General features: G+C 62.6%; 45 protein-coding genes and 2 pseudogenes (1 of these 47 running past the window's edge). 33 read left to right on the top strand and 14 right to left on the bottom strand.

Annotated features, from left to right (window positions below; all coding sequences use genetic code 11):
• The 16 genes and pseudogenes from mraY to nrdR form a co-directional block, all read left to right on the top strand.
• Positions 1-1,015: pseudogene (gene mraY, locus HX613_RS06970) on the top strand (phospho-N-acetylmuramoyl-pentapeptide-transferase); the annotation flags it as partial.
• A pseudogene (gene murD / locus HX613_RS06975) lies at positions 1,008-2,545 on the top strand (UDP-N-acetylmuramoyl-L-alanine--D-glutamate ligase). The pseudogenes mraY and murD, both read left to right, overlap by 8 nt.
• A 1-nt stretch (position 2,546) precedes the next feature.
• Complete coding sequence (ftsW, locus tag HX613_RS06980) at positions 2,547-4,145, top strand: putative lipid II flippase FtsW (protein WP_235344676.1); 1,599 nt, start codon at positions 2,547-2,549, stop codon at positions 4,143-4,145.
• Position 4,146: 1 nt separating this feature from the next.
• A complete protein-coding gene (locus HX613_RS06985) occupies positions 4,147-5,247 on the top strand; it encodes a UDP-N-acetylglucosamine--N-acetylmuramyl-(pentapeptide) pyrophosphoryl-undecaprenol N-acetylglucosamine transferase (protein WP_235344677.1) in 1,101 nt (366 codons plus the stop codon).
• A gap of 2 nt (positions 5,248-5,249) precedes the next feature.
• Positions 5,250-6,650 (top strand): UDP-N-acetylmuramate--L-alanine ligase, encoded by a 1,401-nt coding sequence (gene murC, locus HX613_RS06990; protein WP_235344678.1) that lies wholly within the window; start codon positions 5,250-5,252, stop codon positions 6,648-6,650.
• Positions 6,651-6,655: 5 nt separating this feature from the next.
• The gene (locus tag HX613_RS06995) at positions 6,656-7,411 is read left to right on the top strand and encodes a cell division protein FtsQ/DivIB (protein WP_235344679.1); all 756 of its coding nucleotides are present in this window, start codon (positions 6,656-6,658) and stop codon (positions 7,409-7,411) included.
• A 189-nt stretch (positions 7,412-7,600) separates the two neighbouring features.
• Positions 7,601-8,773 carry a cell division protein FtsZ gene (gene ftsZ / locus HX613_RS07000; RefSeq protein ID WP_235344680.1) on the top strand — a complete coding sequence of 391 codons (1,173 nt, stop codon included), beginning with the start codon at positions 7,601-7,603 and terminating at the stop codon, positions 8,771-8,773.
• A 1-nt stretch (position 8,774) separates the two neighbouring features.
• Entirely contained in the window at positions 8,775-9,533 is a 759-nt protein-coding gene (gene pgeF, locus HX613_RS07005) for a peptidoglycan editing factor PgeF (protein ID WP_235344681.1), read from the top strand.
• A 76-nt stretch (positions 9,534-9,609) separates the two neighbouring features.
• Complete coding sequence (locus tag HX613_RS07010; RefSeq protein ID WP_143923776.1) at positions 9,610-10,098, top strand: cell division protein SepF; 489 nt, start codon at positions 9,610-9,612, stop codon at positions 10,096-10,098.
• 102 nt (positions 10,099-10,200) lie between these two features.
• A complete protein-coding gene (locus tag HX613_RS07015; protein ID WP_235344682.1) occupies positions 10,201-10,500 on the top strand; it encodes a YggT family protein in 300 nt (99 codons plus the stop codon).
• 263 nt (positions 10,501-10,763) lie between these two features.
• Complete coding sequence (locus HX613_RS07020) at positions 10,764-11,600, top strand: DivIVA domain-containing protein (RefSeq protein ID WP_235344683.1); 837 nt, start codon at positions 10,764-10,766, stop codon at positions 11,598-11,600.
• Between the two features lie 132 nt (positions 11,601-11,732).
• Positions 11,733-12,278, top strand: coding sequence for a signal peptidase II (locus HX613_RS07025; protein WP_235344684.1), 546 nt, complete (start codon positions 11,733-11,735; stop codon positions 12,276-12,278).
• Positions 12,271-13,194, top strand: coding sequence for an RluA family pseudouridine synthase (locus HX613_RS07030; RefSeq protein ID WP_235344685.1), 924 nt, complete (start codon positions 12,271-12,273; stop codon positions 13,192-13,194). Before HX613_RS07025 ends, HX613_RS07030 begins: the two co-directional genes overlap by 8 nt.
• Before the next feature lie 248 nt (positions 13,195-13,442).
• On the top strand, positions 13,443-16,952 hold the full coding sequence (dnaE, locus tag HX613_RS07035) for a DNA polymerase III subunit alpha (RefSeq protein ID WP_235344761.1): 3,510 nt from the start codon (positions 13,443-13,445) through the stop codon (positions 16,950-16,952).
• Between the two features lie 60 nt (positions 16,953-17,012).
• Positions 17,013-18,323, top strand: coding sequence for a histidinol dehydrogenase (gene hisD, locus HX613_RS07040; RefSeq protein WP_235344686.1), 1,311 nt, complete (start codon positions 17,013-17,015; stop codon positions 18,321-18,323).
• Between the two features lie 2 nt (positions 18,324-18,325).
• Positions 18,326-18,823: a transcriptional regulator NrdR gene (gene nrdR / locus HX613_RS07045; RefSeq protein ID WP_235344687.1), complete on the top strand. Its 498-nt coding sequence runs from the start codon at positions 18,326-18,328 to the stop codon at positions 18,821-18,823.
• A 277-nt stretch (positions 18,824-19,100) separates the two neighbouring features.
• On the opposite strand, the gene HX613_RS07050 is transcribed toward nrdR, so the two are convergent.
• Positions 19,101-21,311: a HelD family protein gene (locus HX613_RS07050; RefSeq protein WP_235344688.1), complete on the bottom strand. Its 2,211-nt coding sequence runs from the start codon at positions 21,309-21,311 to the stop codon at positions 19,101-19,103.
• Positions 21,312-21,397: 86 nt separating this feature from the next.
• Positions 21,398-22,189 (bottom strand): spermidine synthase, encoded by a 792-nt coding sequence (locus HX613_RS07055; protein ID WP_235344689.1) that lies wholly within the window; start codon positions 22,187-22,189, stop codon positions 21,398-21,400.
• Positions 22,190-22,353: 164 nt separating this feature from the next.
• Between HX613_RS07055 and HX613_RS07060 the strand changes: the two genes are divergently transcribed.
• Both HX613_RS07060 and HX613_RS07065 read left to right on the top strand, forming a co-directional pair.
• A complete protein-coding gene (locus tag HX613_RS07060) occupies positions 22,354-23,541 on the top strand; it encodes a DUF4192 family protein (protein ID WP_235344690.1) in 1,188 nt (395 codons plus the stop codon).
• Between the two features lie 236 nt (positions 23,542-23,777).
• The gene (locus HX613_RS07065; protein ID WP_235344691.1) at positions 23,778-25,184 is read left to right on the top strand and encodes an RNA polymerase sigma factor; all 1,407 of its coding nucleotides are present in this window, start codon (positions 23,778-23,780) and stop codon (positions 25,182-25,184) included.
• Positions 25,185-25,331: 147 nt separating this feature from the next.
• On the opposite strand, the gene HX613_RS07070 is transcribed toward HX613_RS07065, so the two are convergent.
• Positions 25,332-26,030: an N-acetylmuramoyl-L-alanine amidase gene (locus tag HX613_RS07070; RefSeq protein WP_235344692.1), complete on the bottom strand. Its 699-nt coding sequence runs from the start codon at positions 26,028-26,030 to the stop codon at positions 25,332-25,334.
• Positions 26,031-26,283: 253 nt separating this feature from the next.
• Between HX613_RS07070 and HX613_RS07075 the strand changes: the two genes are divergently transcribed.
• The gene (locus HX613_RS07075) at positions 26,284-28,395 is read left to right on the top strand and encodes a DNA gyrase/topoisomerase IV subunit B (RefSeq protein WP_235344693.1); all 2,112 of its coding nucleotides are present in this window, start codon (positions 26,284-26,286) and stop codon (positions 28,393-28,395) included.
• A 19-nt stretch (positions 28,396-28,414) separates the two neighbouring features.
• On the opposite strand, the gene HX613_RS07080 is transcribed toward HX613_RS07075, so the two are convergent.
• The gene (locus HX613_RS07080) at positions 28,415-29,308 is read right to left on the bottom strand and encodes a M56 family metallopeptidase (protein WP_235344694.1); all 894 of its coding nucleotides are present in this window, start codon (positions 29,306-29,308) and stop codon (positions 28,415-28,417) included.
• An 18-nt stretch (positions 29,309-29,326) separates the two neighbouring features.
• Positions 29,327-29,689, bottom strand: a complete 363-nt coding sequence (locus HX613_RS07085; protein ID WP_198396384.1) for a BlaI/MecI/CopY family transcriptional regulator — start codon at positions 29,687-29,689, stop codon at positions 29,327-29,329.
• A 296-nt stretch (positions 29,690-29,985) separates the two neighbouring features.
• Here HX613_RS07085 and HX613_RS07090 point away from each other — a divergent pair, with 296 nt between their 5' ends.
• From HX613_RS07090 to cydC, 3 genes are read left to right on the top strand one after another with little or no spacing between them, the layout of a single operon-like run.
• Positions 29,986-31,551 carry a cytochrome ubiquinol oxidase subunit I gene (locus HX613_RS07090; protein ID WP_442862592.1) on the top strand — a complete coding sequence of 522 codons (1,566 nt, stop codon included), beginning with the start codon at positions 29,986-29,988 and terminating at the stop codon, positions 31,549-31,551.
• Positions 31,552-31,563: 12 nt separating this feature from the next.
• Complete coding sequence (cydB, locus tag HX613_RS07095) at positions 31,564-32,586, top strand: cytochrome d ubiquinol oxidase subunit II (protein WP_235344696.1); 1,023 nt, start codon at positions 31,564-31,566, stop codon at positions 32,584-32,586.
• The gene (gene cydC, locus HX613_RS07100) at positions 32,583-36,113 is read left to right on the top strand and encodes a thiol reductant ABC exporter subunit CydC (RefSeq protein WP_235344697.1); all 3,531 of its coding nucleotides are present in this window, start codon (positions 32,583-32,585) and stop codon (positions 36,111-36,113) included. Before cydB ends, cydC begins: the two co-directional genes overlap by 4 nt.
• Here the strand turns inward: cydC and sepH are convergent.
• Positions 36,088-37,176: a septation protein SepH gene (sepH, locus tag HX613_RS07105; protein ID WP_235344698.1), complete on the bottom strand. Its 1,089-nt coding sequence runs from the start codon at positions 37,174-37,176 to the stop codon at positions 36,088-36,090. The genes cydC and sepH overlap by 26 nt on opposite strands.
• Positions 37,177-37,472: 296 nt before the next feature.
• Here sepH and HX613_RS07110 point away from each other — a divergent pair, with 296 nt between their 5' ends.
• Positions 37,473-38,585 (top strand): ferrochelatase, encoded by a 1,113-nt coding sequence (locus HX613_RS07110; RefSeq protein WP_235344699.1) that lies wholly within the window; start codon positions 37,473-37,475, stop codon positions 38,583-38,585.
• 112 nt (positions 38,586-38,697) lie between these two features.
• On the opposite strand, the gene HX613_RS07115 is transcribed toward HX613_RS07110, so the two are convergent.
• Positions 38,698-38,925 carry a hypothetical protein gene (locus tag HX613_RS07115; RefSeq protein WP_143923755.1) on the bottom strand — a complete coding sequence of 76 codons (228 nt, stop codon included), beginning with the start codon at positions 38,923-38,925 and terminating at the stop codon, positions 38,698-38,700.
• 287 nt (positions 38,926-39,212) lie between these two features.
• Between HX613_RS07115 and HX613_RS07120 the strand changes: the two genes are divergently transcribed.
• On the top strand, positions 39,213-39,512 hold the full coding sequence (locus HX613_RS07120; protein WP_235344700.1) for a DUF4193 domain-containing protein: 300 nt from the start codon (positions 39,213-39,215) through the stop codon (positions 39,510-39,512).
• Between the two features lie 135 nt (positions 39,513-39,647).
• Here HX613_RS07120 and HX613_RS07125 read toward each other — a convergent pair whose 3' ends face one another.
• Positions 39,648-40,103, bottom strand: a complete 456-nt coding sequence (locus HX613_RS07125) for a DUF3093 domain-containing protein (RefSeq protein WP_235344701.1) — start codon at positions 40,101-40,103, stop codon at positions 39,648-39,650.
• A gap of 63 nt (positions 40,104-40,166) precedes the next feature.
• Here HX613_RS07125 and dut point away from each other — a divergent pair, with 63 nt between their 5' ends.
• The 3 genes from dut to HX613_RS07140 are packed head-to-tail and all read left to right on the top strand — an operon-like array spanning position 40,167 to position 41,899.
• The gene (gene dut / locus HX613_RS07130; RefSeq protein ID WP_235344702.1) at positions 40,167-40,640 is read left to right on the top strand and encodes a dUTP diphosphatase; all 474 of its coding nucleotides are present in this window, start codon (positions 40,167-40,169) and stop codon (positions 40,638-40,640) included.
• Positions 40,641-40,646: 6 nt separating this feature from the next.
• Positions 40,647-41,519, top strand: a complete 873-nt coding sequence (locus HX613_RS07135) for a DUF3710 domain-containing protein (RefSeq protein WP_235344703.1) — start codon at positions 40,647-40,649, stop codon at positions 41,517-41,519.
• A gap of 5 nt (positions 41,520-41,524) precedes the next feature.
• Positions 41,525-41,899, top strand: coding sequence for an OB-fold nucleic acid binding domain-containing protein (locus HX613_RS07140; RefSeq protein WP_204235860.1), 375 nt, complete (start codon positions 41,525-41,527; stop codon positions 41,897-41,899).
• Between the two features lie 2 nt (positions 41,900-41,901).
• Here the strand turns inward: HX613_RS07140 and HX613_RS07145 are convergent, their stop codons facing one another.
• Both HX613_RS07145 and HX613_RS07150 read right to left on the bottom strand, forming a co-directional pair.
• On the bottom strand, positions 41,902-42,567 hold the full coding sequence (locus tag HX613_RS07145; RefSeq protein ID WP_143923751.1) for a potassium channel family protein: 666 nt from the start codon (positions 42,565-42,567) through the stop codon (positions 41,902-41,904).
• The gene (locus HX613_RS07150) at positions 42,564-43,235 is read right to left on the bottom strand and encodes a potassium channel family protein (RefSeq protein WP_235344704.1); all 672 of its coding nucleotides are present in this window, start codon (positions 43,233-43,235) and stop codon (positions 42,564-42,566) included. The genes HX613_RS07145 and HX613_RS07150 overlap by 4 nt, the downstream gene beginning before the upstream one ends.
• A 136-nt stretch (positions 43,236-43,371) precedes the next feature.
• Here HX613_RS07150 and HX613_RS07155 point away from each other — a divergent pair, with 136 nt between their 5' ends.
• Together HX613_RS07155 and HX613_RS07160 are read left to right on the top strand one after the other, a co-directional pair.
• Entirely contained in the window at positions 43,372-45,282 is a 1,911-nt protein-coding gene (locus tag HX613_RS07155) for an APC family permease (protein WP_235344705.1), read from the top strand.
• A 6-nt stretch (positions 45,283-45,288) separates the two neighbouring features.
• A complete protein-coding gene (locus HX613_RS07160; protein ID WP_235344706.1) occupies positions 45,289-46,602 on the top strand; it encodes a class I SAM-dependent RNA methyltransferase in 1,314 nt (437 codons plus the stop codon).
• Between the two features lie 72 nt (positions 46,603-46,674).
• Here HX613_RS07160 and HX613_RS07165 read toward each other — a convergent pair whose 3' ends face one another.
• Positions 46,675-46,866 (bottom strand): hypothetical protein, encoded by a 192-nt coding sequence (locus tag HX613_RS07165; protein ID WP_143923748.1) that lies wholly within the window; start codon positions 46,864-46,866, stop codon positions 46,675-46,677.
• Positions 46,867-47,141: 275 nt separating this feature from the next.
• Between HX613_RS07165 and acnA the strand changes: the two genes are divergently transcribed.
• Both acnA and HX613_RS07175 read left to right on the top strand, forming a co-directional pair.
• Positions 47,142-49,829 (top strand): aconitate hydratase AcnA, encoded by a 2,688-nt coding sequence (gene acnA / locus HX613_RS07170; protein WP_235344707.1) that lies wholly within the window; start codon positions 47,142-47,144, stop codon positions 49,827-49,829.
• A gap of 393 nt (positions 49,830-50,222) precedes the next feature.
• A complete protein-coding gene (locus HX613_RS07175) occupies positions 50,223-51,749 on the top strand; it encodes an Abi family protein (protein WP_235344708.1) in 1,527 nt (508 codons plus the stop codon).
• A gap of 448 nt (positions 51,750-52,197) precedes the next feature.
• On the opposite strand, the gene HX613_RS07180 is transcribed toward HX613_RS07175, so the two are convergent.
• The 3 genes from HX613_RS07180 to HX613_RS07190 form a co-directional block, all read right to left on the bottom strand.
• Entirely contained in the window at positions 52,198-53,373 is a 1,176-nt protein-coding gene (locus HX613_RS07180) for a low temperature requirement protein A (RefSeq protein WP_235344709.1), read from the bottom strand.
• 194 nt (positions 53,374-53,567) lie between these two features.
• Positions 53,568-53,969 (bottom strand): GlcG/HbpS family heme-binding protein, encoded by a 402-nt coding sequence (locus HX613_RS07185; RefSeq protein WP_235344710.1) that lies wholly within the window; start codon positions 53,967-53,969, stop codon positions 53,568-53,570.
• A 28-nt stretch (positions 53,970-53,997) separates the two neighbouring features.
• A complete protein-coding gene (locus tag HX613_RS07190) occupies positions 53,998-54,774 on the bottom strand; it encodes an SDR family oxidoreductase (protein ID WP_235344711.1) in 777 nt (258 codons plus the stop codon).
• A 101-nt stretch (positions 54,775-54,875) separates the two neighbouring features.
• Here HX613_RS07190 and HX613_RS07195 point away from each other — a divergent pair, with 101 nt between their 5' ends.
• Positions 54,876-55,463: a TetR family transcriptional regulator gene (locus HX613_RS07195; RefSeq protein ID WP_105552377.1), complete on the top strand. Its 588-nt coding sequence runs from the start codon at positions 54,876-54,878 to the stop codon at positions 55,461-55,463.
• A gap of 728 nt (positions 55,464-56,191) precedes the next feature.
• Positions 56,192-57,671 carry the 5' portion of a 1-deoxy-D-xylulose-5-phosphate synthase gene (dxs, locus tag HX613_RS07200; protein ID WP_235344712.1) on the top strand. The gene runs 461 nt beyond the window's last position, so the window shows 1,480 of its 1,941 coding nt (coding positions 1-1,480); the start codon lies at positions 56,192-56,194; the stop codon falls past the right edge of the window.

Here is a 57,671-nt window from a genome sequence, read left to right on the forward strand (position 1 = left end):
GGCTACGGCCAGTTCGTCCGTGATGACGGTCCGACCTCACATGCCACCGAAACGCGGCACACCGACCATGGGTCGGCGTCCGTCATCATCGTGCTCGGGGGCCGTCCTGGCCTACCTGCTCGGACACCTGTTCACAGGATCCGTGCCCACTGCTTCCGGACTCCTCGTCCTCTGGTTGGCCGCAGGACTCGGCGTGGTCGGCTTCCTCGACGACTTCATCAAGATCAAGAAGCAGCGCTCCCTGGGCCTGCGACCGTGCCCAAGCTCATCGCCAGGCCTTCGTCGGAATCTCCTTCGCGGTGCTGGCACTGAAGTGTCCCGTCCCGAACTCCTTCGGTGAAACCCCGGCGTCGACGAAGGTGTCGTTCATCCGCGACACCAACCTCGACTTGGCATTCGGATCCGCAGTGTGCTCGGACTCATCCTGTTCGTCATCTGGGCCAACCTCATCGTCACCGCGGTATCGAATGCGGTGAACCTGACTGACGGCCTCGACGGACTGGCCGCCGGCGCTTCGGTTGTCGTCTTCGCCGCTTATGTCGTCATCGGCACATGGCAGTCGACGCAGAACTGCAATCTGATGACGGACGCCACCAGCGCCTGCTACTACATGCGCGATCCGCGTGACCTCGCAATGGTCGCTGGCGCCATGGCAGCGGCGTGTTTCGGCTTCCTGTGGTTCAACACCTCACCCGCGAAGATCTTCATGGGCGACACCGGCTCCCTGGCCATCGGCGGCGCAATCGCCGGTCTCGCGATCATGTCGCGGACCGAGCTACTGCTCGTCGTCCTCGGCGGACTCTTCGTCATCATCACACTCTCCGTGATCATCCAGGTCGTGTCATTCAAGACCACCGGAAAACGCGTCTTCCGAATGGCTCCGCTCCAACATCACTTCGAACTCAAGGGATGGGCAGAGGTCACCATCGTGGTCCGGTTCTGGATCATCGCCGCACTCTTCGTTATCGCCGGAATCTGTCTCTTCTACGCCGAATGGGTGTCTCGCATTGGCTGAGAATCCCCTGACCGATTATCCGAACGCCGAGGCGATCCCGGCCGCACTCGTGGGGCCGAGCTCGTCCCTGGACGGGTTGCGGATCCTCGTCACCGGTCTCGGTGTGACAGGGTTTCCTGCAGCTGTCCATCTCGGCGAACGCGGTGCCGATGTGATCGTCGTCGACGGCGATGATCAGGCAGACGTCAGCGAGAAGGCTCAGATCCTCGAGGTCTTCGACGTCGATATCCGGCGCGGAGAAGAGCACGTCTCGAGCCTGCCCGCGGAACCGCTCGATCTGGTCGTGACTTCGCCTGGGTGGCGTCCCGACCACCCCTTGCTCCTGTCCGCCGCCGAGGCGGGTGTGCCCGTGATCGGCGAAGTCGAGTTGGCATGGCGGATCCGTGGCACCAACGACGCCAAATGGCTGGCGATCACCGGCACCAACGGCAAAACGACGACCACGACCATGCTCGAATCAATGCTCCTGGCCGATGGTCGCAAGGCCAAGGCCTGCGGCAACATCGGTGCACCGCTTCTTGAAGCCGTACTCGAGCCCGGACTCGAGGTGCTGGCGATCGAACTCTCGAGCTTTCAGCTCCACTGGCAGTATTCGCTGAGTGCCGATGCTGCCGCTGTGCTCAACATCGCCCCCGATCATCTGGACTGGCACGGCAGCGCCGATGCCTATGAAGCCGATAAGGCCAAGATCTATCACCAGGCCGAGACCGCGTGCATCTACAACGTCGCCGACGAGGTGACACACTGCACATGGTCGAAGAAGCCGATGTCGTCGACGGTGCCAAAGCCATCGGCTTCACCACGGGCATCCCACGACCGGGGGAGGTGGGCGTCGTCGAGGACATGCTGGTCGATCGCGCCTTCATCCCGCAGCGTTACTCCTCGGCCGCTGAACTCGCCTCCCTGGACGATGTCGCCGCGGCGGCTGGTGTTCCCGGCCGTGCGCCGGCAGAGCATCAGGTGTCGAACGCACTCGCGGCCGCGGCGCTGGCACGGAGCATCGGGGTACCGGGTCAGGCTATCTCGGAGGGGCTGAAGAACCACTCGCTCGGAGCCCACCGGATGGTCACCGTCGCTGAGAGCAACGGGATCACCTGGGTCGACGATTCGAAGGCCACGAACACCCACGCAGCCAATGCTTCGCTCGGCAGCTTCGACTCGATCGTCTGGATCGCCGGGGGACTGCCCAAAGGGGCGGACTTCACCTCACTTTTCTCCGATCACGGCCACAGGCTCCGCGCACTCGTGCTCATCGGAGCCGAAGACTCAGCCTTCCGGGAGGCCATCGCGGCGACAGTTCCAGATCTCGACGTGATCAGGATCGAACCAGCTCTCGCCGTGGATTCGGGCGTACCCCGACGCCGGGGCGAAGCCGTGGTCGCTGCAGCGGTGGAAGCAGCCGCAGACATCGCCCGTGCAGGCGATACCGTCCTGCTGGCTCCCGCGGCGGCCAGCATGGATCAATTCCTCAACTACAACACTCGGGGTGAACTCTTCGCCCAGGCTGTCCACGCTCACCTGGGGAGCTGACATGGGACGGCAGACAACCGCGAGCTCTCAGTCACGCCGTCTCCGATCGACCAGGTCGGCCGAGCCGGCCGTGGGCCCCGCAAGCGACACGAAAGCCGGAGCAAAGAAGACTGCAGCGAAGGCGAAGCCGAACGCGAAGTCGCCGAACAACGCGACTGTGAAGACCACCGCGACCGCGAAAGCGTCGTCCCCGAAGACCACATCTGGCACGAAGCGGGCAGGGCCGAAGAAGACCAATGCTGCTGCGAAGAAGGCCACGCCGAAGAAGACCGTCGGCACGAGTTCGGCTCGCAGCGGCAAACAGACAACGAGCGTGCGCAGCACCCAGACGACTGACTCTCGGAGTCGTCCTCGGGCAGGAGCTGCTCGGGCAATGCTGTCTTCGGTGCGCCGTGAGTTCGACCGAGTCTCTGCCTACCCGCTGACGACCTATTACCTGATTCTGGTTTCCGTCCTCGCACTGACGTCTCTCGGACTCGTCATGGTCCTCTCGGCGTCCTCGATCACCTCTTACGATGGAGGAGAAGGATCATCCTTCGCCTACTTCAATAAGCAGGCTGGGTTCGTCGCGTTGGGCATCGTCCTCATGATCGCGGCCTCGTTCTTTCCGCTGCACACTTGGCGGAAACTGTCATGGTGGACGCTGCTGCTCGGCGTTGTCATGCAGGCAGCGGTCTTCCTCCCCGGTGTCGGCAAGTCAACGAAGGGCAATGCGAACTGGATCCAGTTCGGAGGGTTCCAGCTCCAACCCTCGGAGTTCCTCAAGATAGCCCTGGCCGTGTGGCTGGGAGCCGTCCTGGCCAGCAAATACGGAAAGATGACGACATTCGGCCACGCTATGATCCCCGTCGTCCCGGGCATCATCATCGCTGTCGGCCTCGTCGTCGGCGGCAATGACCTCGGCACGGGGCTGGTGCTCATGGCCATGGCCCTGGTGTGTCTGTTCATCGGCTTCTTCCCGTGGAAGTACTTCCTCCTGCTCTTCGGTGCTTTGGCTGCCGTCGCCGCGTTCTTCGTCTTCAGTTCTCAGAATCGGCTCCAACGCATCACCGCGGCACTCACCGGTCACGCAGACCAGACCGCATCCGACGTCACCGGCCAGGCTTGGCAGTCCAACCACGGTCTGTTCTCGTTGGCCTCCGGGGGTTGGCTGGGAGTGGGGCTCGGTGCCAGTCGAGAGAAGTGGTCCTGGCTGCCCGAAGCCCACAACGACTTCATCTTCGCTATCATCGGCGAGGAGCTCGGCCTGCTCGGCTCGCTTGCCGTGATACTGATGTTCGTCGCCTTGGCCTGCGGGATGGTGCGGGTGATACTGCGCTCGAAATCCCGATTCGTCCAGATCGCCACGGCCGGTCTCTTCGCCTGGCTTATCGGCCAGGCTGCAATCAACATCGCTGTCGTGACCGGACTTCTGCCGGTCATCGGACTGCCCCTGCCCTTCGTGTCCTACGGCGGATCCTCCATCGTCGCGTCTCTGATGGCGGTCGGGGTGATTCTGTCCTTTGCCAGAACCGAGGACGGAGCTCCCGCCGCGATCAGAGTGCACAAGGACCGTGTGAGGTCGTCGTTCGCCGTACTGGCCAGAAAGAGAAAGAAGTGAGATGACGAGCATTCTCCTCGCCGGTGGAGGCACCACCGGCCATATTTCGCCCATGTTGGCGATCGGCCGCGAGCTGCGTGAGAACCACCCCGATTGGGACGTCTTCGCCCTCGGCACCGCCGACGGCCTGGAAGCCGACATCGTTCCGAAGGCCGGCTTCGAACTCCTCACTATCGACAAGGTTCCGATGCCGCGGTCGGTCAGCCCTGCCGCGTTGAAATTCCCGAAACGCTTCGCCGCCAACATCTCCCACGTCAAGGCGATCATCGCCGAACGAGATGTGAAGGCCGTCGTCGGAGTCGGCGGATACGTCTGCCCACCCGCGTTCATCGCAGCCAGACAGGAGAAGATCCCTCTGCTCGTCCACGAGGCGAATGCGAAGCCCGGAATGGCGAACCGCCTCGGCGCCGCCCTGACGAAACAGGGCATGGTCGGAGTCACCTTCCCCGATACGAAGCTGCGCAATTCCGAGCTCGTGGGCATGCCGATGCCGACCGAGATCTCCACGCTCGACCGCAGCGACTCCGTCCAGCGACAGGCGTGGCGCGAAGACCTCGGCCTGAACGACGACAAGCCCGTCCTCGTGGTCACCGGCGGGTCCTCGGGAGCGCAGCGCATCAACGATGCCTTCCTCGCAGCGGCACCGATGTGCCAGGAGAATGGAGTGCAGGTCCTGCACATCTCCGGTGCCGGCAAGGATGACGCTCTGCGGGAAGCAGCAGCCCAGCTGCCCGACTACCATGTCGTCGACTACGTCGATGGAATGCACAGGGCCTACGCGGTCGCGGACCTGCTTGTGGCACGTTCTGGCGCAGCGACCGTGTCCGAAGCCACCGTGGTCGGGGTTCCCGCGGTCTACGTCCCACTTGCCATCGGCAATGGCGAACAGCGCCTCAACGCCGCCGGCAGCGTCAGGGCCGGCGCCTCACTGCTCGTCGACAACGCGGACTTCACCCCGTCAACCGTGACCGAACAGATCCTGCCCCTGGTGACCGACCAAGCTCGCTTGGACGCCATGAGCAGGGCAGCCCTTGAGCTGCACTATCCGACCAATGCCGCCACCACCATGGCCACCATCGTCACTCGCGCTCTGAGAGGTTGAACATGAGCACAGCTGAAATCGTCCCGGCCACAGAGCTGGGTGCCGTCCACTTCATCGGAATCGGCGGTTCGGGCATGTCCGGGATCGCACGGATCATGGTCATGAACGGCGTCACCGTCTCCGGCTCCGATGCGAAGGAGTCAGCGGTCGTTGACGTGCTGCGCACACTGGGCGCCAGAGTCGAGATCGGACACTCGGCGGACAACCTCGGCGAGGCAGACACCCTCGTCATCTCCTCAGCCATCCGCAAAGACAATCCCGAGCTCGTCGCAGCTGAAGGCAGGGGACTGCGGATCCTCCACCGCTCAGGTGCACTGGCATCGCTGATGGCCGACAAACGAGCCGTGGCGGTGGCCGGGACCCATGGCAAGACCACCACGACGTCCATGACGACCGTGGCGCTGCAGGCCTGCGGGCTCGATCCCTCGTTCGTCATCGGGGGAGTGCTGTCCACGACAGGCACCAACGCCCATCTGGGCACCGGAGACGTCTTCGTCGCAGAAGCGGACGAATCGGACGGCTCGTTCCTGCTCTACGAACCCACGATCGGCATCCTCACCAACGTCGAAGCGGACCACCTCGACTACTACGGGACCCCGGAGAAGGTACGGGAGGCGTTCGTCGAATTCTGTGCCGGCATCGGTGCCGACGGCGGCACCGTCATCGCCTGCGCCGATGACCCAGGTTCGCTCGATGTCGCCGAGCAGGCACGGGCGCAGGGGACTTCCGTCATCCTCTACGGCACCTCCGAAACCGCGGATATCCGCCTCCGCGAACTCCGATCGGGTCTGGTCTCCGAGTTCGTTCTCGATGTCCCAGGACAAGCAGAGCCATTGCCGGTCGCGCTGAGGCAGCCTGGCACCCACAACGCACTCAACGCGACGGCGGCGATCGCCGTCGCCCACAGCCTCGGCGCCGATGTGACCAAGGCGGCCAGCGGACTCGGAAACTACGGAGGCACCCGACGACGTTTCGAAGAACGCGGAATCGCGGCCGGCGTGCGCGTCATCGACGACTACGCTCACCATCCGACTGAGCTGCGAGCGGTGCTCAGCGCAGCTCGCGGTGTCGTCACCGAAGAGGGCAGGGTGTGGGCGATCTTCCAACCGCATCTCTACTCGCGCACGATGGAGTTCCGGGCCGAATTCGGCGAAGCCCTCGGGCTCGCCGACGAGGTCGTCGTCCTGGACGTCTTCCCAGCCAGGGAGGACCCGGTTCCGGGTGTCACCGGTGCCCTGATCGCCGATCGCGTCCCACACGAGAACGTGACCTTCGTCGAATCATTCAACGAAGCGGTGCCGTACGTCGCTGCGCGTGTGCGCCCCGGAGACCTTGTGCTCACACTCGGTGCCGGGGATGTGACGATCCTCGGTCCTGAGCTGCTCACCGCTCTGGAGGCCTGAACACCGTGGCGCCCCTTCCCGAACCGCGCACCGGTGACAACTCGACCGCGGACCTCACCGGGGTCATCCGTGCACGTCGGAACCAGATCTGGCGCCAGCGCCTCGTGCTCATCGGGGCAGTCGCGGCGGTCCTCGTCATCGCAGCCGTGCTCTGGCTCTCGCCGCTGTTGGCGCTCGACAAGGTCAGCGTCAAAGGCAGCGAGCTGGTCGACCACGAACAGGTCTCGGAATCAGTGCTCGACACCGAGGGCGGCACACCGCTGCCCCGGGTGAGCCCCGGCACGGTGGAGAAGAACGTCCTCAAGGAGTTTCCCCGGGCAGAGGAAGCCTCGGTGCACTATTCGGGACCACGGAGCCTGAGCATCGAAATCACCGACAGGGACCCGGTTCTGGCGATCACAACGACCGGCGGATTCGAGCTCTTCGACGATGAAGCCGTCAATCTGGGCACCGTCAAGAAGGCGCCCAAGAGCGTGACCGTTCTCGAAGAGTCCGACGGCGCACCAGACCAGAAGACCGTGGCAGCAGTGATCCGCTTCATGGCAGAACTCCGACCACAGCTGCGCTCCGACCTGGCCTCGATCCACGCCAAGGACGAGAACAACCTCGCAGGGGTCATCGACACCGGAAAGGCGAAGGCGAAAGTGGTCTTCGGCGACAGCACAAGCGCAAGCCTGAAGATGCGCACCGCACTGCAGCTGGCCGCCGATGGCCGCACCGATATCGACGTCTCTGTCCCTTCGGTTCCCGTAACCAACTGAAAATCCGAGAAACGGGCGAGTTGACCGGCATTGCCGCCGACACACCGGGTCTGAAGTTTGGCCGATGTCCGACACTCCGGCGAGAATGGTTGCAGTGGTGTTGCCCCGGACAATAGCCTCAGGGCAAAGAAGACTTTTCGAATTTGCACGCAGATGATGCGTGGACGATGCGCCGAAAGAGGAACCGACTTGGCTGAATTCCCACAATCCGGAGCGGATATCAAAGTTGCCGGTACCGGCGGCGGCGGTGTCAACGCTGTTCAGAGGATGATCGACGTCGGACTGCGCGGCGTGGAGTTCATCGCGATCAACACCGATGCCCAGGCGCTCGTGCTCTCGGACGCCGATGTGAAGCTGGAGATCGGACGCGACCAGACGCGCGGACTCGGCGCTGGTGCTGATCCGGAGATCGGCCGCAAGGCCGCAGACTCCAGCGAAGAAGCCATCCGGGACGCTCTCGAGGGCGCCGATATGGTGTTTGTCACCGCCGGTGAAGGCGGAGGAACAGGCACAGGTGCGGCTCCGGTCGTCGCCCGTGTCGCACGTTCGCTGGGCGCACTGACGATCGGCGTCGTCACCCGCCCATTCACCTTCGAGGGACGCCGTCGTTCCGCGCAGGCCGAGGCCGGCATCGCCGCGCTTCGCGAAGAGGTCGACACCCTCATCGTCATCCCCAACGACCGACTGCTTTCCATCTCGGACCGCAGCGTCTCCGTCGTCGACGCATTCCGATCGGCTGATGAGGTACTGCGCTCGGGTGTCCAGGGCATCACCGACCTCATCTCCGTTCCGGGCCTGATCAACCTCGACTTCGCCGACGTGAAGTCCGTGATGCAGGACGCCGGCACGGCGCTCATGGGAATCGGAGCAGCCACCGGGGATGACCGTGCCGTTCAGGCGGCCGAGTCCGCCATCGCCTCACCTCTGCTCGAAGCCAGCATCGACGGCGCCCATGGCGTGCTGTTCTGCATCCAGGGCGGTGCCGACCTCGGCCTGTTCGAAGTCAACGAAGCAGCCCGTCTGGTGCAGGAAGCCGCGCATCCCGAAGCCAACATCATCTTCGGTGCAGTCATCGATGACAACATCGGCGACGAATGCCGCGTCACCGTGATTGCCGCCGGTTTCGACAACACGGTCGCAGGCCAGGACTCAGCCCCCGCCGAGGCTGCTGTTCCTGCCTCGATTCCGATGGCGACGAGCCCCGCAGAGGACGAATCCGCGCCAGTCGAACAGGCTGAACCGGCACCAGACGTGGAGGCTGAGCCTCGCAGCGACGAGCACCAGATTCCGACCTCCCTGCCCAATGAGCGCAGCACCTCGAGCCTCGACAACGACCTCGATATCCCGGATTTCCTGAAGTAAGATGCTGCACTCGAGATTCGTCGTTCCCGGAAGGCTGAACGCACATGTTGCGTTCACCGACAGACACGGCGGCTACTCGAGAGGCGACCTGTCATCGTTCAACCTCGCCCGCCACGTCGGGGATGATGATGAGCTCGTCGCCGCCAACCGGGCTGCGCTGGCACAGGTGCTCGGGCTGAGCGGCGAGCGGCTGAGCTTCGTGTCCCAGGTCCATGGAACCGATGTGCGCATCATCGATTCGCCGGAACAGCTGCGCGAGGATCCTGCGACAGCCGACGCTCAGGTCACGACCCGCGTCGGCATCGGACTGGCCATCATGGTCGCAGACTGCACGCCGATCATGCTTGCGGACACCGAGGCTGGTGTCATCGGCGCGATTCACGCCGGCCGGCCCGGACTGGCAGCAGGCGTCGTGCCGGAGACGATCACCCGTATGCAGCATCTGGGCGCCACGGACATCCATGCGATCATCGGACCATCAGTGTGCCCACGCTGCTACGAAGTTCCTGCCGCACTGCGGGACGAGGTCGCCGCAGTGGAACCCGTGGCCGCCTCCGTGTCTGTGACGGGAACCCCGGCGATCGACGTGGCGGGGGCGGTGGCGGAGCAGCTGCGCCGTGCAGGCGTGAGCATCGACCATTTCTCACGGACCTGCACACGGGAATCCGAGGATCTGTTCTCCTACCGGAGGCAGCACAGCACCGGCCGATTCGCAGGCGTGGTCTGGCTCCAGGAAGAAAACCCCCCGACACACCCATGAGACTCACCCGCCAGGCTGGTCTGTTGAGATAGTTTGGCGGCAGGCGAGGAAGTGCCTAAGGCCGAGGAGTGGAAAAATGTCAGCAATCAAGAAGACGCTGGAATACCTGGGTTTCGTCGAAGAAGAGGACGAGCCCATCGAACGTCGGGACCGTGAGGTCATCGACACCTACGAAGAGCCCGTCGAAGACTATGTCGAGGACGAGGAACGGCCCCCTGCCCAAGTGACGCCGATCCATCCGACACCGATACGTCCAGTTGACTCTCCCGCGCCAGGAATCTCCATGAATCGCATCAAGACCATTCATCCCCGCAGCTATAACGACGCTATGGTGATCGGTGCCGCGTTCCGTGAGGGAACACCGGTGATCATGAACCTGTCCGAGATGGACGAGAACAACTCGAAGCGCCTCGTTGACTTCTCAGCCGGACTGATCTTCGGCCTCCACGGGTCCATCGAGCGCGTGACGAACAAGGTGTTTCTTCTCACCCCTGAGAACATTGAGGTCAGCGGAGAGAACGAGTCGGATCCGGATACTCAGGCGAGCTTCTTCAACCAGAGTTGAGCTGTTCGTCCTCCGGTTGACGACGTTCTTATCTCATCCTCAGCTCCGACGTATAGGCTGTGGATCGACAGCTAAGCATCAAAGAAAGGCACGAGTAAACACGTGGCCATCATCTTCTACATCCTCGGCACGGCACTCAGTCTTTACGTCTATGTTCTCCTGGCGCGGGTGGTCCTCGACCTCGTTCAGGTGTTCTCTCGCGAGTGGAAGCCCGCGGGCTTCTTCCTTGTGCTGGCGGAGATCGTGTACACATTGACCGATCCGCCGCTGCGTCTGCTGCGCAAGGTGATTCCACCCTTGCGGTTGGGACAGATCTCACTGGATCTGGGCTTCATCGTGCTGCTGATCGGAATTCAGATACTGGCGTCGGTGCTGTTCAACTTCTCGAGAGTGACCGTCTGAAACTACCCGCTCGGATGACGCACGGCGACGTATTACCACTTCGTTACGCGAATGATGTACACGTCACTGTGAGAATCGTGAGATGGTGCCCGGTTCGCTGAACAAGTCCGAGTGTTGCTAGGCTCGATTATTACAACTTCGTCATATGAAAATTGCGACACGGCTTTTCTGCAGGACAAAACTGCAGGTGTTACGCTAATGTGACGTTGAAGCCGTCTTAATGGCGGCAGCGTAATGAATGTAGATCGACCAAAGGTGACCTCATGGCGCTCACGCCTGAAGACGTAGTAAACAAGCGGTTCCAGCATGTGAAGTTCCGCGACGGATACGACCAGGATGAAGTCGACGATTTCCTCGATGAGGTTGTCGTAGAGATCCGCCGTCTCTACCAGGAGAACGACGAACTTCGTCAGAAGCTCTCCACTGCCGAACAGCGCGTCAAGGAACTCGACGCCGGCGGGGCATCTGCTGCTGCACCTGCTCAAGACATCGATGCCACTCAGGCTATGCCTGCTGCGGTGCCAGCTCCCTCTTCGCGAAACAACGACGATGCGCCGAAGCAGGGCCAGACTCCTGCCGCTCCTGCCGTTCCGGAGAAGACCGAGCACTCTTCGGCACCTGCAGTCCGGGAAGCATCGCCCGCTTCGCAGACCCCTCCTGCGAACCAATCAGCTCCAGCCGTCAACGGCGCTGCACCCGCAGCGGCAGGCACTGCCGCCGGGTTGGGCCTCGGATCGAGCTTTGGCAGCGGAGATGGCGACGCTCACGGACTCATTGCTCTTGCTCAACGCGTCCACGACGAGCACGTGGCAGAGGGCGAACGCCGTCGCGATGAACTCATCAAGAGTGCCGAGACCGAAGCCAAGGACATCGTCAGCAAGGCCGAGACCAAGCGGGACGAGACCCTGTCGACTCTGGAAACTCAGAAGTCGACCCTCGAGCGTTCGATCGACCAGCTGTCGAACTTCGAGCGTCAGTACCGGACGCGTCTGAAGAGCTACCTCAACGATCAGCTTCGCGACCTCGAGAACTCAACCAGTCTGGCACCGGAGACCCTGGACGGGAACTCCTTCGGTTCGTCGTCGAATCACAAACTCTGATTCGTCACAGCAGACACGCAAGGTCCGGGAACTCCATGGAGGTCCCGGACCTTGTTCGTGCCCTCATGAGTTGGACCATAGCTTCGGAGCCGGCGCCCTCGTGCCCTCAGGCAGTGAGTTAGAATGAGCCAAATGAACGACGATGCCCCTGAGACGAGACCCCGGCGGCGCAGAATGCTCGGGACGTTGTTCGGCATAGCCGTTCTCGTCCTCGCGGTGGACCAGCTCACCAAGCTCCTCGCAGTCACATTCCTTGAAGGTCAGGAGCCGATCTCAGTCATCGGCACACTGGCGGGCTTCAACTTCTACCGAAACCCTGGTGCGGCGCTGGGGCTCGGCTCCGGAGTGACCTGGATCTTCCCCCTGATTGCGATCATTGTGTTCGCAGGCATCATCATGCTGTCGAGGAAGTTGGGCTCGGTGGCGTGGGCTATCGGACTGGGACTGCTGCTGGGCGGACTTTTCGGCAACCTCGTGGATCGGCTGTTCCGCCAGCCGGGCTTCCTCCGCGGAGCTGTCGTCGATTTCATCGACCTATCGTTTTTCATCTGCAATGTCGCTGACATTGCGATATCCGCAGCGGCAGTCACCCTTGTGGTGGCAAGCCTCAAAGGCATTGAACTGGACGGATCGGACTCGAAGCACCCGAGCACGGTCGGAGAGGACACACATGGCTGAACGCTCGATCCTGATACCCGAGGGCCTAGAAGGCCAGCGGGTTGACTCGGCGCTGTCGAAGCTGCTGGGGCTCTCCCGCACAGCAGCCGCCGACATCTGCGCAGAAGGGGGCGTGCAGCTGTCCGGACAGGTCGTGGCAAAATCAGACCGCGTCGAAGCCGGTGCACGCCTGGACATCATGATGCCCGAGCCTCCACGCCCTTTGGAGGTAGTGCCGGATCCGGTTCCGGGGATGAAGATCGTCCATGACGAGGATTCCTTCGTCGTCGTCGACAAACCCGTCGGCGTGGCGGCACACCCAGCGCTGGGGTGGAAGGGGCGCACCGTCGTCGGCGGGCTTGCGGCCGCCGGTTTCAGGATTGCCACTTCGGGTGCGCCCGAGCGGCAGGGGATCGTGCAGCGTCTTGACGTGGGCACCTCGGGCCTGATGGTCATCGCGAAGAGCGAGTACGCCTACAGCGTGCTCAAGCGCGCGTTCAAGGAACGCACCGTGGAGAAGACCTATCACGCGGTCGTCCAGGGACTGCCGGATCCGGTGCTCGGCACGATCGACGCCCCCATCGCTCGCAACCCGCGACACGACGGTCTCTATGCCGTCCATAGCGGAGGAAAGAACGCGATCACCCACTATGAGGTCCTCGAAGCGCACCGTCGGGCCTCCTTGGTGGAGGTTCATCTCGAAACCGGACGCACCCACCAGATTCGTGTCCATTTCTCGGCCCTCAAGCGTCCCTGCGTCGGTGATCTTCCCTACGGAGCCGATCCGGGCCTGGCCAAGGATCTGCGCCTGGAACGTCAGTGGCTGCACGCCGTCAAACTCGGATTCCATCACCCGGACTCGAACGAATGGGTCGAATTCGAGAGCGGATACCCCGATGACCTGCAGTATGCGATCGATCGCATCCGCACACCCTGAACACAAGCCAGGTGAGTGCGCCGAACACCGCATCATCTCCTCGCTGACCGTTTCTGTTTCGGCCACCGAGGCGGTGCGCAGGCCCCGTCGGGCGAGTCTCCGATGGTCTGATCTGCGAGTCTCCAGTGGACTGATCTGCGAGTCTCGGATGGTCTAAGCTGGTGGTCGCAACACAGGTCATATCAGAGGGAAGGCTGCCAGTGCCGAAAGACGATTTCGTCCATCTTCACGTCCACACCGAATACTCCATGTTGGACGGAGCAGCCCGACTCACGGACCTGATGGCCGCGACGAAGGCCTCGGGAATGTCGGCCATCGCGACCACAGACCATGGCTACCTGTTCGGTGCCTTCGACTTCTGGTCGCAGGCGACCGCCGCCGGCATCAAACCCATCATCGGAGTCGAAGCCTATGTCACCCCGGGCACGGACCGGCGTGACAAGACGAGGGTGAAATGGCGCACGGACGAGTCGCAGAAGCGCGATGACCTCTCAGGCGGCGGTGCCTACACCCACATGACGCTGCTCTCACGCAACAACACCGGCATGCGCAATCTGTTCAAGGCTTCGTCCTACGCATCCCTCGATTCCGTGTTCAGCAAATGGCCGCGCATCGACCAGGAGCTGCTGGAAACCTATTCCGATGGGCTGCTCGCGACCACAGGTTGCCCTTCGGGGGAGATCCAGGTTCGACTGCGGCTGGGACAGTATGAAGAGGCCAAGGCGGCGGCCGGCAAATACCGTGAGATGTTCGGCAAGGACAACTACTACGTCGAACTCATGGACCACGGCCTCTCCATCGAAAAGCGAGTGACCAAGGACCTGATCCGTCTGTCGAAGGAGATGGACATTCCGCTGGTCGCGACCAACGACCTGCACTACACCCATGAGTCTGATGCCAAGGCGCACGAGGCGCTGCTGGCCATTCAGTCCGGGTCGAAGCTCATCGAACCCACCTACGACCAGGGCGGTTCGCGCTTCGCCTTCTCCGGTTCCGGCTACTACCTCAAATCGGGTGCGGAGATGCGGGCGCTGTTCTCCGAATTCCCCGAAGCCTGCGACAACACGCTAGAGATCGCCGAGAAATGCGAAGTCTCCTTCGACACCTCGGCGAACTACATGCCGAAGTTCCCCTGCCCGCCCGGAGAGGATGAGACATCCTGGTTGGTCAAAGAGGTCCAGACGGGGCTCGAATATCGGTACCCGGGAGGAATTCCCGACGATGTGCGCAAACAGGCAGACTACGAACTCGACGTCATCATCTCGATGGGCTTCCCCGGCTACTTCCTCGTCGTCGCCGACTTCATCAACTGGTCGAAGGACAACGGCATCCGGGTCGGACCCGGACGTGGCTCAGGTGCCGGTTCCATGGTCGCCTACGCCATGCGCATCACCGATCTGGACCCGCTCAAACACGGACTGTTCTTCGAGCGGTTCCTCAACCCCGACCGTGTCTCAATGCCCGACTTCGACGTCGACTTCGATGATCGTCGCCGCGGCGAGGTCATCGACTATGTGACCAGAAAATACGGCGACGAACGTGTCGCGATGATCGTCACCTACGGCACGATCAAGACGAAGATGGCGCTCAAGGACTCCGCCCGAGTCCTCGGCAAGCCGTTCTCGATGGGGGAGCGCCTGACCAAGGCCCTGCCACCGGCCGAGATGGCCAAGGACATTCCGCTGGCCGATATCGAGAACACAGAATCCAAGCGCTACAACGAGGCGGGGGAATTCAGAGACTTCGTCGACTCGGACCCCGATGCACGTGAGACCTTTGAAACTGCTAAAGGCATCGAAGGTCTGAAACGGCAGTGGGGCGTCCACGCTGCCGGTGTCATCATGTCCTCGGATCCGATCATCGATGTCATTCCGATCATGCGCCGGTTCCAGGACGGCCAGGTCATCACCCAGTTCGACTACCCCACCTCTGAGGGGCTCGGACTGATCAAGATGGACTTCCTGGGGCTGCGAAACCTCACGATCATCTCCGACGCTGTGGAGAACATCAAGGCGAACCGTGATTACGATCTTGATCTGGAGCACCTTGATCTCGACGATCGCGGGGCCTACGATCTTCTGTCCCGTGGCGACACCCTCGGTGTGTTCCAGCTCGACGGCGGCGGACTGCGCGCCCTGCTGCGGCTGATGAAGCCGGACAACTTCGAGGACATCTCCGCGACGATTGCGCTCTACCGGCCGGGCCCGATGGGTGCCGACTCCCACACGAACTTCGCACTTCGCAAGAACGGACTGCAGGAAGTCACCCCGATCCACCCGGAGCTCGAAGAGCCGCTCGAGGACATCCTCGGCACCACCTATGGACTCATCATCTACCAGGAGCAGGTGATGGCGATCGCGCAGAAGGTCGCCGGATACTCGCTGGGTCAAGCCGACATCCTGCGTCGTGCGATGGGCAAGAAGAAGAAGTCCGAGCTGGACAAACAGCAGGTGGGCTTCTTCGGAGGGATGAAGGAACGCGGCTACTCCGAGGCGGCAGCGCAGGCGCTGTGGGACATTCTGCTGCCCTTCTCCGACTATGCGTTCAACAAGGCTCACTCGGCTGCCTATGGTCTCGTGTCCTACTGGACCGCGTTCCTCAAAGCCCACTACACGGCAGAGTACATGGCAGCCCTGCTCACCTCGGTGGGCGACAACAAGGACAAACTGGCCATCTACCTCAACGAGTGCCGGCGGTTGGGCATCACCGTGCTGCCTCCGGACGTCAACGATTCGGCTCTGCACTTCACCCCAGTCGGTCAGGACATCCGCTTCGGAATGGGTGCCGTGCGCAACGTCGGTGCCAACGTCGTCGACGGCATCGTCGAGGCGCGTGAAGAGAAGGGGGCATTCACTTCGTTCACGGATTTCCTCGATAAGGTGCCCAGCCACGTGTGCAACAAGCGCACGATCGAATCACTCATCAAGGCCGGCGGCTTCGACTCGCTGGGCCAGACCCGCAGGTCCCTCGTCGAAGTCCACGAAGAGGCAGTGGATTCGGTCATCGGCGTCAAACGGCAAGAGGCCAACGGACAATTCGACCTGTTCGCCGGCCTCGGCGGTGACGACGACGAGCCGAGCTTCTCCGTCGCGATTCCTGATCGCCCCGAATGGGAGAAGAAGGAGAAGCTGGCATTTGAGCGTGACATGATCGGCCTCTATGTCTCCGACCACCCCCTCAACGGTCTTGAGGGTGTCCTCGCCGCCGAATCGGAGGCCTCCATCGCCGATGTGGTGGATCCGGAAACTCATCGCCACGACGGTTCTCAGGTGAAGATCTGCGGCATGATCACCCAAGTGGCGCGCAAGGTCTCGAAGAACTCGGGCAAACCGTATGCGATCGTGACCGTGGAGGACCTCGAAGCAGAGGTCGAAGTGATGTTCTTCGGCGACACCTACGAACCCGTGGCGAGCCTGCTGGCCACCGACCTCGTCATCAGCCTGACCGGACGCATCCGACTCTCCGATGATCGACCGACCTCGATGATGGCGATGTCGATGACGATCCCTGACGTCACCGATCCGAAGGACCGGCCGCTCAACCTGATGCTGCCGATGGAGAAGGCGACGGAGGAGATGGCATCCAAGCTGCTCCGGGTCCTCGAATCACACAAGGGACAGACCGATGTGCACCTGGTCCTCTCGCAGCCGGGCAGACAGACGGTGATGCGGCTCGACCGCGCCATCCGCGTCGACCCGAACCCCAGCCTCTACGGTGACCTCAAGGCACTGTTGGGGTCTCGTTGCCTGACCGCCTGAGGCATTGCGTGAGCGCCTGCGGCGGAGGCAGAGGCAACCGGCGAAGGGACGGGGACTAGAATGGTGCGAGTGAACATTCTGGACTTCCGCGGTGAGAGACTGAGCAAGAGATTCCTCAAGCAGACGCTGCCCCGTGCCGCCGACACACATGCCGATATCGAACGACGAGTGGCTGATCTGCTGAGCCAGGTGCAGTCCGAGGGCACTCGCGCCGTGAAGGAATTCACAGCGAGATTCGACTCCGTCGAACTCGAGACTCTGCGTGTGCCCGTCTCCGAGCTGAAACGCGCCGAAGACGAACTGGACACTTCCGTCAAAGCTGCCTTGGTCGAATCGATCTCTCGGGCCAGGAAGGTCGCTGACGACCAGCGCCCCGCCGATGTCCGCACAGAACTGGCCTCCGGGGCCCACGTCACCACACGGCACCTGCCGATCGAACGGGTCGGCCTCTATGTGCCCGGCGGACTGGCTGTCTATCCATCCACCGTCGTGATGAACGTCGTGCCGGCTCAGGCAGCAGGGTCCGCCTCACTGGCCATCGCCAGCCCACCCCAGAGCAACGGGCTGCCTCACCCCACAGTGCTCGCCACAGCCCACATCCTCGGCGTCGATGAGGTCTGGGCCATGGGCGGTGCCCAGGCCATCGGCGCGCTTGCCTACGGCCTTGACGATGAGGAGCAGCTGGAGCCTGTCGATCTCATCACGGGCCCGGGCAACGCCTACGTCGCCGCCGCGAAATCGCTCATGCGAACCCAGGTGGGCATCGACGCGGTCGCCGGTCCCACCGAGATCATCATCCTCGCCGATGCGAGCGCAGATCCGGCGTTCGTCGCCGCCGACCTCATCAGCCAGGCCGAACACGACGAACTCGCTGCCTCCGTCCTCGTCACCGAATCGACCGAACTGGTTGAACGGGTGCAGGCCCAACTCGCAGCCCAGGTCCCCGCCGCGACCCACAAGGAGCGGATCGGCATCGCCCTGGCAGGAAAGCAGTCCGCTATCGTCCTCGTCGATGATCTGGACGCAGGAATCGATGTCGTCAACGGGTACGCCGGAGAGCACGTCGAGGTCCACACCGCGGACGCTCATTCTGTTGCCGCGCGGATCACCAACGGGGGAGCGGTGTTCGTCGGGGACTGGGCACCGGTGTCGCTGGGGGACTACTGCGCAGGATCGAATCACGTCCTACCCACGATGGGAACGGCAGCACACGGATCCGGACTGGGCGTGCACTCATTCATCAAGGTCAGCCAGGTCATCGACTATGACCGTTCGGCACTGGCCGAGGTTGCCGACCACATCGAGGTGCTGGCCGACAGCGAGCAGCTCCCCGCTCACGGTCGAGCCGTCAGCATCAGGTTCGAGGAGTAGATATGCGTTGTCCGTTCTGTCGTGAATCAGATTCTCGAGTCGTCGATTCGCGGACCAGCGAAGACGGCGCCGCGATCCGTCGCAGGCGTCAGTGCCGCCATTGCGGGCGCCGCTTCACAACCATGGAAGCGACCAGTCTGTCGGTGATCAAGCGCTCCGGTGTCACAGAAGAGTTCTCCCGTCAGAAGATCATGTCGGGTGTGCGCAAGGCCTGTCAGGGCCGACCGGTCAACGATGACGATCTGGCGAAGCTGGCACAGAAGGTCGAAGAGGACATCCGTTCCAAGGGGATTGCTGAGATCGACGCCGACGAGGTGGGGCTGAGCATCCTCGAGCCCCTGCGTGAGCTCGACCAGGTCGCGTACCTGCGGTTCGCCAGCGTCTACCAGGGCTTCGACTCCCTGGAAGATTTTGAGACGGCGATCGACTCACTGCGTGCGGATGCGGCTCTGAAATCGGGAGATGCCAGGCAGGCGACGCCCGAAGATTTCCAAGCCTGAGAAATTCACCCCATAAATCTGTGAGCGGAGTAGTCCAGCGCACCGATTCTTGTGTAACATTGACAGTGCGCGCTTCTGGCGCGCGGCCGCTTGCGGTTCGGAGGGGAAGCCGAACCGTTAAGCGGCCCTTTACTTTCTCCATGAGGATGGAAATTGCCTGGTTGCACAGGCCGAATACCGGCGCAGATTGAAACAGAGGGCGCATCGGAGATGACTCCGATGCGCCCTCTGTCTGCGTCCTGCCGGTGCAGGTCGACGCGAGAGATGCCGCGCTGACTCAGTCGGCCATGAGCTCGCTCAGCTCGGTCGCTGCCGCAGCCAGGATCCGCAGCCGGTCCGTGGTTCGCGTCAGCGATACATAGAGCGCGCCGACTCCGTCCTCGTGACCGTCAGGGGCGATCAGCCCCGGTTCGACGATGACGACCGAATCGAATTCAAGTCCCTTCGCCTGCTGCGCCGTGATGACTGCGATCTGATGGTCGAGGCCGGTGACGGAACGGCCGATGTCGAAGCCGGCGAGCACCTCGGCGACGGAATCGATGAGATCCACAGGCGCGATCACGGCGATCTTCCCGCCTTCCACGGATTCGACCTCATCCGTGACGGTGGGCACGAGCGCATTGACCGCGTCCTGCGCCGAAGCGAACGACTGCATCTGCGGGTCGGGGCCACCCTGCCGGACGGATTCGACGAGTTCGAGTTGCGGGAAATGACGGTGCAGGTAGCGGTTGGCCAGGTCCATCACCGACTGAGGCGTCCGGTAGGACACGGTCAGCACCTGCAGTGCGTAACGGTCCCCGACGAACTCGGACAGGATGGAATTCCACGTCCGGGTGTTGTCGACGTGCGAGGACTGTGCCAGGTCACCGACGACAGTCGCGGACTTCGACGGAACTCGCCGGAAGAGCACACGCCACTGCATGGGCGAAAGCTCCTGAGCCTCATCGACGACGAGGTGGCCGTAGGTCCATTCGCGATCGTCGAGCGCCCGCTCTGCCAGGGTCACAGTCGGTCCTTCTTCCTCCCACCTGGCGGCCAGCGTCTCGGCATCGATGAGGGCAGAGGTGTCCGTCATATCGAGGACCGCCTCGGCGTACTCGCGAGCGGACTCGTCGCGGGCAGCAGTCTGCTGCGGACTGCTGCCGAGCAGTTCGGCGAGTTCGTCGAGGAGAGGAACGTCCTCAACGGTGAGCTCAGCGTTGGGCGGGCGAATCAGCGTCTGCTGATCTTCGGGGGAGAGCAGGTGGCTGGCAGCGGCCTGCAGCTTGTGCGGTTTGGACAGCAGGGCACGCAGCGCCGCAGCAGGACTGATCGGGAACCAGGCGAGGTTGAGGGCTCGGCGCACATCCACGCTCGAGCGCAGCTCGTCCATCAGCTCCGGCAGCCTCTCACCTGCACCGTCGAGGCCCATCTCCCTGGCCAGATCTTCTGCGAGTGTCTTGAGCAGACCTGAGACGAAGCCGTTCCGAGCGGCGTTGTGAGCATCCCCGCTGCGACGGGCTCGATCGCGAGCTCCGCGCACGTCGCGGCGGCGCAGCCAGATGGTGTGTGAGCCGACGCGCAGCTCTTCGTCCTGCTCGGGGATCCGCTCGTAGTTGGCGATGTGGTTCTTCAGCACCGCAGCCATCTCGGAGCGGCCCTTGATCACTGCCACATCCGTGTCATCGGTCAGCTCGGTCTCGAGACCTGGATAGAGCTGGCCCGGTGTCAGCAGAAGCGCACCGGTCTCGCCGAGGCTGGGCAGGACCTTCTCGATGTACTTGAGGAACACAGCAGAGGGGCCGACGAGCAGCACGCCCGACTTGGCGATCCGCTCCCGGTGCCGATAGAGGAGGAAGGCCGCACGGTGGAGTGCCACCGCCGTCTTTCCGGTTCCCGGCCCACCCTGAACCACGAGCACACCCTGGAGGGGCTGGCGGATGATGGCATCCTGTTCGGCCTGAATGGTCGCGACGATATCGCCCATTCGACCGGTCCGGTGATTGGTCAGCGCCGCGATCAGCGCACCCTCGCCCTGCAGATTCGATCGGTCAACCTCGTCGAGAGCCTCGATGTCGAGCACATCGTCCTCGAGGTCTGTGACCGTGCGGTTCTTCGTCACCAGGTGGCGGCGCCGGACGACTCCCGCCGGGTTGGCAGCAGTCGACTGGTAGAAGCGCTCCGAAGCCGGTGCGCGCCAGTCGATGAGGATCTGCTGACGGTTGGCGTCGGTGAGCCCGATCCGTCCGATGTAGCTGGGGTCGGCGTCTGATCTGAAATCGAGACGGCCGAAGCACAGCCCGTCTTCGGCGCTGTTGAGCCGGATCAGCTGGTCCTCATACAGGGTGGCGAACGCATCCCGTTCGCTCCGGTGCTGATGATTGCCGCCGACTTCGGAGATCCTCACCGTACCCAGACGGGCAGTTGCCTCATCTCGCAATTCGTCGAGTCGTGCATAGAGCTCGTCAAGCTTGACCTGCTCGACGCGTATTTCTGAAGTCTCGGTCATCTCACCTTCCCAATCGGCATTCCATTATGCCGAACTTTTCTCACCGGGAGTAGTTGGAAGCAATGATTCATGCCAGGTGTGTTCCGTCACAGCCCCAGTCTGGACTTCAGCCCCTGCCCCGTCAGGAAGGTCGCCATTGTCGCGGCAGTGCGCAGACTCCTATCGAGTTCGTGTACGTGCAGCGGGGAATCGGAGGCGATGACAACCACGTTCCCACGTCTGCGTCCCTTGAGGATTCCGGGCTCGGCGGCGGCAGCGACATGGTCGAACGCAGAATCAAGCAGATCCAGTTCTGCTCTGAGGACGCGGTGGTCGCCAGCATCGGGGACGTTGGCGATATAGACACCGGAGTCCTTGAGAATGCGCGCACAAGTGGTGAAGAACTCCGAGGTCTGCAGGGCAGGTGGCACCGAATCATGATCGAAGGCATCACGGATGAGCACGTCAAGGGTGTCGGGACGGAACTTCTCGGCTTCGACCGCACCGTCTCCGGCACGCAGAGCCAGACCAGGTGCGCGCGGCAGATCGAACCAGGTGCGTGAGTAGTCGAGGAGCAGGGGGTCGATGTCGATCGCTGTCTGCTTCGAACCGGGCCGCTGGGCATGGAGGGCCCTGGCAAGTGCACATCCGGCAGCCCCGATGTGGACTGCTCGCAGGGGACCGGCTGCGAACTGGATATCGATGATCCGTGACATCCAATCCAGATATTCGAAGTCCAGCCGAGTCGGCTCGCTCAGAGTGATCGATGAGGAAGGCACCCCGTTGACATGGAGGACATAGCTGTCGACCTCCCCGTCGACCTTCTCCAGGCGCGCGGTGCCGGTCGAGATTTCGACGACTTGTGAGCCAGGTGCTGTGTATATCCGTCGTTTTGCCACCCCTCACTTGTATGCCAGTTGAGCCGCGGTGGCAATTCTGTGCGACTTCGCGTGGGGATATCGGCCCACACTCATGTGCGTTTGGGCTGTGGACACCTCAAGGGTTTCCACATGTGCTCAGCTCACTCTGGTCAATCTGGCAGGGCAGGGGCTGAAGTGGTGCCATGGAGACCACAGCGAAGACAGCAGAAGACATCATCGGAATCGTGCCCCACACTCTCGGCTACATTCCACGGGAGAGCCTCGTGGCCGTCATCGTGGGCACCGACGAACACGGCGCCCAGACATGTGCGACGACGCTTCGCGTCGACTTCGACCTGGAGACTGCGGCCCACCTCGTGGCCGAAGGCGGGCAGTGGTACAGCGATCTCATCGCTGGAGCGTGCACGGCGACCGGGGTGTTCCTCGTCCTCTACGACTCGGAGTACCAGAGCGGATTGCCAGTGGCGGCTCTGGCAGGAGTCAGGGGGACCAGCGACGAGTACCCACGCGTCCACCGAGACCTCATCCGGGCGGCGATCGATGAGATCGCGCTGTCGCTGGGGGACCGAGGCATCGATACGCTGAGCGCATGGTGGGTCAGTGAGGAGCGATTCGGCCGCATCGACGACGATGCGGAGATCAGCACGCTGCTCGAAGCTGCCTCGACCTCGGCGTGTGCAACGGAACTCGTCGCGGCGGGTTCCTCTCCTGCGGCGTCCCCGCGGGAACTCGTGGTCAGGCCCGTATCTGCAGCAGAATTCACTGCCAGCCGCAACGGCCGACGCGACATCTGGCTGAGCATCGCCGAGGGCTTCGACGTTCTTTCCATCCTCTACCCTCGCCTTGCTCGCCTGAGCGAGGTCGGCGACAGCATCGACCCGACTGCCCTCGCAGAGCTGATGACTCTCCAGACGACCATGGCCGTCGACGCGATCCTCAGCGAAAAATGGTCCCGGGACGCACTCGAAATGATCCTCAGCTTCGATCATCCGAACTTCGCGCCAGCCGACATCGAGAAGTGCGGTCCCGGACAGCTGCACCTTCTCGCGCAGAGATACGCGAGGTCCCCGCAGGCCGCACAGGGCATGGTGGGGCTTTCACCGAGTGCACCTCGCCCCCGTGATGTTCAGTTGGGCATCGAGTTCCTCAAGGCCTATATACCCTTGGGGCATCCCGACGTTCGGGCCACCGCATATGCTGTGATCGCATGGTTCGAGTGGTCGTTGGGAGGCTCGACCATGGCAGAGCACTACGCCCAGGCAGGGCTCGAACTCGATCCTGACCATGCGATGGCCACCCTGATCCTGAACGCAGTGGAGCAGGGGTATCTCCCACGGTGGCTGATGTCAGCACGCCGAGGCCCCGGATGAGCCCGATGATACGGTGGCGGCTCTCCGCGAAGAGCTCGGCGCAGGGGCCCGAACCACCGTGCGGGGCTCAATTCGCAAAGCCGGGAATATCGTGCGAAAATTGGGTGTTGACCCTGTCATAGCATCATGGGCGAACTCTGTGTTCCCCACGGGCCAGATACCTGGACCTCTTGACATGGGTCTTAGTAATGTCCTGGTGCATTCGAGAAGTTTCAACGCTCGCGAAAGGTGAACACGTGCCGAGAGTCGACAAGGAATCCACGACGGTGACGGAAAAGTCGGAGGGAACGGCCGCCAATACCTCCACCGCTGGATCCAAGACCACTGCGGCGTCGAAGGGAGCCAAGAAGACGACGAAGACATCGGCTTCAGCGACCGCAGCGGAGACCGGGACCAAGCAGACCACCGCGGCCCGAAAGACGACGACCGCCAAAGCCGCTGCGACGAAATCGACCGCAGCCAAGGTGGCGAAGACCGCCGCCGCTAAGAAGACGGTGACGAAGCCCACCAAGGCCGCGGGGGCGAAGAAGAAGTCCGACGACGTGCTCGAGACGGGCGAGGCAGCCGAGCCGGCAACCGATGCTCTCGGTACTGAGCAGAGTCCAGCTGAGGCGACCGAGACGAAGAACTCCGAAGAGAAGGAGAAGAACGCCGCTGTCACAGAAGCCGGCGGCTTCATCGTCTCCGACGCCGACGAAGAAGATGCACCTGCACAGCAGGTCGTCTCTGCGGGAGCGACCGCGGACCCGGTCAAGGACTACCTCAAGCAGATCGGCAAGGTCGCACTGCTCAACGCGGCCGAAGAAGTCGATCTGGCCAAGCGCATCGAAGCCGGAATGTACGCCGAGCACCTGCTCGATGCCGGTGGCATCACCGAACCGCGTGAGTCCATGGACTACAAGTGGATCATCCATGATGGTCGCATTGCGAAGAACCACCTCCTCGAGGCCAACCTGCGTCTCGTGGTCTCATTGGCCAAGCGCTACACCGGCCGTGGAATGCTCTTCCTCGACCTGATTCAGGAGGGCAACCTGGGCCTCATCCGTGCAGTCGAGAAGTTCGACTACACGAAGGGGTTCAAGTTCTCGACCTACGCCACGTGGTGGATCCGTCAGGCCATCACCCGTGCCATGGCTGATCAGGCTCGCACCATTCGCATTCCCGTGCACATGGTCGAGGTCATCAACAAGCTTGCTCGTGTCCAGCGTCAGATGCTGCAGGACCTCGGACGCGAACCGAGCCCGGAAGAGCTCGCCAAGGAACTCGACATGACGCCTGAGCGTGTCGTCGAGGTTCAGAAGTACGGCCGCGAGCCCATCTCTCTGCACACACCACTGGGCGAAGACGGCGACTCGGAGTTCGGTGATCTCATCGAGGACTCCGAAGCGGTCGTGCCGTCAGACTCGGTCAGCTTCACCCTGCTGCAGGAACAGCTGCACTCGGTTCTCGACACCCTGTCCGAACGCGAAGCCGGTGTCGTGTCGATGCGCTTCGGCCTCAACGACGGCCAGCCGAAGACACTGGATGAGATCGGCAAGGTCTACGGAGTCACGCGTGAGCGTATCCGCCAGATAGAGTCGAAGACCATGGCGAAGTTGCGGCACCCCTCGCGCTCTCAGGTTCTGCGGGACTACCTCGACTGAGACAGCTGTCTCCTGCCATGGCTGAGGCCTCACGGCATGAGCCCGGTGACTACGATCGCCTGCGGACGCGAATATTCGCGTCCGCAGGCGATCTATCTGTTGCAGGACCTGCTCAGCCGGGGTCGTTCAGGTTCGATCGTTGCCGGTTCAGTACCAGTCGACGATGCCCTGCATCAGAGCCTCGGCATACTTCTGCTGACCGGGCTTCGACTCCATGGTCTTGGCTTCGTCGGGATTGCGCATCTCACCGCATTCGACGATGACGGCAGGAACCGAAGCGTTATTGAGTCCTGCCAGGTCGGGGCGCCGACTGATGGCGTTCTTCCCGTAGGCGCTGTTGGGGGTGAACGGATCAGCCATTGCCTTGCTCATGGCATCGGCGAGGCGGTTCGAGTCGTCTTCGACGGCTTCGGAGCTGCCCGGTTTCGCGACGATGACATGAAAGCCCTTGGTCGAAGCCGATTCGCTTCCGTTGGCGTGGATGCTGACCATGAGGTCTGCGTCATCGGCGAACGTGCCGCGCTCGTCGACGCAGGGACCCACACCCTTGTTGTCGTCGCGACTCATGATCACTTCGGCCCCCGCGTCTTCGAGCTCCTGTTCGAGCTTCTGTGCAACGCCCCAGTTGAAATCGGTCTCGGGATAATCGGTATCCGTTGCGGTTCCGGTGGTGTTGCAGGCTTTGGTCCCACCTCGTCCATCCGGAACCGGGCCGGCGATCTTGTCCGGGTGGGAGGCGTTTCCTCCGTTGTGACCAGGGTCGATGGCGATTGTGCGACCGCTGAGGTCGACCGCAGGGTCCGTTGTTGGGGTATCCTGCGCGGCGGGGCTCGTTGAGCTCGACATTGCCTCTGGCTCTGCCGGTGTGGACGCAGCGGGTTGCGACGGCGGGCTCGCATTGCACCCGGTGAGGCCCGGCAAGATGAGGACCACGCCCAAGAGGGGGACCAAGGCACTGCGACGAGGAGACATAGTGCCATTGTTCCAGGAAAGATGCCGTCAACAGGTGGTTTCGGCGGAATCGATGCGAGACACGGCCCGCAATGGCAGAGACAGAGCCGGTTGAGGGATTAGAATTTAATCGAACGAGAGGAAACGTGTGGAAGAGGAAAGTTACGGCGCCAGGCATCTGTCAGTGTTGTCGGGTCTCGAAGCGGTTCGCAAGCGTCCGGGCATGTACATCGGGACCACCGATTCCCGTGGGCTGATGCACTGCCTGTGGGAGATTATCGACAATGCCGTCGACGAGGCTCTGGGCGGCTTCGGCAAGTCGATCCTCATCGAACTCGAACCGGACGGCTCGGTGGCGGTCACGGACAGCGGCCGAGGCATCCCCGTGGACATCGAGCCCAAGACGGGACTGACCGGCGTCGAGGTGGTTCTGACCAAGCTCCATGCCGGAGGCAAGTTCGGTGGCAGCTCCTATGCCGCGTCCGGCGGTCTGCACGGCGTCGGCGCCTCCGTCGTCAACGCACTCTCTGCTCGACTCGATGTCGAAGTCACACGTGGATCGAAGGTTCATAAGATGTCCTTCCACCGAGGTGTGCCTGGGCGCTTCGACGATTCCTCCGGACAGCCCGGTCCTGACAACCCTTTCGAGGAGTTCCAGGAGCCGACCGGGCTCGATGTCGTCCGCAAGGCGAAGAGGGGAGTCACGGGTACCCGAGTCCAGTACTGGGCTGACCCGCAGATCTTCCTGTCCAAGGCCCAGTTCGACTACCAGCACCTCGTCGAGCGTGCACGCCAGACGGCATTCCTCGTCCCCGGGCTCGAACTGCGCATCGAAGACCGCCGTGGGGTCGCCCGCGACGAGACCGGCGAGGTCATCGCCGAACGCCTCGAGGTCTTCCGCTTCGACGGCGGCATCACCGAATTCGTCGACCATCTGTCGATCGACCCTCCGATGACGGACACCTGGCGTCTGCAGGACACCGGAAAGTTCAGCGAGACAGTCCCAGTGCTTGACTCCTCGGGTCACCTGGTCTCGAAAGAGGTCGAGCGCGAAGTCGGCGTCGATATCGCCTTGAGGTGGGGGACCGGCTACGACACGAAGGTCAAGTCCTTCGTCAACGTGGTGTCCACTCCGCATGGCGGAACCCACCTGGCAGGTTTCGAACAGGCCAGCCTCAAGGCCATGCGCAAGGCTGTCGAGGCCAACGCCCGCAAGCTCAAACTGGGCAAGGACAAGCTCGAGAAGGACGATGTGCTGGCCGGTCTGACCGCAGTGGTCACGGTGCAGCTGGCCGAGCCGCAGTTCGAGGGGCAGACGAAGGAAGTCCTGGGTACGGCCGCGGTCAGGCAGATCGTGGCGAAGACGGTCGAAAAGCAGCTGGGCGACATCCTGTCCTCGACTAAGCGCGCAGAGAAGCAGCAGGCCGCAGTCCTCATGGAGAAGGTCGTCGCGGAGCTCAAGTCACGCATCTCGGCTCGCACGCACAAAGAGAACCAGCGGCGCAAAACGGCGCTCGAGGCATCTTCCCTGCCAGCCAAACTCTACGACTGCCGTGACAACGGAGTGGAGAACACAGAGCTGTTCATCGTCGAGGGTGACTCCGCTATGGGAACGGCGAAAGCCGCTCGCAACTCCGACCACCAGGCCCTGTTTCCCATCCGCGGCAAGATCCTCAACGTGCAGAAGGCATCGTTGTCGGACATGTTGGCCAACGTCGAATGTGCTGCACTGATCCAGGTCATCGGGGCCGGATCCGGCCGCAGCTTCGACATTGATGCGGCCCGCTACGGACGTGTCATCATCATGACCGACGCCGACGTCGACGGCGCTCACATCCGGACCCTGCTGCTGACCCTGTTCTTCCGTTATATGAAGCCACTGGTCGAACAGGGACGAGTGTTCGCAGCTGTGCCGCCCCTGCACCGTGTCGAGGTCGTCACGAAGCGCGGCACGCCCAACGACGTCGTCTACACCTACAGCGAGGCAGAACTCCATGCTCTGCTGAAGAAGCTGGAGAAGTCGAAGAAGACATACAAGGAACCCATTCAGCGCTACAAGGGACTGGGTGAGATGGATGCCGACCAGCTGGCGGAGACGACGATGGATCCGAGCATGCGCACACTGCGCCGTGTGACCATGGCCGACGCCGAGGCAGCAGAGAACACCTTCGAACTTCTGATGGGTTCCTCAGTCGGGCCGCGAAAAGAGTTCATCGTCTCGGGAGCCGCTGTTCTCGACGCTGAACGCATCGACAGCTGAGCCGGGGCGACGCGAGGGGTCAGAATCCGGAAGCGACCGGGGCGAAGAGCAACAGGCTGGGGACCAGCAGCAGGCCCAGCGCCACAAGCGTCGACGTCACACGCACCGGTACTCGTGCGGGGTCCAGGGGCCGGGACAGACGGTCGATCCGCTGAGCCGAGAGATCGCTGCGATGCTCTGGGCTGATGCCCGCCGCTTCCCGCACTGCCTTCGCCAGAATCGCCGGGTCGACGTGCTCGCGAGCCTGGTCATCGGCCATGAGTTCAATCAGACCATTGACTGAGTTGAGGCCGATCGCGGTAGCCGAGAAGAACGGCAGGGCACGGTGCCACGCGGCGAAGGGAATCACCAGCACGTCGTGGCGGAAGTCCAGATGAGCTCTCTCATGCGCGATGACGGCTGTGCGCTCGTCCTCGCCGAGGACTTCGAGCAGTCCGGTTGAGAGCACCGCAGTTCCTTTGCGCGGCCCCTGTGGCAGGCAATAGGCGACAGCTTCGTCGGTCGTGATGATCCGCGTATCAGGGTACGTCGCGGATGGTTCGCTGAGCAGATGCAGAATCTCATCATGGCGAATGCGAGTTCTGCGCGCGGAGTAGAACGTCAGGGCAAGACAACCCAGCAATCGGGCGATGAGTGCCACTGCGATGATGAGGAAGATCCACGCGAAGACCGTGAGATGAGCGTGGGACTGTCCTCTGGCGAGCTGCCAGAGTCCCTCAGGCAGACTGTGCGAGGTCGGAGCAACGGCAAAAGCCAGTGCTGTGCCGATAAGTGAGAGGCCACCGGAGAGACCGACGGCCTGCCACAGAATGACCTGCGAGATGGGGTCTCCCCGAAAACGGGAGAGCGCGGCCGGAACCGGCCACGCCAAGAGAAATGCAAGTACCGCAAGGACGGATCCCACGACGCTCATGCTCGGGAACGACCTGCGTCAGGAGTTGGTCGAGTGATTGCGTCCCAGCATATTACGCAGAGCCTTAGTGTCGGCCTCCGAAACGGTGCCGAGGAATCGGGCAAGAACGGCCTGGCGATCCGGGGCCTGTGACAGGACTTCGGTCATCAGCTCTGCAACATGGTCTTCCCGCGTCGAAACCGCGAGGTAGCGATGCGGACGGATGCTGCGGTCGCGAGTGACGAATCCCTTCTTCTCCAGCCGGGTGAGGACGGTGTGGACGGTGGTCAGTGCCAGATCGCGTGCTGCCAGCACGTCGCGGAGTTCGGCCGCGCTCAACCCATCATCATGTACCCAGATGGCGTCCATGACGCTGCGTTCGAGTTCGCCCAGTGTTCCCACGGTGTCCTTGTCCTTAGAGGTGATGGTTCTTGTTGCCAGTTCAGTCTAACTCTACAAGCTGTCGAATTCCATGTGAGATCGACCGCAATTCGCTTCGTCGCCGCTGCTGGTGCGCTGTTCGGTCGAATCGGGGTCGTGCACACCTCGGCGGAGTGGGGTAAGCGCAAACGGGCACTGACGCGAGTTCTGGGACGGCAGATCTTAGATGGCGGAATATTGCCGCGATTGCTTCTACGCGATGTAGAATTCTACGTGTTGTAGAAACTTGGTCTTCCACGAACGGAGTACCCATGGACCTGGATCCGGTTCTCATCGGGCGCTGGCAATTCGGCATCACCACCGTCTATCACTTCTGGATGGTCCCGCTCACCCTCGGTCTCGGCATGCTGGTTGCGATTCTGCAGACCATGTACCACCGCACGGGCAATGAGGTGTACCTGCGCAGCACCAAGTTCTTCGGGAAGCTCTTCCTCATCAACTTCATCATGGGTGTGGCGACCGGCCTGGTCCAAGAGTTTCAGTTCGGTATGGCTTGGAGTGAGTATTCCCGTTTTGTCGGGGACGTCTTCGGTGCGCCGCTGGCGCTGGAGGCCCTGCTCGCGTTCTTCCTGGAGTCGACATTCCTCGGACTCTGGATCTTCGGCTGGGGCAGACTCCCTCGTGCTGTCCATCTGGGCAGCCTCTGGTGCGCGGTCATCGGGTCATGGATCTCCGCCTACTTCATCATCGTCGCCAACTCGTGGATGCAGCATCCGGTCGGCGTCGAGATGGTCGACGGCAGGCCGGTGATGACCGATGTCTGGGCAGTGCTGACGAACAACACGGCGATCGCCGCCTACACGCACGCGCTGTGCGGGGCGCTGGCTGTCGGCGGCAGCTTCCTGCTCGGAATCTCCTGGTATCACCTGTACCGCCGGCGCAAGGACGGCATTGACACCATCGGATCCGACGGAAAGGTCGTCGTCGGCTCCGCTCCCGACGTGCCCGGACGAGATGCCATCGACCACCAGGTCTGGATCCGTTCTCTGCGCATCGGCGCGGTCGTCGGCATCGTCGCCTTCGCCGGTGTAGCGATCACCGGCGACATCCAGTCAAAGCTCATGTTCGAACAACAGCCCATGAAGATGGCCTCCGCTGAAGCCGCCTGCCACGATGGAACAGAGTTCTCGGTGCTCACGATCGGAGACCCCTCCTCGAACGACTGTGACGGCGTTGAGAACGTGTTCGAGATCCCCGGTCTGCTGTCCTTCCTCGCCAATGGCGACTTCAACACCCCGGTCCACGGTGTGACGACTCTGCTTCCTGACTACCAGGAGAAGTACGGCACCCATCTGCCCGAGGATGAACGCTACGGCCAGCATTCCGGCGAGAAGATCGACTACCAGCCCATCATGATCGTCACCTACTGGGGCTTTCGTCTCATGATCGGATTCGGCATGATCGCAGCGGGAGTCAGCGCTCTGGCACTGTGGCTGACGCGCAAGGGCACCGTCCCCGCCTCGGCCTGGCTGATGCGCGGGGCCCTCGTGTCCATCACAGCACCCTTCATCGCGAACTCCGCCGGCTGGATCTTCACGGAGATGGGACGTCAGCCGTTCGTGGTCGCGCCGAATCCCGCACGACAGGACGCTGTGTACATGTTCACCCAGGCAGCGCTGTCACCCCAACTCACGCCGGCGATGCTGCTGTTCTCCTTGATCAGCCTCAGCCTTGTCTACGGCATTCTCATGGTTGTCGAACTGCGGCTGCTCATCGTCTACATCAGGGGAGGGGTGGCCTCGGCGATGCCTGAGGTCACGAAGACCAACCACACCCCGCGGATCACGAACGACGAAGACGACGTCCTGTCGTTCGCGTACTGAGGAGAAGACACGATGGAAATTCTCGCCACGATCTGGTTCGTCCTCATCATCGTCCTGTGGACGGGGTACCTGTTCCTCGACGGGTTCGACCTCGGCGTAGGCATGCTGATGCCGGTGCTGAGCCGTACCGAACGGCAGAAGCGGGTGCTGCTCAACACGATCGGGCCGACATGGGATGGCAATGAAGTGTGGCTGGTCACCGCGGCCGGGGCCACGTTCGCAGCCTTCCCACATTGGTATGCCTCCCTGTTCAGCGCCCTCTACATACCGCTGACGCTGTGCCTGCTGGCATTGATCTTCCGCGCCGTCGCCATCGAATATCGCGGCAAGGGACACAGTCAGGCGTGGAAGTCCTTCTGGACCTGGGCGATGGCCGTGGGGTCGGCTGGAATCGCGTTCTTCATCGGTGCCATGCTCGCCATCACCTCCAGCGGGCTGCCGCTGAATGACAACGGTGACATCGTCGGCGGGGCATTCGCCTGGATAGGGTGGCCGGCAGTCTTCGGCGGTTTGGGCGGAGTCGGCTTCGCGCTCGTCCACGGCCTCATCTTCCTCGGTCTGAAGACGCAGGGCGACATCCGAGACAAGTCTCAGCGGTGGGCGCGGAGGATGCTGCTGCCGTGCTCGATCGGCTTCCTCATCTGGTTCGGTCTCTCCATCACCCAGCGCCCATGGCTCATTGCTGTGGTCGTCGCAGCGGTGATCGCGCTGGGAGCGACGTACTTCGCTGTGCGGTCCGGGGCGGAGAAGGCAGCCTTCGCTCTGCACGGGTTCTACCTCGTGCTCGGACTCTTCGCCGTGTTCGCCGGGGCCTATCCCAACGTGCTGCCCTCAACACTGGACTCCGCGAACTCGTTGACAATCGCCTCGGCGTCGTCATCGGACTACACGCTCACGGTGATGCTGGTCGTGACCGTGATCTGCCTGCCGATCATCATCGGCTATCAGATCTTCAGCTATCGCATGTTCCTGGGCCGTATCGCCGAGACCCACATCCCCGAAGCCCACCGTGTGCCGGTGGCGATCAGGTCATGAGATCCCCACTGCGGATCCTGCTCGATCTGCCGGGCGGTCAGCGCGGATTCTGCCTCTCCCTGTTCAGCGCCCTGGCTCGGGCCGTGGGCATCGTGCTCATCGCCGAGGCTCTGGTGCGATCAATCATCGGGTCAAGCCCCGTCGCGGTCTGGGCGGTGCTGGGGCTGCTGGGAGCGGCTCTGCGCGGAGCGAGCCTCTGGACGGATCATAGTCTGGGGACGTCTCTGGCTGCTGCGAACAAGCAGCGGCTGAGGTTCTCGATCCTACGATCGCTCCTCGCCGGGCGCGGGCAGCCGCGAATGAACACGGCAGTCACCGTCACACGCGGCATCGACGACCTCGACGACTACTTCACGACCGTAGTGCCGGCGCTGAGCGCCGCAGCGGTGGTGCCGCTGACGCTGCTGATACGGATCGTCTTCACCGATGTCCTCTCAGCGGTCATCATCGCGCTGTGCCTGCCGTTGGTGCCGGTCTTCATGATCCTCATCGGCCGGTTCACGCAGGCTTCGACAGCCGCCAGCACCACAGCACTCGAACGTCTGTCCGACCACCTCGCCGAGCTGGCCGAAGGGCTGCCCGTGCTCATCGGGCTCGGGCGATCCAGGGACCACGCGCACACCCTGCGTGCTTTGGGGGAGAAATACCACAGCGCGAACCTCGCCACGCTGCGTATCGCGTTCCTCTCGAGCCTCGCCCTCGAACTCATCGCCACGATCTCCGTGGCTCTCGTCGCCGTCGTCATCGGGCTGCGCCTCGTCTCTGGAACCATGGACCTGAGCTCCGGACTCTTCGTCCTGCTCCTGGCTCCCGAGTGCTTCACTCCGTTGCGCGAACTCGGCGCCGGATACCACGCCAGCGAGAACGGCCGCGAGGCACAGGATCGTGCCCACGCGCTGATCGCAAGCACCGACAGTGCGACGACGGAAGGGCTCGACGGCGACGATATGTCCGGTGTCGGTGCGGCAGGTTCCACTGCGGCAGGTGCCGGTGCGGCCAGTGATGCAGACACTGGCGCCCGGCACGGCGTCATCTATCCGAACGGAACGACGATCGAGTGGAACGGTGACTTCCCGACCACTCCCGGCATCACTGCGGTTCGAGGAGCCTCGGGCGCAGGAAAGTCGACGATTCTGGCAGCGCTGGCCGGTCATCTGCCGGCACGGGCCAAGACCACGATGAGACCGCGCCGAGTCGCCTTCGTCCCACAGGCTCCACGTATCTTCGGTGCGACGATCGGCGCCGAGCTCGAGGTCTACGGTCTCCCACACTCACAACTTGGGACTGCACTGCGCGGAGCCCGTCTGCCTGAGGACCCGACGATGTCGACATCAGCTCTGAGCCCTGGCCAACTTCGTCGACTCGCCTTCGTCCGGGTGCTCCACCTGGTTGACGGCGACGGGGAGACCCTCGTCCTCGACGAGCCGACTGCTCATCTCGATGATGACAACGCTCAGATCATCATCGACATGATCGCCGAGGCGGCAGTTCGTGTGCGAGTCATCCTGGCCAGCCATGACGACCGGGTCGTCGCACTCGCCGACGACGAGATCATTCCCAGGAAGCCCAGCCCGGGCACGCCCGCAGCAACGTCAGCACGGCCGCGCGCGCAGGAAACTGAATCGGATGCCGATCAGGGCGCAGATCCGGGATCCGATCCGCGCAGTCATGTCCCAGCGGCCTCGCATGCCGACTCAGCCACACTCGACGACCCGGTGGTACGCACCGCCCCAACGAGGCTCACCGAGCCTACGATGCCCGCCGATGCTGTGATGCCCGCCGATCCCGCAGCGGCTGGCAGAACACAGAGAGCGGAAGCAGTGGGCGAGGACCACGGCTCGGCACATGAAAGTCGAAGAGCGGCTCTTCGTCGCCGGTTCTCGCTCCTGCGGTCGAGTATGCCTCTCTTCACCCCGAACATGATCATTGCTCTGCTCTCATCCTGCGCCTCCAGCCTGGCGGCAATCGCACTGACTGCAGTCTCCGCCTGGCTCATCGTCGAGGCGTCATACCAGCCTCCCATCATGATCCTCATGGTCGCCATCGTCGGCGTGCGGTTCTTCGGACTGAGTCGATCAGTGCTGCTCTATCTCAGTCGGCTCAAACTGCACTCGGCGATCTTCGCATCCTTGGGCAGACTGCGATCTCGTCTTTGGGAGCACTTCGAAGCAGTCGGCATGGGGGATCGGAAGCTGCTGACCTCTGATGCCGCGCTGCGCACCATGGTCTCCGATGCCGATGATGTTCGGGACCTGATTCCCCGGACTCTGTTCCCGCCTGTCGCTTCGTCGTTGGTCTTTCTCGCCGTGCTCATCGCGGCCTGGGCGCTCGACCCGGCGACGCTGCCGGTGTTCCTGGCGCTCGGAGCTCTCAACCTGGTCGTGGTGCCAGCAGCAGTGATCTGGAGTGAAAGCGGCCTCGCTGGCCGAGTCCGAAAGCTCCGCAGCCGGATACTCTCCGTCCTGGCTCGGGCACTGAATGCCAAAACGGATCTGCGCACGAATCGAGCAGACACCACTGTGCTGACAGTGCTCGCTCGCGAAGAGCAGGAACTGCAGCGTGTCCAGCGTCGCTCCTCGCACCGCTTCGGCGCGGCACAGCTCTGGCTGCAGCTGAGTACGGTGGGCGCTGCTGTGCTCATCGCGATGTCATCGTCGGCACCGACCGAGATCCGGGCAGTTGTCGTTCTCATTGCACTGGGCTCTGCAGATGTCTTCTCACAGTCACTGCTCGCATACCGTGCGCTGCCGACCCTCGGTGCTGTCCTCGACCGCATCCCCGCACTGTCACCTGCCCAGTCCAGTCTCCCGACCCACAACCACAGAGGCCAGGTCTCCGATGCGAACGCGTTCACCGTCCTCGAGCTCGAGGACATGAGCGTCGGGTGGGATGACGTTCCAATCGTCGACGATGTGGATCTGCGAGCTCAGAAGGGCAGGTGGACCGTCCTGCACGGCGACAGCGGCACCGGAAAGACGACGACGCTGAGTGTGCTGCTGCGTTTCCTCGACCCGTGGTCAGGCTCCTATCGGGCCGAAGACGATGCAGGACACGAGACGGACATGCTCGGTCTGGCACCGGAGGACCTCGCCGGTCGAATCGCGTGGTGCCCGCAGGAGGCGCACGTGTTCCGGTCAACGGTGAGGGGCAATCTGGCGATCGCGCGCAGGGACACACCCAGCAGCGAGGAGATGTGTGCGGCTCTGACCGGCGCGGGCTTGGGCGAATGGGCCGATCCGGCCGGACTCGAGCTGTGGGTCGGCGAACACGGAGCCGAGATCTCCGGGGGCCAGCGTCAGCGCCTGGCCGTGGCCAGGACGCTTCTGAGCGGAGCCGAAGTGCTCGTACTCGACGAGCCGACAGCACATCTGGATGATGAGATGGCTCACCGGCTGGTGAGTGATCTGCGGGAGAGTCTGGACTCACACGCCGTTGTGATGGTCACTCACGACCGCAGTCTGATCGCAGACAGCGATCGACTGGTCGAGCTGGGAAGCGAACTCAGTCGCGCTTCGAGCCGAACATGATCTCGTCCCAGCTGGGGATCGATGCGCGACTGTTCTTCTTCGCCTTCGACTTCGACTCTGTGTCCTTGAACTGATTCGAATCTTCGCTGACACCAGGCTCATTGAGCAGGGACAGCTGATTGTCGTCATCGAATCTGCCGACCTCCTGGGTCGGCTCCTGAGGCTCATCCGGGTCGACGGCAGTCGGATCGGCAGCTGCCGGGTCCTCGAATGCGAAGACCTCGTCATCGGTGGCGTCTGCAGGCCGTCCTGGCGCGGTGTGCGCACCTTGAGGATGCGTTTCCGGGTCCTCGGTGACTGCGCGAAGTCTGCCACGTGGCTCGTCCTCGTCCTCATGGCGACGACGCTTGCGCAGATTCTCCAGGATCCGTCCGGTCTCCGCCTGGTGGTCCCGGGCGGTCGGAGTCGAATCGTTCGGAGCCGGGGGAGCAATCGGGGTGTCGATCTCCTCGGTGTTCTTCTGACGTTCGGCGCCGGTTCCGTAGTTCGGAATCGGTCCTGTATCCGTGGGTCCCGAATCGGCGAGCCATTTCGCTTCGTCATCGATGGGGGTCAGCGACCTGCGGTAGTAGCTCCATCCGGCCGTGCGGGTCCGATCCGCGGCGGTGAAGCTGAGCTGGATGTACCAGTTGCCGTCCTGCTGCTTCCACGCATCCCAGTCCATCGTCTCGATGTCGACGTCGCGCATCGCCAGACGGGTCTGACACAGCTCCACCAGGGGAGTCGGGTCGCCGTTGGGGTCATGATCGGAATAGATCGGATGCTGACTGGCCGTATACGCGGTGTGTGCGCGTTCGGCAAGAGCAGGGCGTTCGTAGGTGCGGACCTGTTCGATATCGGCACCCGTGGAAGCAATCACTTCCTCTGCGCTCATCCCGCCCCGGATCATCGCCTGGATGTCGCGAGGGCGCACAGGGGTCTCGGGCTTGACTGTGGTGCGGTCCTTGCGGACAGCGGCGTACAGAGCTTCGTCGAGAGCCAATCGATACTGCAGCCCGTTTTCGTCGTTCAGCAGCAGATGAGTCCCGTCGGCGTCGACTCCGTTCAAGATCAGTTCACGCATGCCTTAAGCTCCTTTATCGCGTCTCCCTGCATCGTGTCACGTCCGTGGCCGCGCATTGGGCAGATTTGCGCGCGAGTCGCGAAATGGCCGCTCTCACAGATCAAAGGTCGGACAGCTCAAAGGTCGGTCTCACAGGTCAGCGGCCGGACGGTTCGGTCAGCGGCCGGTCAGCTCGGTCGGCTGCCCGTCGGTTCGGTGGGCACCGGGACTGGACAGCGGCAGTCGGTCTGAACGGTGAGTGGAACTGACTCACTGTGCGGACAGCAGGCGCGGAAACTCTACAGCCTGTAAAATCGATGACTGTGAACAACACTGAACCCATTGACACTCTCGTCCTCATGTCATTCGGGGGACCGGAGGCTCCAGAAGAAGTCGTCCCGTTCCTCAAAAACGTCACCGCCGGTCGTGGAATACCGGAGGAGCGACTCGAAGAAGTCGGTGAGCACTATTACGGTTTCGGTGGAAAGTCGCCCATCAACGATCAGAACAAAGCACTTCTGCAGGCTCTGCGCGAGGAGCTCGAGCATCGAGGCATCGGCACCCCTCTCATCTGGGGCAACCGCAATTGGGAACCGTACCTGACCGACGAGGTGCGCGCCGAGGCACAGGCCGGACGCACTCGATTCCTGTCCATCGACACCTCGGCGTACTCGTCGTATTCCTCCTGCCGTCAATACCGTGAGGACTTCGCTGGGACGATCGAGGAACTGTCGGCGGAGGGTCTGACCGTCACTATCGAAAAGATCCGGCAGTTCTACAACCACCCCGGCTATGCGGAGGCGTGTGCAATCCTCCTGAGAGAGGGCATCGCCGACTTCACGAAGCAGGTCGGTGCCCTTGATGCGTCGAAGCATCGGATTCTCTTCGTCACACATTCGATCCCCAACGTCATGCAGGACGCTTCTGCCGTGGCGACCAGCGGCTATCGCGCACAGCACGAAGAACTCATGGCCCACCTCGTGGATGGGCTGCCTGCGGCCGAGACGCTTCCGGCAGAGTTGGTCTACTGCTCCCGCTCGGGCTCCCCAGAGGTTCCATGGCTCGAACCTGATGTCAACGATCGAATGACGGAACTCGCCGCAGACGGTGTCACCGGAGTCATTCTCGTGCCGATCGGGTTCATCTCCGATCACATGGAGGTCGCCTTCGACCTCGACACCGAAGCGAAGGAGACGGCGGCCGAACTCGGCTTCGCCTTCACCCGTGCAGCGACAGTCGGGACGCACCCGCTGTTCGTGTCGGGGCTCGTCGACCTGGTCGAGGAGAGAATCGCACAGCTGCGCGGCGAACAGACGGCTGCGCCGACTATCACCGGCTCCACGGCGCTGGTCCCCGGCAGCGGTGCGTGCAGCATCGAATGCTGCCGCGGACGCATCGAACGAGTTGCCGAGCCCAACTGGCCAGCCTGAGCTCAAGCGTCCCGAGCGCTCTTCGGGAACCAGAACGCTCTTCAGACAACAGAAATCCCTCCTCTGCCAGTTGCGCAGGGGAGGGATTCTCGGTGTCGGTCTTCCCAGGGAGTCAGGACTCTTCAGGTGCGGGAACGACCGGAATCGCTCCGGTCTCTGCTGTGATGACCGCCGCGATCGGACCGGTGTCCACATCGTTGCGATCGGCTAGCTCCAAGAGATTCTGCAGGTCGTCGATCAGGGTCTCGACGAGGTAGTCGTCCCCCGCAGACCGAGCTTCATGAATGCGATGACGGACATCGTCGATCCTGGTATCGAGTTGATTTGCGAATTCACTCATCGTGTATCCGTCCTTCCTCGGGCCGCCTCCCATACATGGGGCGAACCCAGTTTCATTCGCCGAAAAAAATGCTATCGGCGCTATTCGACTTATGTATTCTCGCAGAGCTTTTCGAGAGTCGTATGTGCGAACCGTCACGAAGCGACTCATCAGTGACGAGAATCACTGTGAACATGGACGATCTGATCTTGCCAACCGTAACCATACAGTGCACAATGCTGGGGACACGTTTGGCGAGAGGGGTTGAAAATCCTCTTCAGCACACCCGACAGAGAGCGATGAGCCATATGGCAACGGATTACGACGCACCTCGTAAGCAAGACGATGAAATCAAAAGCGATTCGATTGAACAGCTGAAGGCTTCACGCTCGCAGGCGCAGGCAAGCAAGATTGACGAAGATGAGACAGCAGTTGCCGAAGGGTTCGAACTGCCCGGCGCGGACCTGTCGAACGAAGAGCTCTCCGTTCGAGTGCTGCCCAAGCAGAATGACGAGTTCACCTGCATGGAATGCTTCCTGGTTCGCCATCGCTCGCAGCTGGCGAGCGAAGAGGGTGGAATTCCGATCTGCACGGACTGCGCCGGCTGAAGCAGCCGCCGAAAGATACAAGAACGCGCCCTTGTCGGGGCGCGTTTCTGTGTCTCGGCCCGTTTCAATCCCGGCGCGTCAGCTCCTCTGTCGAGGAAACTGCGCACCGCGTGAGTCTGAGGGCTGGCTCGAGTGTCAGGGCCTGAGAGCCGCGGCGAGCTCCATCGGACGTTTGCTCGAAACCAGCCAGTAGGGAGTCGGGTCGCTCTCATCGTGAATGTCGATCCGCACAGCACACTTGGCCCAGGGACGCAGCATGAGGAACGCCCGAGCGTCGAGACCCGTTCCTCGGGCAGTCCGTGCATCGTCGGCGTCGTAGCCGGTGGCATCGGTGACGTATCGGCGATCGATATGCGCATCACCGACGAAGAGCTGCCGTTCGGTGACGATGATTGAGATCCCGAGCGAACGCAGCCACCACGCCAAGAGGACGAAGCTGATCACCGGAAGGATGATGGTGCCGGCCGTCCACACAGGGAGGACCATGAGTGCGGTCGAAGCCGCGGCGATCACGATGAGAATCCACATGCCGATGGAGGGACCGAGTTTCTCCGTGTAGACCACGCGTGTTTCGGGTTGAGTTGTTGCCATAGGGCCATTCTCCCATAACGGACTTTTGGAAGCGCTCAGGCTTCGGCGTTAGAGTGCATCTTTGTGGCAGAAATCCTGAAGATTGACCTCAAACTGCTTGATGCAGGTATGACTCCTCCCTCCTACGCGCACGCGACCGATGCGGGCGCCGACCTGTGCTCGGCGATCGACTTCGTCCTCGAACCGTTTGAACGGAAGGTCGTGCCCACCGGGATCGCGATTGCCCTGCCAGTCGGCTGCGCAGGATTCGTCCATCCGCGATCGGGACTCTCGAGCAAACACGGAGTCACCGTAGTCAACGCTCCGGGCACGATCGACGCCGGCTATCGGGGTGAGATCAAGGTGCCGCTGATCAACCTCGATGCGCGGACGCCTCTGCGCGTCTCGCGCGGAGACCGCATCGCCCAGCTCGTCATCCAAGAAATCAAACAAGCAGACTTCACTCTGGTCGAATCGCTGGACGACAGCGATCGCGGTGCAGGGGGCTTCGGCTCCACAGGTGGAGTGCAATCAGGTCTGACCGAGAAAGAGGTGTGAACGACCATGGGACTGTTCTCCCGATTCTCCAAGAAATCCTCCGATGAGAAGATCGACGACACCGTCGATGAGGAACATGACGTCGACGACGTTGTGACAGATGGCACCGATGCCGAAGACTCCACCGAAGCCGATTCGGACGAGACCGACTCGAGCGTGTCTGAAGGCTCGACTGCTGACGAAGACTCAGATGGCCCGATAGACGACGAAGACGTTGACGAACTTGACGAGGAGGCCCTGCTCGAGAAGTCCGCTCCCTTCGACCGTTCCGAGAAGGGCCCGTTCGACGCCGCGGAGGACTTCCCTGAGCTCAACCGGCTCGATCTGGGTGCTCTCAAGGTGCCGGTCGTCGACGGCATGCAGGTGCGCCTTGACACCGACGACGACTCCCAGAGAGTGCTGGCAGTGACACTCATCCATGAAGGCGGGGGAATCCAGCTGCAGGCCTTCGCGACCCCACGCTCGGAAGGACTGTGGAATACCGTTCGCAAACAGTTGGCGACCGGAGTGACCTCACAGGGCGGCGAAGCCTCGGAGCTGCACACCTCGCTGGGCAGAGAGCTTGCTGTCGAGGTTCCTGCCAAGACCGAGGACGGTCGCCCGGGGAAGCGTGCCATGCGCTTCGCAGGAGTCGACGGTCCCCGCTGGTTCGTCCGCGCGGTGTTCTCCGGCAAGGCCGTCACCGACGAAGAGATCCGGTCCGAACTCAGCGCACTCTTCCGCGGCGTCGTCGTCGACAGAGGACATGAGGCGATGGCTCCGCGTGAGCTCATCGTGCTCACCGCGCCACAGGTCGACGGAGATTCTGAGACCGAGGACGAGGACAAGGACGAACTCAACCCGTTCGAACGCGGTCCGGAAATCACCGAGGTCCGCTGAGTTCCATGCTGGATCTCATCACACGCCTCGTGCGTGACTTCGGGTCCAGGGACGCCGAGGCGCGTGCCGATCTGAGATTGGTGTCCCAGATTCCCGGCGTCATCAGCGTGCAGGATCTGACCCCTCGGAAGATGTCGAGGATCGCCGGTGTCGTCAGCGCAGTGACACAGTCATGCAGCGGCGACAGCCCCCGTCTGCACATCACGGTTGCCGATGGGACCGGGGAAGTCCATGCACAGTTCCTGGGTCGCCGCGAGATCAGCGGAATCAGGCCCGGAGCACTGATCGTCCTCGAAGGACGCTTCTGTGCTCATGACGGAGCGCTGAAGTCCCACAACCCGGTCTACGAGCTGATTCAGACCCGCGACGACCACGAGTGAGCTCATCGAGCGGGAGCCTGCAGCAGTTCGAGCAGCGCACCTTCCTGATCCGGGGAGGAGAGGAAGAACAGCTCGTCTCCGGCCTCGATCACGTCATCGGCGCTGGGCGCGAATGCCCGCGAGTTGCGGATGACCGCGACGAGCACCGTGTCCAGCGGGAAGGCGATTTCGCCGATCCGTGATGCGACGAGCGCGGACGACTCATGAACGGTGAACTCCATCAGACCAGCCTGACCGCGTTCGAAGCTCATCAGATGCACCAGGCCGCCGACCTCGACGGCCTCCTCGACCAGGGCAGTCATCAGTCGTGGTGTCGACACTGCTACGTCGACGCCCCAGTTCTCGTCGAAGAGCCACTCGTTCTTCGGGTTGTTCACCCGCGAAACGGTGCGCGGAACACCGAACTCCGTCTTCGCCAACAGCGACAGAACGAGATTCGTCTTGTCATCACCGGTCGCGGCGACGACGACATCGGCCTCCTCGAGCTTCGCCTCACCCAACCCAGCCAGCTCGCACGCATCCGAGAGCAGCCATTCGGCACCCGGTATGCGCTCATGACCCAGAGCTTCCTTGCTCTGATCGATGAGAAGAACGGCGTGCTCCTTGTCGATGAGCTCCCGAGCCACTGAACGACCGACGGACCCGGCCCCTGCGATGACGACTCTCATTCTTCCTCCATTGCTCGCACCGGCAGGTCCAGAATCTTCTCGATCTCGCCGAGGCGGTCCACCGGACACATCAGATGAACCAGGTCCCCGTCCTGGAGGAGCAGATCCTCATGAGCGAGGATGCCCTCGGACAGACGAGTGACGTAGGCGACCCGTGCCTTGGTCCTGGTCTCGATCTCCTTGATCGGCCTGGCCACCCAGCCGGGATCGAGATGGACTTCGGCGAGCACGAGTCTGCCTGAAGGCTCGCGGAATTCGGTGATGGATCCCTGCGGAACGAGTTTGCGCATCACCTGGTCGGCCGTCCACCTCACTGTGGGAACGGTCGGAATGCCCAGTCGTTCGAACACCTGGGCGCGGTTGGGATCGTAGATTCTGGCCGCGACGTTGACCACACCGAAGGTCTCCCGGGCGACACGCGCAGCGAGGATATTGGAATTGTCTCCGCTGGACACGGCGGCGAAGGCGTAGGCGTCCGCGGTCTTCGCCTGGGAGAGAGTCTCACGATCGAACCCGATGCCGGTGATGGTGGAACCGCTGAATTCCCTGCCGAGCTTGAGGAACGCATCGGGGTTGCGATCGACTACAGCCACCGAGTGCCCATTGGCATCGAGGGCTTTGGCCAAGGACGCTCCGACTCGGCCGCAGCCCATAATCACGAAGTGCATGGGTAATCCTCTCCGCATTGATCTACCATTAGTGCCCGTGGCCAGCAGTTTTTCTGATGCCGTCAAAAGACTACTCGTTGGACGGCCCTTCCGCAGTGAGGACAGGCGTGCGCCTGCGCTGAAGAAGCGCATCGCAATGCCTGTCTTCGCGTCCGACATGCTCTCGTCCGTGGCCTATGCCCCCGACGAGATCTTACTGGCGCTGTCCCTGACATCTCTTGTCGCTCTGACTGTGGCGCCCTGGATCGGTGTAGCCGTCGGCGCGGTGATCTTGGTGATCGTCGCCTGCTACCGCATCAACGTCAAGGCCTACCCCTCGGGTGGCGGCGACTACGAGGTCGCGTCGAAGAACCTCGGGCCCCGTGCCGGTCTGGTCGTCGCTGCGGCCCTGCTGGTCGACTATGTGCTGACCCTGGCCGTGTCGATGACGGTCTTCGCCGCCTACATCACCACGGCCTTCCCACTTCTGGCACCATACCGTGTCGCCGTGGCGATCATCGGGATTCTGCTCATCACCCTGGCCGGGCTGCGTGGTTCACGCGCCACCCCGGTGCTGCTTGCCGTCCCGACCTACCTGTTCCTCGGTGCTGTATTCCTCACCATGTGCGTGGGCCTGCTGCGGGTCGGTGCCGGAGACACGCCGCAGGCGGAGACTGCCGACTACACCGTTGTCCACACCGGAGTCAACGACGAAGCCACCCTCGGGCTGGCGACGGTCCTCATCGTCCTGCGCGCCTTCTCCTCGGGTTCAGTGGCATTGGCCGGTGTGCAGACGGTGGCCACAGCGGTGCCTGCATTCAAGAAGCCGCGCGGCAAGAACGCCGGCAACACCCTGCTGCTCTCCGGCCTGCTGGCGGCACTGATGCTCACCGGCCTGACTTATCTGGCCTCGGTGACCGGGGTCAAATACGTCGACGATCCGCACCTCTACCTGATGCGACCCGACGGCAATGCGGTCAGCGCCGAATACGAACAGGAACCGGTGCTCGCGCAGCTGGCGCATGCCATCTTCGACAATGCACCCGTGATGTTCTACCTCGTTGTGCTCGTCGCAGCGCTCGTTCTCATCGTGGCCGCGAACACCGCGGTCGAAGGATTCCCCGGCCTCGCCTCTCGACTGGCACGCGACGGATTCCTGCCCAGGCAGTTGGCGACGAAGGGCGATCGGCTGACGTTCTCGAACGGCATCCTGCTCTTGGCCTTCGCCGCTATCCTGCTCGTCATCGCGACGCAGGCCTCGGCAACGACGCTGATTCAGCTCTATCTCGTCGGTGTCTTCGCCAGCTTCGTCGTCGGCCAAGCGGGCATGGTCCTGCACTGGAACAAGCGCCTGCGACTGGTCATCGACTCGAAGGCGCGGGTGCGAATGCACCTCAATCGCCTCGTCAACGGGGCCGGGTGCATCATCGCCTCAGGCGTGCTGCTCGTCGTCATAGTCTCGAAGTTCCTCGCCGGTGCCTGGCTGGCGGTCGCGGCGATGGCCGGACTGTTCCTGATCATGGGCGCAATCCATCGTCACTACTCTCGCGTTGCCCGGGAACTGGCCCCGGAGGCGGGCGGGGGCTCCCGCACGATCCCGTCGAACACCCACGCGATCGTCGTCGTCAATGAGATCAACAAACCGACGCTGCGAGCTCTGTCGTATGCGCGGGTGACACGCTCCAGTCAGCTCGAGGCGATCACCGTCGCCGTCGATGAGGATTCGGCTGGTGCGCTGCAGCGGCAGTGGAACGAGATGGCGCTGCCCGTGCCGCTGACGGTCCTCGACTCGCCCTATCGGGAGCTCCTCCGGCCGCTGCTGGCGCATGTGCTCGCGATCCGCCGCCGATCACCGCGTGACCTTGTCATCGTCTACATTCCCCAGTTCATCGTCGGGCGCTGGTGGGAACACATCCTGCACAACCAAGTAGCCTTGAAGCTGCGCACTCGTCTGCTGTTGGTCCCCAACGTCGTCGTGGTCTCCGTGCCCTGGCGGTTGCGTTCCTTTTCCCGGCAGTACGGCGGCGATGGACCCGAAAACGACAATCCACTGTACAGACAGGCTTGAACACTGATGAGCGCACCTTCAGCCGAAGCGATTCCGGCCATGGATCTGACCCTGCACATCGAGAGTCCCGCCGCCGGCGGCATCAGCATTGCGCGTCACGAAGGGCAGGTCGTCTTCGTCACCGGAGCGATCCCGGGGGAGACCGTGCGTGCTCGCACCGAGGCCGGAACGGCCGCGAAGTTCCTCCGCGCCGACGTCACCGAGGTGCTGGACGCCTCGGAGCATCGTGTTCGAGACCGTCGCGAGCAGTTCCTCGCCGAGGACGCGCAGAGTCCGAGACTGTTCGGTGGGATGGAGTTCGCCCATGTCGACCTCGCCCACAGCCGTGAGCTCAAGGCTCAAGCCCTGAGCGACCAGCTTTCGCGCATCGGGCATATCGACCGCAGCGTCGATGTCGCGGCAGCACCGGGGGAGACGACCGGACTGAACTGGCGGACCCGGGTCCAGCTGGCCGTCGACGGACATGGCCGCCTGGGCATGTTGGCCCCGCGTTCCCACGATGTCGTGCCCTTGGTCTCGGCTCCGTTGGCGACATCTGCCATCGCCGAGGTTGCCCTGACGTCACTGCGACTGCCGGGTGCCGATCGACTCGAGTTCGCCTGGTCAGGTGATCGCGGAGCCGCGATCGTGCGCGGTGACTGTGATCCCTCCGCGCTGACCGACCTGGCACAGGCTCTGCCTGCGCAGTGGTCAGTCCTCGCCGATGCGCGAAACGGAAGCGGCCGGAAGAGGATCAGCACCAAGGGCGGCCACACGAAACTCTCCGTGGTCAGGGGAGAGGACCAACTGATCGAAAAGGTCGCCGGGCGTGACTACCGGGTCGCGGCTGATGGGTTCTGGCAGGTTCACGAACAGGCTCCCCAGCTGCTGAGCGCTCAGGTCAATGCGGTGCTGAGCGAGAAGACACAGATGATCACGGATCTCTTCTGCGGAGTGGGGCTGTTGGGAATCAGCGCCGCCGATGCCACTGGTGCCAGGCTCTACGGGGTCGAGGGCGCGAAGTCGGCGATCGAGAACGCGAAGGTGAATGCAAAGGGCCTCAACGCCGCCTTCGACGCGTCCCGGGTGGACCGAGTGACGATTCCGAACTCTGACGTCATCGTTCTGGATCCTCCGCGTTCCGGAGCGGGAAAGGCAGTCACCCGAGCTCTGCTCGAGTCGAGTGCGAAGACGATCGTCTATGTCTCCTGCGACGCTGCCACGCTGGCTCGGGATCTGGCGGTCCTGGTCGACGGAGGATTTGCGATCGAGAGCCTGCGCGGCTTCGATCTGTTCCCACTCACTGCCCACGTGGAAACGGTCACCGTCCTCAGGCGATGACCGCATCGGGGCTGAGGCCCACCTCGGCGAGGGAGAGATCTCAATCGGCGCCCACCTCGGCGGCTGAGGATCTCAGGTTCGCGCTCTCTGGGGGAGGAGGACGAGGACGATGAGCGCGATGAAGGTGGTGAGGAAGCCCCATAGGCCCCACCATCCTGAGGAGCGGCCCTTCTCATCGGCCAGGGTTCGACAGATGACGGCGAAGATGATGCCGACGAGGAGTGCCCCGAATCCGAATCCGGCTCCGAGAGTGAACGGGTCCATGAATGCTCCTAGTTCGCAGCTGCTGATGTGACTCCAGATTAGGGACGTGCGGCACCGTTTCGCGCGGGAGTTGTCCGGACTGTGACTTGGGGAAAACCCGATTCTCAGTTCACCGACAGGCCATGCTCCGAAGGTGGTCAAGGGCGACCAAATGAGATAGAATTTATCTTGACGTCAAGATACTTTTGGAAACATTTGTGTCGCGTAAATCGGTGCGCGGCTCACGGGCTGGCCCGGTTTCTTGGATGAGTGTCGGATGAAACAGGAGAATCACGATGAGCAACGTCGATACGTTCAAATCGAAGAGCACCCTGACCGTAGGCGAAACGGATTACGAGATCTATCGCCTGGATCAGGTCCCAGGATCAGAGAAGCTTCCATTCAGCCTCAAGGTGCTGTTGGAGAATCTGCTGCGCACTGAAGATGGTGCGAATATCACTTCGGAGCATATCGAAGCCCTCGGCAGCTGGGATCCCAGTGCTGAGCCGGCTACGGAAATTCAGTTCACCCCCGCCCGTGTGGTCATGCAGGACTTCACCGGCGTGCCCTGCATCGTCGACCTCGCGACAATGCGCGAGAAGGTCGTCGAACTCGGTGGAAAGCCGGAACAGGTCAACCCGCTGGCTCCGGCCGAGCTGGTCATCGACCACTCGGTTCAGATCGACAACTTCGGCACCGCCGAAGCGATCGATCTCAACATGGACATGGAGTACAAGCGCAACGGTGAGCGCTACCAGTTCCTGCGCTGGGGCCAGACGGCCTTCGACGACTTCAAGGTCGTTCCTCCAGGCATGGGAATCGTCCACCAGGTCAACATCGAGCACCTCGCACGCGTCGTCATGCCGCGTGAGGTCGACGGTGTGCTCCGCGCCTACCCGGACACACTGGTCGGCACCGACTCCCACACCACCATGGTCAACGGACTCGGTGTGCTCGGCTGGGGCGTCGGCGGAATCGAAGCCGAGGCAGCAATGCTCGGCCAGCCCGTCTCGATGCTCATCCCTCGCGTCGTCGGCTTCAAGCTGACCGGCGAAATCCCCTCCGGCGTGACTGCAACGGACGTCGTGCTCACGATCACCGATATGCTGCGTCAGCACGGAGCAGTCGGAAAGTTCGTCGAGTTCTACGGCGAGGGCGTCTCCGCGGTGCCTCTGGCCAACCGCGCGACGATCGGCAACATGAGCCCCGAGTTCGGTTCGACCGCCGCGATCTTCCCGATCGACGAGGTCACCATCGACTACCTGAAGCTCACCGGTCGTTCGGCCGAACAGATCCAGCTGGTTGAGGACTATGCCAAGACCCAGGGTCTGTGGCACGACCCCAGCAAGGAAGTTGCGTACTCGGAGTACATCGAGCTCGATCTCTCCACCGTCGTGCCTTCGATCTCAGGACCGAAGCGCCCGCAGGACCGCATCGAACTCTCCGACGCGAAGAACCAGTTCGCCAAGGACATCCACAACTACGCGAAGCCCGGTGAGGAGAACAAGTCGGCTCCCGTCACCACCGGCGACGGATCCAGCTTCGAACTGGCCAACGGTGCTGTGGCGATCGCTTCGATCACTTCGTGCACCAACACCTCGAACCCATCGGTGATGCTGGCTGCAGGCCTCCTGGCCCGCAATGCTCGCAAACGCGGACTCAACTCCAAGCCCTGGGTCAAGACCTCCATCGCTCCGGGTTCGAAGGTCGTCACCGAGTACTACAAGAAGGCCAACCTCATTGAGGACCTCGAAGCACTCAACTTCTTCGTCGTCGGCTACGGCTGCACCACCTGCATCGGCAACTCCGGACCGCTCGATTCCGATATCTCGGAGAGCATCCAGGACAACGACCTGGCAGTCAGTGCAGTTCTCTCCGGCAACCGTAACTTCGAGGGCCGCATCAGCCCCGATGTGAAGATGAACTACCTCGCCTCGCCTCCACTGGTCATCGCCTATGCTCTGGCCGGAACCATGGACTTCGACTTCGACAACCAGCCTTTGGGCCAGGACTCGGAAGGCGTAGACGTCTACCTCAAGGATCTGTGGCCCTCGCCGGAAGAGGTCGAGTCGGTCATCGCCTCGTCGATCTCGACAGATATGTTCGACGAGGAATACGGCCGGATCTTCGAAGGTGACGACCGCTGGAAGGCGCTGCAGACGCCAGAAGGCGCCATCTTCGAGTGGGACGATGAGTCGACCTACGTGCGCAAACCCACCTTCTTCGACGGAATGGGCCTGGAAGCAGAGCCTGTTTCCGACATCAAGGGCGCACGCGTGCTGGCGAAGCTCGGCGACTCGGTCACCACCGACCACATCTCGCCTGCAGGTTCCTTCAAGGCCGACACTCCGGCCGGCAAGTACCTCATCGAGCACGGCGTCGAGCGCAAGGACTTCAACTCCTTCGGTTCGCGTCGCGGCAACCACGAGGTGATGATCCGCGGCACGTTCGCGAACATCCGCCTGCAGAACCAGCTCCTCGACGGAGTCCAGGGTGGCTTCACCCGCGACTTCACGCAGGAGGGCGGTCCGCAGACCTCGATCTTCGACGCATCCGTGAACTACGCGAATGCCGGCACCCCCCTTGTCATCCTCGGTGGCAAGGAATACGGTTCGGGATCCTCGCGTGACTGGGCTGCCAAGGGCACGAAGCTGCTCGGCGTCGAAGCTGTCATCACCGAGAGCTTCGAGCGCATCCACCGCTCGAACCTCATCGGCATGGGTGTTGTTCCCCTGCAGTTCCCCGTCGGCGAATCAGCTGATTCGCTGGGTCTCGATGGCACGGAGACCTTCTCGATCTCCGGCATCACCGAGCTCAACGAAGGCAAGACTCCCAAGACCGTCAAGGTCTCGGCAGCGAAGGAAGACGGAACCACCGTCGACTTCGACGCAGTAGTCCGCATCGACACCCCGGGTGAAGCCGATTACTACCGTAACGGCGGCATCCTGCAGTACGTGCTTCGCCAACTTGCCGGTAGTAAGTGATTTCCTCGAATATGAGGCTATCTGGCCGCTGACACACCCGGCCGTGTCTAGCTCCAGCGTCTCACATGTGCGCCCCGTCAGGCTTCGGCCTGGCGGGGCATATGTGTCTATGGCACAGTCGAGATGTCGACGCCAAAATGGGTCATTCTGCTCAGGCGTCGGGGATGCCTGTGTCTTGCAGGTGCACGACCGCTCTTCATCGCCAGTTCAGAGTCCGACCAACCCACGGGCCGGGCGAGCACTGAGGGCTCGTTGACCGCTCCTCCTCTGTCCGATTGACCCGTGTGCGCCGACGCCGTATGCTTGTACCAACACGACAGGTCCGCTTCTCTAGATGAGACGCGGGCCTGTTCTCTTTCTGCCCCGCGCCGGGGACGCGAGGACGATAAGCATATGACCACGCCGGACAGCACCTACGCCAAGCCGTTCCTGACGATCCCCGAGCAGATCCGGCGGCTGCGCGGGCGGGGCATGGACTGCGGAGCAGAGACCTTCGCTTCGGGCGTCCTTGAGCGCTACGGCTACTACCGGCTGTCGGGATACTGGCACCTCCACCGAGCTCGGCCCGAGCCACCTGCGGATCGTTTCGACAAGGACGGCCGCGAGATTCGCCTGGACTCGTTCGTGCCCGAGACGAGCATGGCCTACGTAGTCGCCCTCTACGAGTTCGACGACGAGCTGCGGGCCCGTCTGGGCAACATCATCAGCATGGTCGAGACGTCGTTTCGGTTCTACGTTGGCCACCGGCTCGGCAGGGAGGATCGGTTTGCCCATCGGCGTCCTGAGAAGCTCGGCGCGGTCCGGCCGGCGGACCAGAATGAGTCGCCCGAACCGACCACTGCCTACCGCGAATGGCTCGAGGAGTACGACCGCCACGAGAAGCGTGCGCGGGGCGACTTTATCGTGCACTTCCGCGAAACCTACGGTCCACACCTGCCGATCTGGGTGGCCACGGAGGTGATGTCCTTCGGCGTCCTAAGTGGCCTCTACGACCTGATGCCCCAAGCCGACCAGGAGATCCTTGCCGCGCGGTTCGAGATCAGCACCGCCGACGGTCGCGGCGACCGCGGTGCCCTGAGCAACTGGCTCAACAACCTTCGCAATGTCCGGAACATCTGCGCGCACTACGGCCGCCTGTGGAACCGCAGCTTCGACGTGGTCATCGACGCGCCGGGGCGGGTGCGCACGGACGCGAGCCACCTCCTGGCCCCGCTCGTCGGCGATGGCATGAGTAACAAGCTCTATGGCGTGCTGCTCATCCTGCGCCACCTGATGCTGAGCATCGCGCCGGAGCGGTCCGACGTCGTCGACGTCGCCGACCTCATCGAGGCCAGGTCGCAGGAGATCGGATTCTCCGTGGCCCAGCTCGGTTTCCCCGACGGCTGGCGGAGCAGCTCGGCCTGGGGTCGGGGCTTCTCGCTCGATCCCTCGCCGATGCTGGCGGCCAGCTTGCTCGACCGCGCCAAGTGCTGGACAGCTGCAGAGACGCGAGCCGCGCTGACTCACGCAGAGGTCACTGAGGCCGAGCATGATCGGACCCCGGAGCAGGCGTCGCGGGCGTTGAAGGCGGCCCAGCGCAGCCTGCTGCGGGCCTATCGGAAGCACCAGGTCGTGATCGAGGTCGAACTGGGGAAGACCAAGCTCTATCCCGTTTTCCAGTTTCGCGACGGCAAGATCATCGACGCCCTCGCGGAGATCAACAAGGCGTTTGCTGCGGCTTGCGAGGACGCGGAGCCAGCGCCAGTCGCCGCGGCGCTGCTGGGTTGGTGGCAGACACCGCACCCTGGACTGCCGAAAGATTCGGACGGCTCGGATCGATCGCCGGTCGACCTGCTGTACTCAGTCACCGAGCAGGACTTCGAGGCGGCAGTCGAAGACGCGGACGCCACGAGCAGCTTCGTAGTACCGAGGCGGAGCTAGCGCCCGGGCAGACGGCGTCTCATGGAACGCTGGCCTGCCAATTTTCATACTGCGGTGGTGAACGGTGGCCCGCAGCTAGGTGCACCTCGCGGGGTTCCCACGGTTCGAGACCGCGCACTTGCCGTTGGGGATTGATGAATGAAGCGCGTGGCTTCTTGGGCGCGCCTTGCGCAGATCACGCAGGTTCCTGCAGAGGAGAGAGCAGCTCGCGCCTTTCGGTAACTCAGCGTAGGACGCCGCGTGGGGTAAAGGCCTCAGCCATATCCTCGGCGATGACGATGCGCCTGTCGTGCGGAGACTGCATCCGCCGGCGCAACACTTGCGAGCCGATAATAAACCCGGGGTGATCCAGTCCAGGAATTTTGTGGACCTGTTCGAAGGGGCCGCCTTCAACTATATGAATGGTGCCCTTATGCGAACACCCCATCCCACATCGCCAGGCGCTGATTCAGACATCCGTTTGCGTGACACGGCGGTCGATCGGATGCCGCCAAACGAGCACGACGATTGTTCCCGCGAGAATCGCGGCTGTGAGCGCGAAGGGAACGGGGATCAGGGGGTCGACGAGAATCAGAAGAGCTGCTCCGGGTATGACCGTATTGACGATTTGGTCTGCATGGGACCTGATCGCCAGCGCCCATATGCCGACGACGAATACCGCTAACGGGACCGTGTAGGCGAACGATGCCCAGGGTTGATGCAACTGGCTGTGACCGGTGAGAACGTCGATCTCAACCTCGATGCCAGCGGAGAACGCTCCAGCAGCAGCGAAGATGAAGTAGTGACCGTAGCCGTAGACCAGTGAGCTCCAAATCCCGTTGATAGCGCGGTGGTGTGGCGGCCAGAAGTAGATCCACCACAGTGCCGCGGTGGCGATGAGTGTGAGAACGGCGATCGAAATCAGTGGCCCGATTGCATCGGCGTCGTGCACGGCTTCGATGATCGCGTTCGCGGAAGCCAGCAGGCTCTCGCCGAGAAGGATGAGGGTGAACAGTCCGTACCGCTCGGTGATGTGATGCGGATGCCATGGGGTCGAGCCGGTGTGGTCAGCGACGATCGGTACAGAGATCTCCGCGACGAACAGCAGGACCAAAGCGACTGGGAATAGGCCTGCCGGCAATAGCAAGGCGGTGAGCCAGAGGACCTGAACCAGGCCGATGCCGCCCGCGTAGATGAGGGTTGCGCGGCGTGCCGATCCTGCTCCTCGAGATGCGCGCAGCCATTGGGCGACGAGTGCCAGCCTCATGACGACGTACGCGAGAATCAAAACAGAGAAGTCGTGCTCCTCGAATACCGGGCCGATGCCAGAGGCGAGGACCAGTACGCCGCCCATCTGGACGATGGTCAGTACTCGGTAGAGCCAGTCATCGGTATCGAAGCTGGTGGCGAACCAGGTGAAGTTCATCCACGCCCACCAGATCCCGAAGAACACGATCAAGTAAGTGACGATGCCGTCAAGGATGTGGCCCTCGACGAGCTCGTGATGCAACTGGGCGGCCGCAATGCTCACAGCGACAACGAAGACCAGGTCAAAGAACAACTCCAGCGTGGAGGCTGTCCGCCCGGATTCGTGCGGGTCGCGCGGTCGCATGGGCACAAGGCCGAATCGAGAGGAGGTGGGCATGGTGCAGAATCCTAATCCGTTGAGAACCCCGGCGACCAGTGTTGGTCGCCGGGGTGCTCATTTGAGTCGTCGGTCAATGAGTTGGAGCACCAGTGAGGTGTGAACGAGCCACGACTGTTCCAAAAATAGTCGTCCTCGCGGCAGCCAGGGCGTGCCTCCTTGCGTGGCTCTGGAAGCACACCCTGGCTAAATCCTTAGCCGACTGCGGTGCGGGCAATCTCGGCGTCCTGTTCGGGCGTTCCACCCGAGACGCCGAGCGCGCCGATGAGCCGACCGTTCTCGTCCAGGATCGGAACGCCGCCGCCCATCAACAGGAGCCCACCGTTGGTGTGGTCGAAGTGCGGGACGGGCTCGCCGATCTGCAGGGGCGCGTTCAGCGCTTCGCTTGGTGCCTCGAACATGACTGAGGTTCGTGATTTCGCCAGCGCGAGATCGTTGGAAGCCAGCCAGGCTCCATCCATTCGCTCGAAAGCGACGAGATTCGACCCGGCGTCAAGGACGGCGAGGACTGCATTCAGTCCGAGGTCGCGGGCCTTCTCCTGCCCTGCGTCAATGATCCGGCCAGCAGCTTCGAGCGTGATCGTGGGGTGTGACATCAGCTTGGTTCCTTTCTTCTGCTCTGCCTCAGGCCTTCTGAGTCCACTCGGTTTGCTGCCACTGCTTGGCGGCATCGATGGTCTCCAGTGGCCGCATAGTCCGGTAGTCAGGATCGTTAGAGACGATGGTCTCCACCATCGCGTCGACCATTTCCTGCGGATCGGCCTGGTCGGCCAGTGAGGGTCCAAAGTCAGGCATGGGGACGTGCGCGGTCTCGGCGTCGTGCCATTGCACGTAGCTCTCAGCGCCGGTGTCGTTGAATCCAGTTCCGAAGACTCCGGGGTTAACGGTGGCGACCTTGATGCCGAACTGCTCCAGCTCGGCCTTCATGGAGCCGGCGACGGCCTCGATCGCGTGCTTAGTCGCGCAGTAGGCACCGAGGAAGGGAACGACGAGGATCCCGCCCATCGACGACGTCCACACGATTCGTCCGCTCTTTCGGGCGATCATCTTCGGCGTGATGGCCTGGACTAACTCGAGATGTCCGAACAGGTTGATGTCGAACGATTCCCGCACGCGCTGCAGCGGGATGTCGACCATTGCTCCGCCCTCCATGACGCCGGCGTTCAGGACGAGGACGTCGACGTCGAAGGAACCGGCGTGGGCAACGTCGATCGCGTCGAGAAGATTGAGCTTGATGACTTTGAGCTCGACGCCAGCCGCTTCGGCGTCCGCCCGGAGGCCACGGACCTGTGGCCAGGTCTCGGCGGCGGCGATCACCTTGTGGCCTTGACGGGCAAGCTCCAGTGCGGTTCCTTGGCCGAATCCGCTGCTGGCACCTGTGATGAGTATCTTCTGGGACATGTGAAACTCCTCTGAGTAACTATCTGGATACTTACATACGGAAGCCTGCCACATCTTGCCGGCACGGTCAATAACTAGATGGTTACCTATAGACTGAGGGCATGCCACCAGATGCAACAGACACCAAGCGACGGATCCTCGTCGCGGCACGCGGAGAGTTCGCCCAGTTCGGCCTGGCCGGCGCGCGGGTGGACCGAATTGCCAAGACGGGACGGGTCAACAAGCGATCGATCTATGTGCACTTCGGGCCGAAGGATCAGCTTTTCGACCTGGTCGTGGCAACGGCATTGACCGAGATGGCCGAAGAGGTGCCGTTCACTGCTGAGGATCTGCCGTCCTACGCTGGCGCACTGTTTGACTACTTGACTGCACGGCCCGAGGTCTTGCGGTTGACAACCTGGGCTGGTCTTGAGCGTGCCGATGCCTCGCAGGGCGAGGTTCAGGCATATGCGCCCAAGGTAGCAGCTCTGTCGGAGTCGTTCGATGATGCAGCTGTCGACGTGCTCGCTTTGTTGCTTGGCCAGATCACCGCCTGGCAGTTCGCGTCGTCTGCACTGCGCGCACATGCTGCAGAAGGACCCTGGTCAACTGAGCGTCTTCGGCGACACCGCATCCTGCTCATCGCATCAGTCGAGGCGCTCGTCAGTGTCGCGGAGGGCAGTGTCAAGGGGTCGCCTTCGCCGAGCTGAGATCTGCCCCCCACTTGTAGAGAGGTAGCACAAGGCGTGGGCTCGTTCGATCGATGCCGTGAGGACCTCACGCTCCCCACGTCCTCGTTTCTGGTTCGGCGTCTCGTGATCATCTCCCTGACAATCCACGTGACGCGGAGCCCGATCGGGCGGTGGCCTCGGTGTCAGAAGTCGGAGTCCAATACGCCTCATACGCGACGACTTTTCGAGATGCCACGACAGGTGCAGCGGCCGTCCTCAGGATTCCACACGACCGGCGACAAGGCGAGCATTCGGGGAAGGGGTGAGGCTCCCAAGTACCGCAACCGAAGCATCTCAACGGGGATAGATGGGCAGCTGCAAAGTAGTCACACACGCCTCCTAATGTGCCTCTGATCAGGAAATTTGCCTCGTCGACAGGAGCGTTCAACTACCGCACACTTCAGCGAAGCATGTCTCAGTACGTGCTGCGTCAGCTCGCGACTGCTTGATCTCAGGCTGTTGCCTCTTCGACGGCAACGCTGATTGACGAAGGCCGGTGGGTTCAACCCACCGGCCTTCGTCGTCGTTTGGACGTGAGAACCGGCGGGATCAGACAGCTGTGAGGGGCGCCCAGGGGAGTGCAACCAGACACAATCTGTGCCTGCCCAACCCTCGAGTGGACCAACTCTGCATCGTGAGGCGTTAAGATGATTCGAGCGGAAATTGCAGTATCAGACTAACTATTTTGCATTCAGGAGCGAGGCCGAATGACATTCCTCGAGTCGATGAACTCGCCATCACAGCTGCGTGAGCTCGACGATGCCGAATGCGAAGTTCTCGCGAAGGAGATCAGGGACTACCTGGTCACGGCCGTTGCCGGCACAGGTGGACACCTCGGCCCCAACCTCGGCGTGGTCGAACTCACTGTTGGTATCCACAGGGTGTTCGAGTCTCCTCACGATACGATCCTCTTCGACGTCGGTCACCAGACCTACGTTCACAAACTGCTCACCGGACGCATGGGGGACTTCTCGAGTCTGCGCCAGCGTGATGGGCTCTCCGGATACCCCAGCCGGGCCGAGAGTGAACATGACGTCATTGAGAACTCCCACGCTTCAGCATCTCTGTCCTGGGCCGACGGCATCGCCAAGGCGCATCAGCTCAAGGGCGAAAGCGATCGCCACGTCGTAGCCGTCATCGGAGACGGAGCACTCACCGGCGGTATGGCCTGGGAAGCGCTGAACACCATTGCGGCCGACAAATCGACACCACCGCGCAAGCTCATCATCGTCGTCAACGACAACGGCCGCTCCTACGCGCCGACGGTCGGCGGGTTCGCTGAGCATCTCGACGAACTGCGTACGACCTCGGGATACGAGAAGCTGCTGTCCTGGGGCAAATCGACCCTCCGGCAGTCGGGCGTACCCGGACGCGCCGCCTACAGTGCCATCCACGGGGTCAAACGAGGTCTCAAGGACATGGTCAGCGCGGAGCAGGCCGGAATGTTCGACGAGCTCGGCATCAAGTACCTCGGACCGGTCGACGGACACGACCTGCCGATGGTCGAGAAGGCGCTCCAACGGGCCAAACAATACGACGGTGGACCCGTCATCGTGCACATGATCACACAGAAGGGCCAGGGCTACGACCCGGCTCTCAACGACGACGCTGATCAGTTCCACTCCGTCGGCGTGATCGATCCGCTCACCGGCAGGTCGACACCGTCGAAGCAGACCTCATGGACGTCCGTCTTCGGCCAAGAGGTGCTCCAGATCGCGCAGACTCGAGATGACATCGTTGCTGTCACAGCGGCCATGCTCCTCCCGGTGGGTCTCGCGAAATTCGCCGAGGCATATCCGAAGCGGGTATTCGATGTGGGCATTGCGGAACAGCATGCCGTCGCGTCTGCAGCCGGCCTCTCCTACGGTGGTCTGCACCCGATCGTGTGTCTCTATGCCACCTTCCTCAACCGTGCCTTCGACCAGATCCTCATGGATGTGGCACTACACGGTCAGGGAGTCACCTTTGTCCTTGACCGTGCCGGAATAACCGGACCGGACGGCGCCAGTCACCACGGAATCTGGGACATGGCGATGCTGCGTATCGTGCCCGGCCTCAAACTGGCAGCCCCTCGTGACGCCGCGCGTCTGACGGAGGAGCTGGCCGAAGCCGTCGCCATCGAGGACGCACCGACCGTGATCCGATTCCCTCGTGGAAGCGTAGGCACGGATATTCCGGCGCTGCGCC

This window comes from Brevibacterium sp. UCMA 11754 (assembly GCF_021532275.1).
In the GTDB taxonomy this organism is placed as follows: Bacteria; Actinomycetota; Actinomycetes; order Actinomycetales; family Brevibacteriaceae; genus Brevibacterium.

Bases quoted from the DNA above. Each gene is read 5' to 3' on its own strand.
- dnaE (WP_235344761.1), top strand. From the start codon at position 13,443: ATGTTGGACGGAGCAGCCCGACTCACGGACCTGATGGCCGCGACGAAG.
- HX613_RS07020 (WP_235344683.1), top strand. From the start codon at position 10,764: ATGGCGCTCACGCCTGAAGACGTAGTAAACAAGCGGTTCCAGCATGTG.
- HX613_RS07185 (WP_235344710.1), bottom strand. From the start codon at position 53,969: ATGTCACACCCCACGATCACGCTCGAAGCTGCTGGCCGGATCATTGAC.
- HX613_RS07165 (WP_143923748.1), bottom strand. From the start codon at position 46,866: ATGGACCCGTTCACTCTCGGAGCCGGATTCGGATTCGGGGCACTCCTC.
- HX613_RS07135 (WP_235344703.1), top strand. From the start codon at position 40,647: ATGGGACTGTTCTCCCGATTCTCCAAGAAATCCTCCGATGAGAAGATC.
- nrdR (WP_235344687.1), top strand. From the start codon at position 18,326: ATGCGTTGTCCGTTCTGTCGTGAATCAGATTCTCGAGTCGTCGATTCG.
- cydB (WP_235344696.1), top strand. From the start codon at position 31,564: ATGGAAATTCTCGCCACGATCTGGTTCGTCCTCATCATCGTCCTGTGG.
- HX613_RS07140 (WP_204235860.1), top strand. From the start codon at position 41,525: ATGCTGGATCTCATCACACGCCTCGTGCGTGACTTCGGGTCCAGGGAC.
- HX613_RS07080 (WP_235344694.1), bottom strand. From the start codon at position 29,308: ATGAGCGTCGTGGGATCCGTCCTTGCGGTACTTGCATTTCTCTTGGCG.
- HX613_RS06985 (WP_235344677.1), top strand. From the start codon at position 4,147: ATGACGAGCATTCTCCTCGCCGGTGGAGGCACCACCGGCCATATTTCG.
- HX613_RS07050 (WP_235344688.1), bottom strand. From the start codon at position 21,311: ATGACCGAGACTTCAGAAATACGCGTCGAGCAGGTCAAGCTTGACGAG.
- hisD (WP_235344686.1), top strand. From the start codon at position 17,013: ATGGTGCGAGTGAACATTCTGGACTTCCGCGGTGAGAGACTGAGCAAG.
- cydC (WP_235344697.1), top strand. From the start codon at position 32,583: ATGAGATCCCCACTGCGGATCCTGCTCGATCTGCCGGGCGGTCAGCGC.
- HX613_RS07180 (WP_235344709.1), bottom strand. From the start codon at position 53,373: ATGCCCACCTCCTCTCGATTCGGCCTTGTGCCCATGCGACCGCGCGAC.
- murC (WP_235344678.1), top strand. From the start codon at position 5,250: ATGAGCACAGCTGAAATCGTCCCGGCCACAGAGCTGGGTGCCGTCCAC.
- HX613_RS07160 (WP_235344706.1), top strand. From the start codon at position 45,289: ATGAGCGCACCTTCAGCCGAAGCGATTCCGGCCATGGATCTGACCCTG.
- HX613_RS07115 (WP_143923755.1), bottom strand. From the start codon at position 38,925: ATGAGTGAATTCGCAAATCAACTCGATACCAGGATCGACGATGTCCGT.
- HX613_RS07110 (WP_235344699.1), top strand. From the start codon at position 37,473: ATGACTGTGAACAACACTGAACCCATTGACACTCTCGTCCTCATGTCA.
- ftsW (WP_235344676.1), top strand. From the start codon at position 2,547: ATGGGACGGCAGACAACCGCGAGCTCTCAGTCACGCCGTCTCCGATCG.
- HX613_RS07025 (WP_235344684.1), top strand. From the start codon at position 11,733: ATGAACGACGATGCCCCTGAGACGAGACCCCGGCGGCGCAGAATGCTC.
- HX613_RS07175 (WP_235344708.1), top strand. From the start codon at position 50,223: ATGACCACGCCGGACAGCACCTACGCCAAGCCGTTCCTGACGATCCCC.
- HX613_RS07030 (WP_235344685.1), top strand. From the start codon at position 12,271: ATGGCTGAACGCTCGATCCTGATACCCGAGGGCCTAGAAGGCCAGCGG.
- sepH (WP_235344698.1), bottom strand. From the start codon at position 37,176: ATGCGTGAACTGATCTTGAACGGAGTCGACGCCGACGGGACTCATCTG.
- HX613_RS07150 (WP_235344704.1), bottom strand. From the start codon at position 43,235: ATGCACTTCGTGATTATGGGCTGCGGCCGAGTCGGAGCGTCCTTGGCC.
- HX613_RS07060 (WP_235344690.1), top strand. From the start codon at position 22,354: ATGGAGACCACAGCGAAGACAGCAGAAGACATCATCGGAATCGTGCCC.
- pgeF (WP_235344681.1), top strand. From the start codon at position 8,775: ATGCTGCACTCGAGATTCGTCGTTCCCGGAAGGCTGAACGCACATGTT.
- HX613_RS07190 (WP_235344711.1), bottom strand. From the start codon at position 54,774: ATGTCCCAGAAGATACTCATCACAGGTGCCAGCAGCGGATTCGGCCAA.
- HX613_RS07010 (WP_143923776.1), top strand. From the start codon at position 9,610: ATGTCAGCAATCAAGAAGACGCTGGAATACCTGGGTTTCGTCGAAGAA.
- HX613_RS07145 (WP_143923751.1), bottom strand. From the start codon at position 42,567: ATGAGAGTCGTCATCGCAGGGGCCGGGTCCGTCGGTCGTTCAGTGGCT.
- HX613_RS07125 (WP_235344701.1), bottom strand. From the start codon at position 40,103: ATGGCAACAACTCAACCCGAAACACGCGTGGTCTACACGGAGAAACTC.
- HX613_RS07070 (WP_235344692.1), bottom strand. From the start codon at position 26,030: ATGTCGAGCTCAACGAGCCCCGCCGCGCAGGATACCCCAACAACGGAC.
- HX613_RS07120 (WP_235344700.1), top strand. From the start codon at position 39,213: ATGGCAACGGATTACGACGCACCTCGTAAGCAAGACGATGAAATCAAA.
- acnA (WP_235344707.1), top strand. From the start codon at position 47,142: ATGAGCAACGTCGATACGTTCAAATCGAAGAGCACCCTGACCGTAGGC.
- HX613_RS07195 (WP_105552377.1), top strand. From the start codon at position 54,876: ATGCCACCAGATGCAACAGACACCAAGCGACGGATCCTCGTCGCGGCA.
- HX613_RS07155 (WP_235344705.1), top strand. From the start codon at position 43,372: ATGCCTGTCTTCGCGTCCGACATGCTCTCGTCCGTGGCCTATGCCCCC.